General features: G+C 72.8%; 50 protein-coding genes and 1 riboswitch. Of the genes, 22 read left to right on the top strand and 28 right to left on the bottom strand.

Annotation, left to right across the window (positions count from 1 at the left end; genetic code table 11):
* Positions 1-225 precede the first annotated feature (225 nt).
* The 3 genes from ACZ4W5_RS02230 to ACZ4W5_RS02220 are packed head-to-tail and all read right to left on the bottom strand — an operon-like array spanning position 226 to position 3,454.
* Positions 226-1,302, bottom strand: a complete 1,077-nt coding sequence (locus ACZ4W5_RS02230) for a threonine aldolase family protein (RefSeq protein WP_360238858.1) — start codon at positions 1,300-1,302, stop codon at positions 226-228.
* Positions 1,299-2,057 carry an SDR family NAD(P)-dependent oxidoreductase gene (locus tag ACZ4W5_RS02225; protein ID WP_360238703.1) on the bottom strand — a complete coding sequence of 253 codons (759 nt, stop codon included), beginning with the start codon at positions 2,055-2,057 and terminating at the stop codon, positions 1,299-1,301. Before ACZ4W5_RS02225 ends, ACZ4W5_RS02230 begins: the two co-directional genes overlap by 4 nt.
* Positions 2,054-3,454, bottom strand: a complete 1,401-nt coding sequence (locus ACZ4W5_RS02220) for a DUF6421 family protein (protein ID WP_360238705.1) — start codon at positions 3,452-3,454, stop codon at positions 2,054-2,056. Before ACZ4W5_RS02220 ends, ACZ4W5_RS02225 begins: the two co-directional genes overlap by 4 nt.
* A 503-nt stretch (positions 3,455-3,957) precedes the next feature.
* Here ACZ4W5_RS02220 and ACZ4W5_RS02215 point away from each other — a divergent pair.
* The 5 genes from ACZ4W5_RS02215 (at position 3,958) to ACZ4W5_RS02195 (ending at position 8,398) form a co-directional block, all read left to right on the top strand.
* Positions 3,958-4,851, top strand: coding sequence for an ABC transporter substrate-binding protein (locus ACZ4W5_RS02215; RefSeq protein WP_360238707.1), 894 nt, complete (start codon positions 3,958-3,960; stop codon positions 4,849-4,851).
* A gap of 101 nt (positions 4,852-4,952) precedes the next feature.
* Positions 4,953-5,774 carry an amino acid ABC transporter permease gene (locus tag ACZ4W5_RS02210; RefSeq protein WP_360238860.1) on the top strand — a complete coding sequence of 274 codons (822 nt, stop codon included), beginning with the start codon at positions 4,953-4,955 and terminating at the stop codon, positions 5,772-5,774.
* Positions 5,771-6,529 (top strand): amino acid ABC transporter ATP-binding protein, encoded by a 759-nt coding sequence (locus ACZ4W5_RS02205; protein ID WP_465652167.1) that lies wholly within the window; start codon positions 5,771-5,773, stop codon positions 6,527-6,529. Before ACZ4W5_RS02210 ends, ACZ4W5_RS02205 begins: the two co-directional genes overlap by 4 nt.
* A 159-nt stretch (positions 6,530-6,688) precedes the next feature.
* Positions 6,689-7,267, top strand: coding sequence for a DUF5134 domain-containing protein (locus ACZ4W5_RS02200; protein WP_465652165.1), 579 nt, complete (start codon positions 6,689-6,691; stop codon positions 7,265-7,267).
* Between the two features lie 183 nt (positions 7,268-7,450).
* A complete protein-coding gene (locus ACZ4W5_RS02195) occupies positions 7,451-8,398 on the top strand; it encodes a M56 family metallopeptidase (protein ID WP_465652163.1) in 948 nt (315 codons plus the stop codon).
* Between the two features lie 50 nt (positions 8,399-8,448).
* Here ACZ4W5_RS02195 and ACZ4W5_RS02190 read toward each other — a convergent pair whose 3' ends face one another.
* Positions 8,449-8,898, bottom strand: coding sequence for a MarR family winged helix-turn-helix transcriptional regulator (locus tag ACZ4W5_RS02190; RefSeq protein WP_465652161.1), 450 nt, complete (start codon positions 8,896-8,898; stop codon positions 8,449-8,451).
* An 87-nt stretch (positions 8,899-8,985) separates the two neighbouring features.
* On the opposite strand from ACZ4W5_RS02190, the gene ACZ4W5_RS02185 reads away from it, so the two are divergent.
* The gene (locus tag ACZ4W5_RS02185) at positions 8,986-10,500 is read left to right on the top strand and encodes an MFS transporter (protein WP_465652159.1); all 1,515 of its coding nucleotides are present in this window, start codon (positions 8,986-8,988) and stop codon (positions 10,498-10,500) included.
* A gap of 233 nt (positions 10,501-10,733) precedes the next feature.
* Complete coding sequence (locus tag ACZ4W5_RS02180) at positions 10,734-11,339, top strand: TetR/AcrR family transcriptional regulator (protein WP_465652157.1); 606 nt, start codon at positions 10,734-10,736, stop codon at positions 11,337-11,339.
* Between the two features lie 88 nt (positions 11,340-11,427).
* On the opposite strand, the gene ACZ4W5_RS02175 is transcribed toward ACZ4W5_RS02180, so the two are convergent.
* Entirely contained in the window at positions 11,428-12,294 is an 867-nt protein-coding gene (locus ACZ4W5_RS02175; RefSeq protein ID WP_465652155.1) for a helix-turn-helix domain-containing protein, read from the bottom strand.
* Between the two features lie 418 nt (positions 12,295-12,712).
* Between ACZ4W5_RS02175 and ACZ4W5_RS02170 the strand changes: the two genes are divergently transcribed.
* Positions 12,713-13,282, top strand: a complete 570-nt coding sequence (locus ACZ4W5_RS02170) for an ATP-binding protein (RefSeq protein WP_465652153.1) — start codon at positions 12,713-12,715, stop codon at positions 13,280-13,282.
* Between the two features lie 481 nt (positions 13,283-13,763).
* Here the strand turns inward: ACZ4W5_RS02170 and ACZ4W5_RS02165 are convergent, their stop codons facing one another.
* Positions 13,764-14,027 carry a DUF397 domain-containing protein gene (locus ACZ4W5_RS02165; RefSeq protein ID WP_360238725.1) on the bottom strand — a complete coding sequence of 88 codons (264 nt, stop codon included), beginning with the start codon at positions 14,025-14,027 and terminating at the stop codon, positions 13,764-13,766.
* Positions 14,028-14,585: 558 nt separating this feature from the next.
* Between ACZ4W5_RS02165 and ACZ4W5_RS02160 the strand changes: the two genes are divergently transcribed.
* The 3 genes from ACZ4W5_RS02160 to ACZ4W5_RS02150 all read left to right on the top strand — a co-directional run bounded on the left by ACZ4W5_RS02160 (position 14,586) and on the right by ACZ4W5_RS02150 (position 18,034).
* A complete protein-coding gene (locus ACZ4W5_RS02160; RefSeq protein ID WP_360238727.1) occupies positions 14,586-15,533 on the top strand; it encodes a sirohydrochlorin chelatase family protein in 948 nt (315 codons plus the stop codon).
* 506 nt (positions 15,534-16,039) lie between these two features.
* Positions 16,040-16,202: riboswitch (cyclic di-AMP (ydaO/yuaA leader) on the top strand.
* A gap of 7 nt (positions 16,203-16,209) precedes the next feature.
* Positions 16,210-17,511 carry a transglycosylase family protein gene (locus ACZ4W5_RS02155; RefSeq protein ID WP_465652150.1) on the top strand — a complete coding sequence of 434 codons (1,302 nt, stop codon included), beginning with the start codon at positions 16,210-16,212 and terminating at the stop codon, positions 17,509-17,511.
* Between the two features lie 160 nt (positions 17,512-17,671).
* Entirely contained in the window at positions 17,672-18,034 is a 363-nt protein-coding gene (locus ACZ4W5_RS02150) for a hypothetical protein (RefSeq protein WP_465652214.1), read from the top strand.
* Between the two features lie 159 nt (positions 18,035-18,193).
* Here ACZ4W5_RS02150 and ACZ4W5_RS02145 read toward each other — a convergent pair whose 3' ends face one another.
* From ACZ4W5_RS02145 to ACZ4W5_RS02125, 5 genes are all read right to left on the bottom strand, one after another.
* The gene (locus ACZ4W5_RS02145) at positions 18,194-19,213 is read right to left on the bottom strand and encodes a LacI family DNA-binding transcriptional regulator (RefSeq protein ID WP_360238732.1); all 1,020 of its coding nucleotides are present in this window, start codon (positions 19,211-19,213) and stop codon (positions 18,194-18,196) included.
* A gap of 25 nt (positions 19,214-19,238) precedes the next feature.
* Complete coding sequence (locus tag ACZ4W5_RS02140) at positions 19,239-20,954, bottom strand: glycoside hydrolase family 13 protein (protein ID WP_360238734.1); 1,716 nt, start codon at positions 20,952-20,954, stop codon at positions 19,239-19,241.
* 55 nt (positions 20,955-21,009) lie between these two features.
* On the bottom strand, positions 21,010-21,915 hold the full coding sequence (locus tag ACZ4W5_RS02135; RefSeq protein WP_360238736.1) for a sugar ABC transporter permease: 906 nt from the start codon (positions 21,913-21,915) through the stop codon (positions 21,010-21,012).
* Between the two features lie 39 nt (positions 21,916-21,954).
* Complete coding sequence (locus tag ACZ4W5_RS02130; protein ID WP_360238738.1) at positions 21,955-22,956, bottom strand: carbohydrate ABC transporter permease; 1,002 nt, start codon at positions 22,954-22,956, stop codon at positions 21,955-21,957.
* Between the two features lie 79 nt (positions 22,957-23,035).
* Complete coding sequence (locus ACZ4W5_RS02125) at positions 23,036-24,316, bottom strand: extracellular solute-binding protein (RefSeq protein ID WP_402488537.1); 1,281 nt, start codon at positions 24,314-24,316, stop codon at positions 23,036-23,038.
* A 309-nt stretch (positions 24,317-24,625) separates the two neighbouring features.
* Between ACZ4W5_RS02125 and ACZ4W5_RS02120 the strand changes: the two genes are divergently transcribed.
* Positions 24,626-25,132 (top strand): GNAT family N-acetyltransferase, encoded by a 507-nt coding sequence (locus ACZ4W5_RS02120; RefSeq protein WP_465652146.1) that lies wholly within the window; start codon positions 24,626-24,628, stop codon positions 25,130-25,132.
* 13 nt (positions 25,133-25,145) lie between these two features.
* On the opposite strand, the gene ACZ4W5_RS02115 is transcribed toward ACZ4W5_RS02120, so the two are convergent.
* Both ACZ4W5_RS02115 and ACZ4W5_RS02110 read right to left on the bottom strand, forming a co-directional pair.
* Positions 25,146-26,222, bottom strand: coding sequence for an aldose epimerase family protein (locus ACZ4W5_RS02115; protein ID WP_465652144.1), 1,077 nt, complete (start codon positions 26,220-26,222; stop codon positions 25,146-25,148).
* A gap of 183 nt (positions 26,223-26,405) precedes the next feature.
* Entirely contained in the window at positions 26,406-29,411 is a 3,006-nt protein-coding gene (locus ACZ4W5_RS02110; RefSeq protein ID WP_465652142.1) for an ATP-binding protein, read from the bottom strand.
* Between the two features lie 333 nt (positions 29,412-29,744).
* On the opposite strand from ACZ4W5_RS02110, the gene ACZ4W5_RS02105 reads away from it, so the two are divergent.
* The 3 genes from ACZ4W5_RS02105 to ACZ4W5_RS02095 all read left to right on the top strand — a co-directional run bounded on the left by ACZ4W5_RS02105 (position 29,745) and on the right by ACZ4W5_RS02095 (position 33,137).
* Positions 29,745-30,692 (top strand): terpene synthase family protein, encoded by a 948-nt coding sequence (locus ACZ4W5_RS02105; protein WP_360238748.1) that lies wholly within the window; start codon positions 29,745-29,747, stop codon positions 30,690-30,692.
* A 355-nt stretch (positions 30,693-31,047) separates the two neighbouring features.
* On the top strand, positions 31,048-32,571 hold the full coding sequence (gene exaC, locus ACZ4W5_RS02100; protein WP_465652140.1) for an acetaldehyde dehydrogenase ExaC: 1,524 nt from the start codon (positions 31,048-31,050) through the stop codon (positions 32,569-32,571).
* Between the two features lie 242 nt (positions 32,572-32,813).
* Positions 32,814-33,137, top strand: coding sequence for a nuclear transport factor 2 family protein (locus ACZ4W5_RS02095; protein WP_360238751.1), 324 nt, complete (start codon positions 32,814-32,816; stop codon positions 33,135-33,137).
* Between the two features lie 27 nt (positions 33,138-33,164).
* Here ACZ4W5_RS02095 and ACZ4W5_RS02090 read toward each other — a convergent pair whose 3' ends face one another.
* Positions 33,165-34,385 carry a serine hydrolase gene (locus ACZ4W5_RS02090; RefSeq protein ID WP_465652137.1) on the bottom strand — a complete coding sequence of 407 codons (1,221 nt, stop codon included), beginning with the start codon at positions 34,383-34,385 and terminating at the stop codon, positions 33,165-33,167.
* An 86-nt stretch (positions 34,386-34,471) separates the two neighbouring features.
* On the opposite strand from ACZ4W5_RS02090, the gene ACZ4W5_RS02085 reads away from it, so the two are divergent.
* From ACZ4W5_RS02085 to ACZ4W5_RS02075, 3 genes are all read left to right on the top strand, one after another.
* On the top strand, positions 34,472-34,990 hold the full coding sequence (locus ACZ4W5_RS02085; RefSeq protein ID WP_465652135.1) for an NUDIX hydrolase: 519 nt from the start codon (positions 34,472-34,474) through the stop codon (positions 34,988-34,990).
* 91 nt (positions 34,991-35,081) lie between these two features.
* Positions 35,082-36,002: a TetR/AcrR family transcriptional regulator gene (locus tag ACZ4W5_RS02080; RefSeq protein WP_465652133.1), complete on the top strand. Its 921-nt coding sequence runs from the start codon at positions 35,082-35,084 to the stop codon at positions 36,000-36,002.
* Between the two features lie 139 nt (positions 36,003-36,141).
* Positions 36,142-37,998 carry a hypothetical protein gene (locus ACZ4W5_RS02075; RefSeq protein WP_465652131.1) on the top strand — a complete coding sequence of 619 codons (1,857 nt, stop codon included), beginning with the start codon at positions 36,142-36,144 and terminating at the stop codon, positions 37,996-37,998.
* Positions 37,999-38,103: 105 nt separating this feature from the next.
* On the opposite strand, the gene ACZ4W5_RS02070 is transcribed toward ACZ4W5_RS02075, so the two are convergent.
* The 12 genes from ACZ4W5_RS02070 to ACZ4W5_RS02015 form a co-directional block, all read right to left on the bottom strand.
* The gene (locus ACZ4W5_RS02070; protein WP_360238759.1) at positions 38,104-39,156 is read right to left on the bottom strand and encodes a TetR/AcrR family transcriptional regulator C-terminal domain-containing protein; all 1,053 of its coding nucleotides are present in this window, start codon (positions 39,154-39,156) and stop codon (positions 38,104-38,106) included.
* A gap of 49 nt (positions 39,157-39,205) precedes the next feature.
* A complete protein-coding gene (locus ACZ4W5_RS02065; RefSeq protein WP_360238761.1) occupies positions 39,206-39,916 on the bottom strand; it encodes a spermidine synthase family protein in 711 nt (236 codons plus the stop codon).
* Between the two features lie 154 nt (positions 39,917-40,070).
* Positions 40,071-41,171, bottom strand: coding sequence for a YeiH family protein (locus ACZ4W5_RS02060; protein WP_465652129.1), 1,101 nt, complete (start codon positions 41,169-41,171; stop codon positions 40,071-40,073).
* Between the two features lie 8 nt (positions 41,172-41,179).
* Positions 41,180-41,761 carry a cysteine dioxygenase family protein gene (locus ACZ4W5_RS02055; RefSeq protein WP_360238763.1) on the bottom strand — a complete coding sequence of 194 codons (582 nt, stop codon included), beginning with the start codon at positions 41,759-41,761 and terminating at the stop codon, positions 41,180-41,182.
* Positions 41,762-41,871: 110 nt separating this feature from the next.
* Positions 41,872-42,777 (bottom strand): LysR family transcriptional regulator, encoded by a 906-nt coding sequence (locus ACZ4W5_RS02050; RefSeq protein ID WP_360238866.1) that lies wholly within the window; start codon positions 42,775-42,777, stop codon positions 41,872-41,874.
* Between the two features lie 141 nt (positions 42,778-42,918).
* Positions 42,919-43,785, bottom strand: coding sequence for an amino acid ABC transporter permease (locus tag ACZ4W5_RS02045; RefSeq protein WP_360238765.1), 867 nt, complete (start codon positions 43,783-43,785; stop codon positions 42,919-42,921).
* Positions 43,782-44,426 carry an amino acid ABC transporter permease gene (locus ACZ4W5_RS02040; protein ID WP_360238767.1) on the bottom strand — a complete coding sequence of 215 codons (645 nt, stop codon included), beginning with the start codon at positions 44,424-44,426 and terminating at the stop codon, positions 43,782-43,784. The genes ACZ4W5_RS02045 and ACZ4W5_RS02040 overlap by 4 nt, the downstream gene beginning before the upstream one ends.
* 12 nt (positions 44,427-44,438) lie before the next feature.
* Complete coding sequence (locus ACZ4W5_RS02035) at positions 44,439-45,362, bottom strand: glutamate ABC transporter substrate-binding protein (RefSeq protein ID WP_465652125.1); 924 nt, start codon at positions 45,360-45,362, stop codon at positions 44,439-44,441.
* Positions 45,363-45,372: 10 nt separating this feature from the next.
* Positions 45,373-46,101 (bottom strand): amino acid ABC transporter ATP-binding protein, encoded by a 729-nt coding sequence (locus ACZ4W5_RS02030; RefSeq protein WP_360238868.1) that lies wholly within the window; start codon positions 46,099-46,101, stop codon positions 45,373-45,375.
* A gap of 47 nt (positions 46,102-46,148) precedes the next feature.
* The gene (locus tag ACZ4W5_RS02025; protein ID WP_360238771.1) at positions 46,149-46,394 is read right to left on the bottom strand and encodes a LapA family protein; all 246 of its coding nucleotides are present in this window, start codon (positions 46,392-46,394) and stop codon (positions 46,149-46,151) included.
* Positions 46,395-46,523: 129 nt separating this feature from the next.
* The gene (locus ACZ4W5_RS02020; protein WP_465652122.1) at positions 46,524-48,302 is read right to left on the bottom strand and encodes an ABC transporter ATP-binding protein; all 1,779 of its coding nucleotides are present in this window, start codon (positions 48,300-48,302) and stop codon (positions 46,524-46,526) included.
* Positions 48,303-48,390: 88 nt separating this feature from the next.
* Positions 48,391-50,151: an ABC transporter transmembrane domain-containing protein gene (locus ACZ4W5_RS02015; RefSeq protein WP_465652120.1), complete on the bottom strand. Its 1,761-nt coding sequence runs from the start codon at positions 50,149-50,151 to the stop codon at positions 48,391-48,393.
* Between the two features lie 443 nt (positions 50,152-50,594).
* Here ACZ4W5_RS02015 and ACZ4W5_RS02010 point away from each other — a divergent pair, with 443 nt between their 5' ends.
* Positions 50,595-51,458, top strand: coding sequence for an aldo/keto reductase (locus ACZ4W5_RS02010; RefSeq protein ID WP_360238777.1), 864 nt, complete (start codon positions 50,595-50,597; stop codon positions 51,456-51,458).
* A gap of 220 nt (positions 51,459-51,678) precedes the next feature.
* Here ACZ4W5_RS02010 and ACZ4W5_RS02005 read toward each other — a convergent pair whose 3' ends face one another.
* A complete protein-coding gene (locus ACZ4W5_RS02005) occupies positions 51,679-52,575 on the bottom strand; it encodes a MarR family winged helix-turn-helix transcriptional regulator (RefSeq protein WP_360238779.1) in 897 nt (298 codons plus the stop codon).
* Positions 52,576-52,952: 377 nt separating this feature from the next.
* Here ACZ4W5_RS02005 and fabG point away from each other — a divergent pair, with 377 nt between their 5' ends.
* Both fabG and ACZ4W5_RS01995 read left to right on the top strand, forming a co-directional pair.
* A complete protein-coding gene (gene fabG, locus ACZ4W5_RS02000; RefSeq protein WP_360238781.1) occupies positions 52,953-53,720 on the top strand; it encodes a 3-oxoacyl-ACP reductase FabG in 768 nt (255 codons plus the stop codon).
* Positions 53,721-54,065: 345 nt separating this feature from the next.
* Complete coding sequence (locus ACZ4W5_RS01995) at positions 54,066-54,713, top strand: phosphatase PAP2 family protein (RefSeq protein ID WP_360238783.1); 648 nt, start codon at positions 54,066-54,068, stop codon at positions 54,711-54,713.
* A gap of 69 nt (positions 54,714-54,782) precedes the next feature.
* Here the strand turns inward: ACZ4W5_RS01995 and ACZ4W5_RS01990 are convergent, their stop codons facing one another.
* Positions 54,783-55,001, bottom strand: a complete 219-nt coding sequence (locus ACZ4W5_RS01990; RefSeq protein ID WP_360238785.1) for an I78 family peptidase inhibitor — start codon at positions 54,999-55,001, stop codon at positions 54,783-54,785.
* 77 nt (positions 55,002-55,078) lie between these two features.
* Here ACZ4W5_RS01990 and ACZ4W5_RS01985 point away from each other — a divergent pair, with 77 nt between their 5' ends.
* On the top strand, positions 55,079-55,351 hold the full coding sequence (locus ACZ4W5_RS01985) for a DUF6343 family protein (RefSeq protein ID WP_465652115.1): 273 nt from the start codon (positions 55,079-55,081) through the stop codon (positions 55,349-55,351).
* Positions 55,352-55,470: the final 119 nt, after the last annotated feature.

The following is a 55,470-nucleotide window of genomic DNA, read 5'->3' as shown; positions in this document are numbered from 1 at the left end:
GGACCGCCTTCCAGCGGGCCCTCCGGGCGCTTCGTTCTTTCGTGTTTCCAGCTTATCAGATGTTTTCCGCTCCGTTTTCCGGAGTTTCATTCATCGGATTCGCTTTCCGCTTTGTCGCCCCGGTCTCCCGCGGCGACTCCGGAACTGTACGGGGACCGACCCGCCACATGCAAATCGCCTCCGCCCGGGGTCCGGGCGGAGGCGATGCGGTGTCAGATCAGGCTGTCAGGCCCGGCCCATCTCCTCGGCGATGGCCGCCGCGAAGGCGTCGATGTCGGCCTCCGTGGTGTCGAAGGAGCACATCCAGCGCACCTCACCGGTCTGCTCGTTCCAGAAGTAGAAGCGGTAACGCTTCTGCAGCCGCTCGCTGACCTCGCGCGGGAGGATCGCGAACACCGCGTTGGCCTGGACCGGGCGCACGACCTCGACACCGTCGATCTGCCGGACCGCGGCATCCAGGCGGCGGGCCATCGCATTGGCGTGGCCGGCGTTGCGCAGGTAGAGGTCGCCCGCGAGCAGCGCCTCGAACTGGACGGAGACGAAGCGCATCTTCGAAGCGAGCTGCATCGAGGTCTTGCGCAGGTACTTGATGTTGCGCACCCGCTCCGGGTTGAGCACCACCACGACCTCACCGAGCAGCAGGCCGTTCTTCGTACCGCCGAAGGACAGCACGTCGACGCCCAGGTCGGTGGAGAAGGCCCGCATCGGCAGGCCGAGCGAGTCGGCCGCGTTCGCCAGGCGGGAGCCGTCCATGTGGACGAGCATGCCGAGCTGGTGGGCGTGGTCGATGACCGCGCGGAGCTCGTCGACCGTGTAGAGGGTGCCGAGCTCGGTGCTCTGGGTGATGGACACCGCGAGCGGCTGCGCGCGGTGCTCGTCGCCGAAGCCGTAGGCCTGCTGGTCGAGCAGCTCGGGGGTGAGCTTGCCGTCCGGGGTGGGGACGGTGTGCAGCTTGATGCCGCCCATCTTCTCCGGCGCGCCGCCCTCGTCCACGTGGATGTGGGCGGTGTCGGCGCAGACCACGGCGCCCCAGCGCGGCAGCAGCGCCTGGAGGGCGACCACGTTGGCGCCGGTGCCGTTGAACACCGGGTAGGCCTCGGCCTTGTCGCCGAAGTGGCGGCGGAAGACGTCCTGGAGGTGCGTCGTGTACTCGTCCTCGCCGTACGAGATCTGGTGGCCGCCGTTGGCGAGGGCGATCGCGGCGAGGACCTCGGGGTGCACGCCCGCGTAGTTGTCGCTGGCGAAGCCGCGAACGGCGGGGTCGTGCCGCCGTACCGCGTCCGTACGGGTGAGGTCGGTCATCGGGCTGTCAGCCACAGGTGCTGTCCGTTCAGTTCTGCTGCGGGGCGGTCCCAGAGGTCCGCCAGGTGTCCGGCGAGGTCGGCGGTGTCGGTGAAGCCCGTGAACTTGGCCTCCGGCTTCTCGGCCCTCATCTCGGGGCTGACCAGCGCCTTGATGACCAGGATCGCAGCCGCGGCGGTGGGCTCACCGTCCGGGGAGGTGGTCTCCTTCTTGAAGGAGTCGGCCATCGCGAGGGTCCAGGCCTCGGTGGCGGCCTTGGCGGCCGCGTAGGCGGCGCCGCCCGCGGTGGGCTTGTGGGCGGCCGCGGCGGAGACCATCGCGTACCGGCCGGCGGGGCTGCGGACCAGTGCGGGCTGGAAGGCCAGCGAGGTGTGCTGGAGGGTGCGCACGACGGTGTCGTGCAGGAAGTCCCAGTCGTCCAGGCGGCTGTCGAAGAAGGTCTTGCTGCCGCGCCAGCCGCCGACCAGGTGGAACAGGCCGTCGACGTGGCCGTGCTCGGCCTCCAGGTGGTCGGCCCAGTCGTGGACCTCCTGCGGGTCGAGCAGGTCGATCACCTGGCCGCTCACCTTAGCTCCGCGCACCGCGACCCGGGTGGCGTCCAGGGCGGACTCCAGGCGCCGGGGGTCGATGTCGGCGCCGATCACGGTGGCGCCCTCGGCCGCGAGGCGGCGCAGCACGGCCTGGCCGGCCGGGCCGCTGGCTCCGGCGACCGCGATGACCTTGCCGGCCAGCTTGGTGGAGGGGTTGGTGGTCACGCGGCGACTCCCTGGATACCGGCGCCGGTGATGCCGGCGGTGGCGGCGATGACGCCGCGGAGCTTCTTGGACAGGGCCTCGTAGAACATGCTCAGCGGGAACTCGTCCGGGAGCACGGCGTCGCACAGCGCCTTGTTCAGGGCCTTGCCGTCGGTGATGTCGAGCGGGAGGGCCTCGGGGCCCTTGGCCCAGGTCGAGGCCGGGTGCGGGGTGAGGTAGCGGGAGACCAGCTCGTAGGCGGCGATCCAGTGGGCCGGCTTGGGCCGGTCGATGCCGTCGCGGTAGAGGGTCTCGATCTCGGCGCAGAGGGCGTTGGTGACCTGCGGGGCGCGCTCCCAGTCGATGGTGAGGCGGTTGTCGCGCCAGCGCAGCGCGTCGTGCTTGTGCAGGTACGCGAAGAGCAGCTGGCCGCCCATGCCGTCGTAGTTGCGGACACGGTCGCCGCTGACCGGGAAGCGGAACAGCCGGTCGAAGAGGATCGCGTACTGGACGTCGCGGGCGTGCGGGTTGCCCTCGGCCTCCAGCTGCACCGCCTCCTTGAAGGTGGTGAGGTCGCAGCGGAGCTCCTCCAGGCCGTACATCCAGAACGGGCTGCGCTGCTTGATCATGAAGGGGTCGAACGGCAGGTCGCCGTGGCTGTGGGTGCGGTCGTGGACGAGGTCCCACAGCACGAAGGTCTCCTGCGCGCGCTGCTGGTCCTGGAGCAGGCCCTCGGCGTCGGCCGGGATCTCCAGGCCGAGCTGCTGGACGGCGCTGGTGGTGACGGCGCGGAAGCGGGCGGCCTCGCGGTCGCAGAAGATGCCGCCCCAGGTGAACCGCTCCGGCGCCTTGCGCACGGCGACCGTCTCGGGGAAGAGGACGGCGGAGTTGGTGTCGTAGCCGGCCGTGAAGTCCGTGAAGGTGATCGGCACGAACATCGGGTTGTCGAACCGGGTGCGCTCCAGCTCGGCCAGCCAGTCGGGCCAGACCACGCTCAGCAGGACGGCTTCCAGGTTGCGGTCCGGGTTGCCGTTCTGGGTGTACATCGGGAAGACGACGAGGTGCTCCAGGCCGTCCTCGCGCCGCTCGGCGGGCTGGAAGGCGAGCAGCGAGTCCAGGAAGTCGGGCTCGCGGTAGCCGGTGTCGGCCCACTTGGCGAGGTCCGCGTCGACGGCCTTCAGGTAGGCGGCGTCGTGCGGGAAGTACGGGGCGAGCTCCTCGATGGACGCCCGGACGTCGGCGACCAGCGGGTCGACGGTGTGGCGCTGGACCGCGGACAGGTCGATGGAGCCGTCCTTGGACTGCAGCGGGCGCAGCGTCTCGACGGCCTCCTTCAGGCGCAGCCACGCCGGGTGAGCGGCGAGGGTCGAGGCCGGGGCGTCGGCCGCCGCAGCGAGCCTTGGCGAAAGATTCTGCATCGTGGACTCACTTCGACAGGAGTTATTTCAACGAGGACACCATAAGTACGAAAGGTTCTCCCGTTCAAGGGGGTCCCAACCGGCAAACCTCCCGTGTACCGCCGCTCCGGCCCCGGAAGTTCCGCCGGAGCCCCGGGTTGTCCGGTATGTGGACGGTTTCCTGGATGTTCTGGACAGCCGCGCCGTTGTGATGCGAACCTCCCCGCATGCTCCCGGAGGTGATCACGGTGGCCGAGCGCCACGACAACCCGTTCCGGGCGCCCTCCCGTCAGCAGGCCTGTTGTCCCTGCCGCCGCGCGCCCAGCCGCTGCCACTGCCGCCGCTGTCGCTGATCCGGCCCGGGGCGCCGCGGACGCGGGCCCGTACGCCGACCATGCCGTGTGTGTTCCGGCGCCGCCACCGGGGGGGAAGTGACCCGCCGGGAGGCGGCCCGCCCGGCCCGGCCGCAGTACCCCACCGGTCCCTCCCCCTCGTCCCGCCCGGTCCTCCCCTGGAGCCCTGCCATGAGCCTGCGCAAGCCGTCCACCCTCCTGCCCCTCACCGCGCTGGCGGTCGCCGCCGCCGTGCTCACCGGGTGCGCGCCGCAGGACGCCAAGTCCGACGGGGCCGCCGCCTCCGGCGCCCCGGGCACCGCGGGTGCGGCGGCGGGCTGCGCGCCGGGGGCGCTGGCCACCCGGACCGCCGGGAAGCTGACCGTCGGCACCGACAAGCCGGCGTACGACCCCTGGTTCTCCGAGGACAAGCCGGAGAACGGGAAGGGCTTCGAGTCGGCCGTGGCGTACGCGGTGGCGGAGAAGCTGGGCTACCCGAAGGACAAGGTCGGCTGGGTGGTCGCGCCGTTCGGCAAGGCGACCGCGCCGGGTGCCAAGGACTTCGACTTCGACATCAACCAGGTGTCCATCAGCGACGAGCGCAAGCAGGCGGTGGACTTCTCCTCCGGCTACTACGACGTGCGCCAGGCCGTGATCGCCTTGAAGGGCTCCAAGGCAGCGGGCGCGAAGAGCGTCGCCGACCTCAAGGGCGCCAAGCTGGGCGCGCAGGTCGGCACCACGAGCCTGGACACCATCACCAACACCATCAAGCCGAGCACCCAGCCGGCCGTGTTCGACTCCAACGACCTGGCCAAGGCCGCGTTGAAGAACGGTCAGGTGGAGGCGCTGGTCGTCGACCTGCCGACGGCGTTCTACATCACCGGCGCCGAGGTGCCGGAGGCCCAGGTGGTGGGGCAGTTCGAATCCGCCTCGAAGACCGAGCAGTTCGGGCTGGTGCTGGACAAGGGCTCCAGGCTGACGCCGTGCGTCTCGCAGGCGGTGGACGCGCTGCGCGCCGACGGGACGCTGGCCAAGCTGGAGAAGCAGTGGCTGTCGGACGCCGTCTCGGCACCGGTGCTCAAGTGAGTGCGGAGGCGGGCCCGCCCGGGCCGGTCGACACCGCCGGAGCCGCGGCCGGGTCCGCCTCCCCGGCCGGGGAGGACGGGTACCGCCCGTCCGAGCGGCGGCTGGCGCACGAGGCGTACCGGCGGGCGCGGGCCCGCCGGTCGGCGCTGGTGGCCACCGCCTCGACCGCGCTGACGGCCGTCGCCCTCTACCTGCTGGTCGTCAACTCCCCGGGCTGGGAGGTGACCAGGCGGACCTTCTTCAACCTCGACTACGCCCGCCAGGCGCTGCCCGAGGTGCTCCGGGGGCTGCGGCTCAATCTGGAGCTGATGCTCGGCTGCGGCGCCCTGATCCTGGTGTTCGGGCTGCTGCTGGCGGTGCTGCGGACGCTGCGCGGGCCGGTCTTCCTGCCGGTGCGGCTGCTGGCCACCGCGTACGTGGACTTCTTCCTCGGGCTGCCGATGATCATCTGCCTGCTGGTGATGATCACCGGGGTGCCGGCGCTCCGGCTCACCGGGGTGACCACCGACCCGCTGCTGCTCGGCGGGGCCGCGCTGGTGCTGACGTACTCGGCGTACGTGTCGGAGGTGTTCCGCTCCGGCATCGAGTCGGTGCACCCGAGCCAGCGGGCGGCCGCGCGCTCGCTGGGGCTGACCAACGCCCAGGCCATGCGGTACGTGGTGCTGCCGCAGGCGGTGCGGCGGGTGGTCCCGCCGCTGATCAACAACCTGGTGAGCCTGCAGAAGGACACCGGGCTGGTCTCGATCGGCGGCGCGATCGACGCGGTGTACGCGGCGAAGATCATCGCGGCGCACTCCTTCAACTTCACGCCGTACCTGGTGGCGGGGCTGGTGTTCATCGTGCTGACCGTTCCGCTGACCCGGGTCGCCGACTGGCTGACCGCGCGGATGAACCGTCGGCAGTTGCAGGGAGGTGCGGTTTGAGCGGGACGGAGGTGCTCCGGCTGGAGTCGGTGCGCAAGAGCTTCGGCGGCCAGGTGGTGCTGCGCGACGTCGGCCTCGCGGTGCCCGAGCACTCGGTGACGGCGCTGATCGGGGCGTCCGGCTCCGGGAAGTCCACCCTGATGCGGTGCGTCAACCTGCTGGAGGGGATCGACGACGGCGCGATCTTCCTGGACGGTGAGGAGATCACCGACCCGCGCGCGGACGAGGACGCCGTGCGGCGCCGGATCGGGGTGGTCTTCCAGTCGTACAACCTGTTCCCGCACATGACGGTGCTGGAGAACATCACGCTCGCCCCGCGCCGGGTGCACCGGGTCGGCCGGGCGGAGGCCGAGGAGAAGGCGCTCGCGCTGCTGGACCGGCTCGGGCTGACGGCGAAGGCCCGGGAGTACCCGGACCGGCTCTCCGGCGGACAGCAGCAACGGGTCGCCATCGTACGGGCGCTGGCGGCCGGGCCCCGGCTGCTGCTGCTCGACGAGATCACCGCCGCGCTCGACCCGGTGCTGGTCGGGGAGGTGCTGTCGGTGGTGCGGGACCTCAAGGAGCAGGGGATGACGATGGTCCTCTCCACCCATGAGATGGGGTTCGCCCGCGAGGTCGCCGACCAGGTCTGCTTCCTGGACGGCGGGGTGGTGCTCGAACAGGGGCCGCCGGAGCAGGTGTTCGGCGATCCGCAGGAGGAGCGGACCCGGCAGTTCCTCAGCCGGATCGTCGCCTCGGGGCGGCTCCAGGGCTGAGGAACCGTCGGCCCAGGGGCGCTCGGCGGGGGCGTGGGTCTCCCCGGGTGGATCTCACCACGCCGGTCACCACTGTGCGCCCCCGTACGCGCCCTGGCCGCCTCGGGGCGGAGCGGTGATCGTGGACGGGACGATCGTCCGCGCCCCGGGAGGCCGCCGTTGCACGGACCCACCCTGGTCAACTGGCTCCTCGCCCTCCTCACCGCGACCGCCGGCGCCTACTGCCTGACCCGCCTGCGGCAGCCCTCCTGCGCCGCCGCGCCCCACGGCGCGCCCCACGGCGCGCACCGCGCCCACCCGCCGCTCGCCCGGGAGTCCGACGCCGCCGAAGCCCTGATGGGGCTCGGCATGGCGGCGATGGCCGTCACCGGTGCCACCGTCCCGGCCACCGTCTGGGCCGTGCTGTTCGGCCTCCCGGCGGCCGTCTTCCTGCTCGCCGCCCTGCAGACGCCCCGCGGCCGCGGCCACCGGCTGCACCATGCCGTCGGCGCGCTCGCCATGACGTACCTGGCCCTGGCGATGACCGTCTCGCCCGCCGGCCACCACCACCCCGCCGCTGCCGGAGCACCCCTGCTGACCGGCGCCCTGCTGCTCTACTTCGGCGGCTACGCGCTCTGGACCGGCGCCCGGCTGCTGCGCACCCCGGCCGGGACCCTCGTGGTCGGCACCACCGGTCTGCCGCAGGCCTGCCGACTGGCCATGGGGATCGGCATGTTCGCCATGCTCCTGACCATGTGACGCTCCCGGACCGGCCCGTCCACGCCCGGACCGGCCCGGCACCGCCCGCTACCGCCCGGCCCGGGTCCCGGCGCGTGGCGTTGGTCACTGGCTCGCCGAAAGCCGTTCCACCGGGCGTTGCCAGCACATAGGTTGGCAGGGAGCGCGCTGTCGCGCTCCGTGCGTACTCGGGGAGCCCATGCGATGACTGCCCTGACCGGCCTGCTGCTGCTCGGCCTGCTGCTCGCCACCGTGGTGCCCCGGCTGCTGGCCCGGGCCCGCTGGGTGGAGCGCGAACCGGTGCTGGCCCTGCTGGTGTGGCAGTGCGTCGTGGTGGCCGTCCTGCTGTGCTGCGCCCTGGGCCTGGTCCTCGCCGCCTCCGCCGCCGAGCCCGCGCTGCGCGCCTGGGTGTTCGCCGGGGCCCCGCACGGCGTGGAGGCCGCGTACGGCCTCCAGGACGCCGAGGGCTGGGGGCGGCTGTGCGCCGCGGTGCTGGCCGCGGGCGCGTTGCAGACGGTGCTGGCGCTCACCCGCGAGGTCCGTACGGCCAAGGCCCTGCGTAACCGTCGGCACGCCCAACTGGCGACCAGGGCACCGGAGTTGCCCGAGGCGATCGAGGCCGCCCGGAGCCGCCGGGAGCGGCTGGTGGTACTGGAGAACGTCCGCCCCGAGGCCTGGTCGCTGCCCGGCCCGAACTCCCGCCTGGTGGTCACCACCGGCGCCCTCCAGCAGCTCACCGACCGGGAGTTGGCGGCCGTGCTGAGCCACGAGCGCGGCCACGTCCGTGCCCGGCACCACTGGCTGCAGCAGTTCGCCCAGGCGCTCGCCTCCGGCTTCCCCGGCATCCGGGTGTTCCGGGCCTTCCGGGACCAGGTGGCGGAGCTGGTCGAGCTGGCGGCCGACGACCGGGCCGCCCGCCGGCACGGGCGGCACACCACCGCCCTCGCGCTGGCCGAACTCAACCTGGACCGCGGGGTGTTCGGCTCCTGCCCGCCCGGGCTGGCGCAGTCCCCGAAGCGGGTGGACCGGCTGCTCGCGGGCCGCCCCCGGCTCTCCGCCCTGCACCGGCTGCGGCTGACCGCCGCCGCTCTGGCCGCGCCCGCCGCAGCCATCCTGCTGGCCGTCGCCCCGGGGCTGCACTCGTTGCTCTAGGACCGTCGAAAACGCAAACGCACCAGCCACGCAGTGGAGTTGACGTACCGTCAACCCTGGACCGGGGACTCCCCGCAGAGCGGGGCGAACCGGCCGCCGAGGGTCTGCCCGAGCACCTCGCGATGGAGCGGCCGGGCCTGGTCGTAGCGCTCCCGCCCGGCCGGAGTCAGGGCGATCATGATGCCCCGCCGGTCGCTCTCGCACATCGCCCGGGTCACCAGCCCGCCCTTCTCCAGGCGGGCGATCAGCCGGGAGAGCGCGCTCTGGCTCAGGTGGACGGTCGGAGCCAGCTCGCTGGACCGCAGGGCGGGCCGGCCGTCGACCCGGCAGCCCTCCACCAGACGTTCCAGCACCTCGAACTCGCTCATGCCCAGCCCGTACTTCTCGCCGAGCTCACGGTCGAGCGCACAGACGGCCGAGGCGTGCCGGGCCAGCAGCTCGCGCCATTCCGCGATCAGACCGGCCTCCGCCGAGGCCTCGAGGGGGTCGAGTTCAGCCACGCCGCCAGGTTAGCACGTGCACCGTAAATTTATGCATTCACATCTAATTCATTTGCATTGGATGCACGTGCATGTACTCTCCTCCCCATGACCACCGCGACCGTCACGTCTCCCGACGCCCCGTCAACCAGCGGGCTGAACTGGACACCCCGCCTCTGGGGCACCCTGCTCGTGCTCTGCGCCGCCATGTTCCTGGACGCCCTGGACGTCTCGATGGTGGGCGTCGCCCTCCCCTCCATCGGCTCCGAACTGCACCTCTCGACCTCCACCCTGCAGTGGGTGGTCTCCGGCTACGTGCTCGGCTACGGCGGCCTGCTGCTGCTCGGCGGCCGCGCCGCCGACCTGCTCGGCCGCCGCCGGGTCTTCCTGGTCGCCCTCGGCGTCTTCGCCGCCGCCTCGCTGATCGGCGGGCTGGTCGACGACGGCGGCCTGCTGATCGCGGCCCGCTTCCTCAAGGGCGTCAGCGCCGCCTTCACCGCCCCCGCCGGGCTGTCGATCATCACCACGACCTTCGCGGAGGGCCCGGCCCGCAACCGGGCGCTGTCGATCTACACCACCTGCGGCGCCAGCGGCTTCTCGCTCGGCCTGGTGCTGAGCGGACTGCTCACCTCGGTCGGCTGGCGCTGGACCTTCCTGATGCCCGTCCCGGTCGCGCTGCTCGCCCTGCTGTTCGCCGTCCGGCTGCTCCCCCGCCCGGTCGAGGAGCCCGCCAAGGGCGGCTACGACGTGCTGGGCGCGATCACCGGAACCGCGACCGTGCTCCTGCTGGTCTTCACCGTGACCGAGGCCCAGGGCGCCGGCTGGCTGAGCCTGCGCACCCTCGGCTCGCTGGTCGTGGTCGTCGCGCTGGCCGCCGCCTTCCTGCTCGCCGAGAGCCGCGCCGCCCACCCGCTGGTCCGGCTCGGCATCTTCCGCAACGGCTCGGTGGCCCGGGCCAACATCGTCGCCTTCGCGATGGCCGGCGCGTACGGCGGCTTCCAGTTCGTCGTCACGCTCTACCTCCAGCACCTGCTCGGCTGGTCGGCCCTGGAGATGGCCCTGGGCCTGCTGCCGGCCGGCGCCTTCATCGCGTTCTCGGCCCCGTTCATGGGCCCGATCGTGGACCGCTTCGGCACCGGCCGGCTGCTGCCGATCGGCCTGCTGGCCCTGGTCGGAGCCTTCGCCCTGTTCCTGCGCCTGGACGAGCACAGCTCGTACCCGGTCCTGGTGCTGCCCTCGATGCTGCTGCTCGGCGTGGGCTTCGCGCTGGCCTTCCCCTCGGTGAACATCGCCGCCACCGACGGGGTGGCCGACGAGGAGCAGGGGCTGGCCTCGGGACTGGTGAACACCGCGATCCAGGTCGGTACCGCGGTGGTGCTGGCCGGGGTGACCGCGATGCTCACCGCCGGGAGCGCGGGCGGCGACAGCCCGCAGGCCCAGCTGGACGGCTACCGGCCGGCGTTGGTCCTGGTCACCGCGGTCGCGCTGATCGGGCTGGCGGTCGCCGCGGCGGGCGCCCTGGTGGACCGGCGCCGAAGGGCAACTCCCGTATCGGTGCCGGATTATGATTACCTGTCCGCCGCGCCGTCCGTGGCCCGTACCGAAGTCCTGACCGAGCGCTGACCCACTGGCCCCGCCCCGTACGGCCCCCGGCCGTCGGGGCACTGGTGCCGGCTCCACCAAACCCCCGTGTTGGTGGAGCCGGCCGTATGTGTACCGGCCGCCCGGGGCGGCACCCGCGTGAGGGCGCACGGTTCCACGGCGCGACTGCCGGCTGCGCAAGTATATTGGCCCGGAGTCAACGAACGTTCGGAGCAGACACGATGGCACCTCGCGGGGATTCGGTCAACGAGGAGATGCGGCAACGCTCCCGCCGACGCATCATGCGGGCCACCGTCGAACTGGTTGACCAGCACGGTTACGCCGGCACCACGCTGACCGACATCGCCGAACGGGCCGGTCTCGCCCGCGGTCTGCTCTCGTACTACTTCGACGGCAAACGACTGCTGATGCAGGCCGCGACGCACCGGCTGATGCACCAGGCGCTCTCCGGCGCCCTGGCCGAACTGCCGCCGGACGCCACCCCCGAGACCCGGCTGGCCCGCGCGATAGACGCCGTCCTCGCCCTGGCCCTGGACCACCCCCGGGTGATGCGCTCGCACCTGGCGCTCATCCTCGATCCGGACACCGGCGCCTTCGTCCAGGAACCGGAGCAGCAGCAGCTCGGCGCGATCCTCCAGGGCCTGCTCGACGACTGGGGCGCACCGGACCCGGTCGCCGAACACGCGGTGCTGCGCAGCGCGCTGATGGGCGGCTGCATCGGGGTGCTGCTGCCGGGCGCGGAGATCCCGCTGGCGCCGATCCGGGCCGACCTGTTCCGCCGCTACGACCTGCCCTGGGAACTGGGCCGCCCGCCGCAGCCGCTGCCGCCGGAACGCGAGCGGCCGCCGGCCCGCGGTTGACGGGGCCGGCGGCCGACTCGGACTGCCGTGCGGACGAGCGCCTCCCGGGCGGGAGCGGGGGATCTCCCAGCCCCCGCCCGGGAGTTGCTCAGCGTTCCTTGAGGATCGAGGAGAGCAGGTCTATGGTGCGCTCCGGCGTGAGGCTGTCCACGCAGAGCCGCTCCATGACCTGGACGTACGCGTCCACGTCGTCCCGCTTGTCCAGGTACAGCGCGCTGGTGAGCTGCTCCAGGTAGACCACGTCCGCGAGGTCCTGCTCCGGGAAGCGCAGGATCGTGAACGCCCCGGACTCGCCCGCGTGCGCGCCGAAGCGGAACGGCATGACCTGGATGACCACGTTGGCCTGCTCGGCGACGTCGATCAGGTACTGGACCTGGCCGCGCATCACCTTGGGCCCACCGACCGGCCGGCGCAGCGCCGCCTCGTCGATGACCGCCCACAGGCGCGGGCTGGCGCCCTCGGTCAGCAGCTTCTGGCGGCGAAGCCGGAGACTGACCCGGCGCTCGACCTCCTCCTCGCTGATGACCGGCCGACTCTGGCCGAAAACCGCCCGTGCGCACTCCTCGGACTGCAGCAGTCCGGGGATGAACTGCACCTCGTAGGTGCGGATCAGCTGGGCGGCCTCCTCCAGGCCGACGTAGGTCTGGAACCAGCCCGGCAGCACGTCGTTGAAGCTGTGCCACCAACCGGACTTGTTGGCCTCGCGGACCAGGCCCAGCAGGGCCTCCCGCTCCAGGCCGTCGTCGACGCCGTAGAGACTCAGCAGGTCGGCGACGTCGCGCTCCTTGAAGCTGACCCGGCCGAGCTCCATGCGACTGATCTTGGATTCGGACGCGCGGATCGCGTAGCCCGCGTCCTCTCGGGTGATGCCGCGCGCCTCTCGAAGGCGACGCAGCTGCGAGCCGAGGAGGATCCGGCGGACCATCGAGCCGCCGCCCGGCTGAACTGTGGTCATGCGGTCGAAACCTCCACCTAGGGCAAACAGCGCACAGTCTGCCATCAGTTGAGCGCTCACGGTGCCGATACTGACGGATGTTCCTATCAGTTCCGCACTCCGCACACCAGGATGCACGTGCATCCGGCGCTTGCATATGCCAATAGTGCGACTGCACGTGAATCGACTCTTGCATCTGCAGTGAGCGCACACCACCATGGTGCACGTGCACCTGCACATCCCTGGCAATCCCGCGGGCTCCGCGTCGACCCCACGCGCGACTCCGTGCACCGGCCCGACGGCGTCCCCCGCGCCATCGGGCGTTCGAGTGCGCGCGCGCCTGGTCGAGGGGGCGGCCGAGCGGCCGAGCGAGTCGGAGGTGACCGGCATGACCCCGGCGGGTCCAGCCGTGTCCGCCCCCTTATGGGAGGAGCTCTTCATGAGCACCGGTACGGCTTTGGCAGTTGACCCCCATGTGGTCACCTGTACGCTCGCTCCTCGCTTCGAAGCCGTGAGATCCGCACGCGACTTCGCCCGGACCTCGCTCCAGCGCTGGGGCCTGATGGAGCTGTTCGACGACGTCGCCCTGGTGGCCTCGGAACTCGTCACCAACGCGCTCCGGCATGCGATCGGCGCACGGCCCGACCCGTCGGGCGGCGCCCTGGGCGAGTACGACTTTCCCACACAGCCGACCCCGGAAGGGCGGCTGCCGATCCGAATAAGCCTGGTGCACCGCGCCCCCCAGGTGGTCTGCGCGGTGAGCGACCCGAGCAGTGCCGGACCGGTGGCGCGGGAGGCGGACTTCGTCGCCGAATCGGGCCGCGGACTGCACCTGGTGGAGTCGTTCAGCCGCTCCTGGGGCTGGCACCCACTGGGCAGCGGCAAGGTCGTCTGGGCCGTGTTCGAGGCGGAGACCGGCTGCGGCAGCGGACTGGACGCCACCCTGCTCGACGGCACCGCGCCGGCCGGCCGGGTCGAAATCGGTGGTCGGCACCGGCGCTCGGCCTAGGGCGTGTCTTGTGGATCAGGCCAGGCCCGCGACGCCAGGGCACGCACCTCGCCGCGTTGTCGTCGGTCGCCGATGCTCCGCATGGACTCCCTCCTCCGCCTTGCGATGCACGCACCCTGACGCCGCGGCCTGGTCCGACCTGATCCACAAGACACGCCCTAGCGCCGCACGGCGCACGGCCGGCCGAGGAACGACCCGGGAGGACCACACCCCGGGCCCTCCGGCCCGCCCCCGCGCCGGGCCGGCCCGCGACCCCGGCACCGGCGACGACTCCCCGCTCCGGATACTGCGGCTCCGGGCCCGCAGCACCGGCGGGAGCATCCGCGGCAGCACCCGCACCACCCCGGCAGGCCCCGCCGGACGGTCCGCCACCGGACCGCTCACGAGCGCACGGGCCCGCCGCCCCCGGCCCCGGACAAAGACAAAGGCCGTCGTGGTGTCAGCACCCACGACGGCCCCCCGATGGTGGAGCAGCGGCCGGTCAGACCGCGAGGTGGTCGAACTCCCCGTCCTTGGCACCCAGCAGCAGGGCCGCGATCTCGGCCCGGGTGTAGATGAGCGCCGGGCCGTCCGGGAAGCGCGAGTTGCGCATCGCCACGTCGCCGCCCGGCAGGGCCGCGAACTCGACGCAGTTGCCCTGGGAGTTGCTGTGCCGGCTCTTCTGCCAGACCACCCCCGTGAGCTCGGCGGCGGCCATCCCGTTGTAGGCGTGGTTGGAGCCGTGCGTGTCCTGCGAGTCGTGCATAGAAGTCTCCCGAAGAGCTCCGGAGTTGTCGTCCAGCGCGGCGCCCCGGCACCCGCCGAACGAACGGACCGGCCCCGTACCGGCCCGGCACAACGCCTCACTTGACGCGATGATAGCCGCAGTGCACGTGCATCAGCACGGGACATTGCAGGTGCACGAGGCTTTTCGACGGTCGCCGCGAACTCTTCACGGACCCTTCTCCTGACGGTACGTAAACGGACATAGGCGATTGAATCGACGGTCCGTCCATAACCGGCCGTGAGCGGTTCCCCGCTGAATGTTGATCTTCGAATGCCGGGAGTCGCCCCGCCGTGACCCTCCGTCAGGTCGCCCGGCGACTGTGAGACATCTCACGCCAGACCGGTGCAACGCGCCGCCCCACCGGATACGTCAGGGCAACTGAGGGGCTCCGTACGGGGCTTGGGCGAGGAATGTCCGGATTGTAGGCAATCGCCCCGGACCGGAGCGGCATGAACACGACCCCCGCACCGTGACCACCCGAAACCCGTACGGCAGCCGACTGCAGGCCTGACGGGCAGATGTCCTACGATCTCCGGCATGAGCACCGCAGCCATCCCGGGCGCGCCACTGCCCGTCCGCACTCCAGGCTCCCGTGCGCGGGGGCGCCACCGCCGCCCCGAGCGCCCCGAGATCCGCACCGGCTCGCCGGCCCTGGTGCTCGCCGTACCCGCGACCGCGGGGCCCGAGTCCCGCTCGGTCGTCGCGGAGCTGCTCTCGATCGTCCGCAGCGAGCACGCCGGCGTCCAGGCCGCGGTCGGCTACCTCCCGGCCACCGACGCCGGGGCCGCGGAGCCGCAGGAGCACACCGTCGCGGAGCTGCTGGCGGCGGCCGCCGAGGCCGGACTGCCGACGCCCGTCGTGGTGCCGCTGGTCCCGGGCCCGCACGACTTCCTGACCGGGCTTCACGCCGTCGCCGCCGAGTACGGCGCGACTGTCACCGACGCGCTGGGCCCGCACCCGCTGCTGGCCGAGGCCGTCCACGTCCGGCTGTCCGAGGCCGGGCTGGCGCGGGCCGACCGGGCCCGGCTGTTCGCCATCGCGACCGCCGCGGACGGCGTGGTCCTGACCACCGTCGGCGGCGAGGACGCGGCCGCCGCGGCCGGGATCACCGGCGTGCTGCTGGCCGCCCGACTGGCCGTCCCGGTCGTCGCCGCCGCGCTGGACGTGCCCGGCTCGGTCGCCGCCGCCGTCGGCCACCTCAAGGAGACCGGCTCCGAGCGTCCGGCCCTGGCCCCGCTCGTGATCGGTCCGGAGGCGGACTCGGAGCTGCTCGCCGCGGCCGCCGAGGAGACCGGCTGCCCGTCGGCCGCGCCGCTGGGCGCCTATCCGACGGTCGGCCAGCTGATCGCCTCCACCTACCTGGCCGCCCTGCCGGTGCCGACGGCGGAGGAGCTCGCCGAGGCCGAGGCGGAGGCCGCGGCCACCGTCGGGGCCGAGGGTTCCCGGCGGGCCCACGCGGCCGCCGAAGGGCCCCTGGAGGGCTAGCACGACCCGCTGAACGCCCGTCGGCCGCCACCGGCGGAACCCGCACGGCCCGTACCGCCCATACCGTCGAAAGGGCCCGGAACGACTTCGTTCCGGGCCCTTTCGACGTGCTCCGATTCACCCCACTGGTGAGCTGGGCCGACAATGCGACGCAATGTCCGTTTCCGGTTCATTTGTCGATGAATATCCGACGGGTGGTGAGCACGTTCCCCGGCGCGCGATTCACGGCCGCTCCCCCCCGTACCCCGAGCGTGCGCCCTTTGCGCTCCAACGCTCCGTCACCTCTTTCCTGAGGCGGAGCCAGTTATCAGAATCCGCTGCGATATTGCCGGAAAACGATCATTTACGATCATGAATTACGGGCCGTGCGGCGTTTCCCGCTAAACCGTGATGCGCATCACAGGTATTTGCAGATCTCACTTAAGTCTGCTTAACGTGCTCCCCGTTCGTGACCACACGGACCCAGTTCATCCGCGACGCCGAGTCCTGCCGTCGGATGTCCTGGCAGCGCGAAAACGCATCACGGCAGGAGCGGGGGAACCACAGGTAAGTCGCCCCGGACCGTTCTCCGGAACCGTCCAGGGCTAGGGGTGAAGCCGCGCCCACAGCGCGGCCGGGCAACTCCAGCCCGAATCCGACAGCTCACCTCGCAGGCGTGGGAGAGGACCGCGTCTTCATGCTGCCTTCCAACGGCAACCGCCTGTCCAGCCGCACCCGTCGCGTGATCGCCGCCCTCGGCGTCGCCGGCGTCGGCCTCACCGTCCCCTGCCTCACCACCGGCACCGCGAACGCCGCCTCCGTCGCCACCTGGGACAAGGTCGCCCAGTGCGAGAGCGGCGGCAACTGGAGCATCAACACCGGTAACGGCTTCTACGGCGGCCTCCAGTTCACCTCCAGCACCTGGGCCGCCTTCGGCGGCACCGCCTACGCCCCGCAGGCCAACCAGGCCACCAAGGACCAGCAGATCGCCGTCGCCGAGAAGGTCCTCGCCTCGCAGGGCCCCGGCGCCTGGCCGGTCTGCTCCGTCCAGGCCGGTCTGACCCAGGGCGGCGCCGCAGCCGCCGTCGACACCTCGGCCGGCTCCACCGCCGCCAAGCCCGCCGCCAAGCCGGCCACCCCGAGCAAGCCCGCCGCGAAGCCCGCCAAGCCCGCCGCCCCCGCGCAGGACCAGGCCCAGGCCTCCGGCGACTCCGCGGCCGCCTCCGCCCAGTCCGCCAACAGCACCTGGGCCCAGAAGCGCCAGGCGCAGGCCCAGGCCGGCAGCTACACCGTCGTCGACGGCGACTGGCTGTCCTCGATCGCCGACAAGCACAACATCCAGGGCGGCTGGCAGCGGCTGTACGACCTCAACCGCAGCACCCTGACCGAGGGCCCGGACACCATCTACCCGGGCGAGCAGCTGACCTTCGGTGACGGCGCCTCGGCCCAGGACGACCAGTCCGCCGCCAAGTCCGGCTCGGACTTCACCTGGTTCGACCGCTCGCAGAAGGCCGGCCAGGCCTCGAACGGCGGTGCCGTGAACGCCAAGCCGACCGCCCAGAGCAAGCCGTCCGCCGCCAAGCCCGCGTCGAAGCCGGCCGCCCAGGCGCAGACCCCGGCCGCGGCCCCGGCCGCCACCGGCAGCATGGCCGCCGCGGTCTCCTTCGCCCAGTCGAAGATCGGCCAGGCGTACGTCTACGGCGGCACCGGCAACGGCGGCTGGGACTGCTCCGGCCTGACCCAGGCCGCGCTGCGCGCCGCGGGCATCAACATCCCGCGCGTCGCTGCCGACCAGGCCGCCGCCAGCACCCACGTCTCGCTGGACAGCCTGCAGCCGGGCGACCTGCTGTTCTGGTCCAACAACGGCCAGGACTCCGGCGTCTACCACGTCGCCATCTACATCGGCAACGGCCAGTACGTCGAGGCCGCCAACCCGAGCTCGGGCGTCCGCCTCCAGACCATCGCCAACTGGGCCCCGGACTTCGCCGGCCGGGTCTGAGCGACCGCGAACCGAGCGGCCGCCAACGGCTGACGCCGAAGCCCCGGGGAGAGCGCACCCGCTCCTCCCGGGGCTCCGGCGTACCCGCAGGCCCGGATTCCGCATGGTCAAACCCCGGCCCACGGGGCATGCTGCTGCTCTGCACCCGAGGAGGAGTCACATGGCCCAGGTCACCATCACCCTCGACGCGAACCTCGCGATCGACGCGATGCTGCTCTCCGGCACCAAGAACCCGCAGGACGCCGTCGAACTGGTCGTGCGCGACTTGGGCGTGTCTGACAATTCCCGCCGGGCGCGCGACGCCGGGGCACGCACCTCGCCGCGTTGTCGTCAGTCGCCGATGCTCCGCATGGACTCCCTCCTCCGCCTTGCGATGCACGCACCCCAACGCCGCGCGCTGATCCGACGCGAATTGTCAGACACGCCCTACCTGGCCCGCGGCCGCCGCACCGGGACCAGGACCGGCGACGCGGCCGACGGCCACCGGGTCTCCACCGACCGCCCGGCCGCCCAGGAGGGCTGACCGGCAGCCGGGCCCGGCCGGGCGGAGCGGAGCGGGCCGGGCCGCCCCCGAGCACCGCACGCCGACGGGCCCCGGAGAGCAACCGCCCTCCGGGGCCCGTCAGTTGGCCCGCTCTGCCCGGCCCGGCCGGCCCCCGGCCGTCCGGGCCGCGCCCGGTTCTCAGCGCGCGCAGGCCCCGGTGGAGCCCCGCATCACCAGCTCCGGCTGGAACATGAACTCCCCGCGCTGGGCGGAGTTCCCGCCGACCTCCTCCAGCAGCGCGTCCACCGCAGCCGTCGCCATCGCCTCGACCGGCTGGCGGATGGTGGTCAACGGCGGCTCGGTGAAGGCGATCAGCGGCGAGTCGTCGAAGCCGACCACCGACACGTCCTGCGGCACCGACAGCCCGCGCTGGCGCACCGCCCGGATCGCGCCGAGCGCCATCATGTCGCTGCCGCAGATGATCGCCGTGCAGCCCTTGTCGAGCAGCGCGCCCGCCGCCGCGTGCCCGCCCTCAACGCTGAACAGCGTGTGGTGGACGAGGTCCTCGGCCTCCTCCCCGCTGAGCCCGAGCACCTCGCGCATCGCCGCCGTGAAGCCCTCGATCTTGCGCAGCACCGGCACGTACCGCCGCTGCCCGACCGCCAGCCCGATCCGCTCGTGCCCGAGCTCGGCCAGGTGCTGGACGGCCATCCACATCGCGGAGCGGTCGTCCGGCGAGATGAACGGCGCGTCGATCTTCTCGCTGTAGCCGTTGATCAGCACGAACGGCACCCCGCGCCCGGCCAGCCGGGCGTAGCGGTCGTGGTCGGCCGTGGAGTCGGCGTGCAGCCCGGAGACGAAGACGATGCCCGCCACGCCCCGGTCGACCAGCATCTCGACCAGTTCGTCCTCGGTGGACCCGCCGGGCGTCTGGGTGCACAGCACCGGGGTGAACCCGTGCCGGCTCAGCACCTGCTCGATCACCTGGGCCAGCGCGGGGAAGATCGGGTTGCTCAACTCCGGTGTGATCAGCCCGATCAGGCCCGCACTGCGCTGGCGCAGCCGGGTCGGCCGCTCGTAGCCGAGCACGTCGAGCGCCGCCAGGACGGTCTGCCTGGTGGCCGCGGAGACGTTCGCCTTGCCGTTGAGCACGCGGGAGACGGTGGCTTCGCTGACCCCCGCCTGCGCCGCGATGTCTGAGAGTCGCGCCGTAGTCACGGGCCCAGAGCCTATTGCACCCACGTCAGACCGCCCACCAGCCGGTGCTGTCCGGTGCGAGCACGGTCTCGCCGCCGTCCGTCCCGAGTTCGGTCGAGGAGAGCAGCAGTCGGCCGGGGACGGGTATCCGCACCGGCTCGCCGGTGGTGTTCACCGTGCAGACGAAGGAGCCGCGCCGGAAGGCGAGGGTGCCCTCGGGGGCGTCCAGCCACTCGACCCCGGTGCCGGCGCCGAGGTCGGGCTGCGCCCGGCGGACGGCCAGCGCGCTGCGGTAGAGCTCCAGGGTGGAGGACGGGTCGCCGGTCTGCGCCTCGACGCTCAGCCCGGCCCACTCGGCGGGCTGCGGCAGCCAGGACGGCCCGCCCGCGACCGGTCCGAAGCCGTACGGGGCCTCGGTGCCGGACCACGGGATCGGCACCCGGCAGCCGTCGCGGTAGCCGTCCTGGCCGGCCTGGCGGAAGAAGGACGGGTCCTGGCGGACCTCGTCGGGCAGGTCGGTGACGTCCGGCAGGCCGAGCTCCTCGCCCTGGTAGACGTACGCGGAGCCGGGCAGCGCGAGCATCAGCAGGGTGGCGGCGCGGGCCCGGCGCAGGCCGAGCGCGCGGTCGCCCGGGGTGCGGATCTGGGTGCCGAGGCCGGGCTCGTTGGCGAACCGGGTGGCGTGCCGGGTGACGTCGTGGTTGGACAGCACCCAGGTGGTGGGGGCGTCGACCGGGCGCATCGAGTCGAGCGAGAGGTCGATCACCTCGCGCAGCGCGGCGGCGTCCCAGTCGGTGCCCAGGTACTGGAAGTTGAAGGCCTGGTGCAGTTCGTCGGGGCGGACGTAGTTGGCGGTGCGCTGGACGGTCGGGGTCCAGGCCTCGGCGACGCCGATCCGCTGCCCCGGGTACTCGTCGAGGATCCGGCGCCAGCTGCGGTAGATCTCGTGCACGCCGTCCTGGTCGAAGAACGGCATGACGTCGTTGCCGAGCAGCTTGAGCTGGTCGGCGCCGCCGAGGTCGGGCAGTCCGGGGGCCTTGACCAGGCCGTGGGCGACGTCGATCCGGAAGCCGTCCACGCCCATGTCCAGCCAGAACCGCAGGATCGAGCGGAACTCGTCGGCGACGGCCGGGTTCTCCCAGTTGAAGTCGGGCTGCTCGGGGGCGAACAGGTGCAGGTACCAGTCGCCGGGGGTGCCGTCCGGGTCCTCGGTGCGGGTCCAGGCCGGGCCGCCGAAGATGGACTCCCAGTCGTTGGGCGGGAGTTCGCCGTTCTCGCCCTTGCCGGGGCGGAAGTGGTAGCGGTCGCGCAGCGGGGAGCCGGGGCCCTCGCGCAGGGCGCGCTGGAACCACTCGTGCTGGTCCGAGGAGTGGTTGGGGACGAGGTCGACGATGATCCGCAGGCCGAGCCGGTGGGCGTCCCGGATCAGCGCGTCGGCGTCCAGCAGGGTGCCGAACATCGGGTCCACGGCGCGGTAGTCGGCGACGTCGTAGCCCGCGTCGGCCTGCGGCGAGGCGTAGAAGGGGGAGAGCCAGACGGCGTCCACGCCGAGGTCCCGCAGGTACGGCAGCCGGCTGCGGATGCCGGGCAGGTCGCCCATGCCGTCCCCGTTGGAGTCGGCGAAGCTGCGCGGGTACACCTGGTAGATGACCGCGTCCCGCCACCAGCCTCTGGGCGCGCCGCCGGTCACGGGAGCCGGGGTCGCCGTCTCCTGAGCGGTGTCGGCGGCAGGCCGGGAGGTGTCGGCCAGGTTCTGGGTCATGGACGGTATCCCTCGGGGATCGGAGGAGCGCTGGAAAGCAAGGGTGCTGGGAGCGTTACGACTTGGAGGCACCGGCGGTCAGGCCGGTGACCAGGTGGCGCTGCACCAGGTAGAAGAAGGCCGCGGAGGGGATCGCGATCAGCACGGCGGTGGCGGCCATCAGGTTCCACTGGGCGTCGTGCTCGCTGACGAAGCTCTGCAGGCCGACGGCCAGCGTGTACTTGTCCGAGCTGAGCATGAAGGTGGAGGCGAACGGCACCTCGGCCCAGTAGGTGAGGAAGGAGTAGAACGCGGCCACCGCCAGGCCCGGGCGGGCGAGCGGCAGCACCAGCCGCCAGAAGGTGCCGAACGGGCTGAGCCCGTCGACCCGGCCGGCCTCGTCGATCTCCACCGGGATGGTGTCGAAGTAGCCCTTCATCAGCCAGGCGCAGTACGGCACGGTGGTGGTGGAGTAGACCAGGATCAGGCCGGCGTAGCTGTCCAGCAGGTCCAGTGCGGAGAGCATGGTGTACATCGGCACGATCAGCACCGCGATCGGGAACATCTGGGTGACCAGCAGCGACCACATCAGCGGCTTGTGCCCGGGGAACCTCATCCGGGACACGGCGTACCCGGCGGTGGCGGCGAGCAGCACGCCGAACACGGTGGTCACCCCGGCGACCAGCAGGGAGTTGCCGAACCAGGTGAAGAAGTCGGTGTCGCCCAGCACGTGCTGGTAGTTCGACAGCGTGATCTTGCCGAAGATGTCGCCGGGGTGGAGGTAGTCGTTCTTGTCCGGCCCGAGCGAGACGAAGAGGATCCAGCCGACCGGGAAGAGCGCGATCAGGCTGGCGAGGATCAGGACGCCGTGGGACAGCGCCTTGGACAGCGGGCCGCTCTCGCCGCGCGGCCGGAACTTCGCCGGCCGGGCGGCCGGGGCCGGGGCCGCCGCGGGGGCGGGGCGTTCGGTGGTGGTGCTCATCGGGTTACCTGCCTTCGTGGGTCAACTGGGTCCGGGGCCTCAGCCGTTGGCCTGCTCGTTGCGGGCGAGCCAGCGCCGGTAGAAGGCGGTGAAGACGATCAGGATGGACAGCAGGATCACGCCGTACGCGGCGGAGCCGGCGTAGTCCCGGGGGATCTGGCCGAAGCCCAGGCGGTAGGCCCAGGTGACCAGCAGCTGGGCGTCCGGGGCGCCCTTGCCGAACAGCAGGAAGATGACGTTGAACTGGTTGAACGTCCAGATCACGCCGAGCAGTACGACGGTCGAGGAGACGGTGCGCAGCCCCGGCAGGGTGATGTGCCGGAACTGCTGCCAGCGGGTGGCGCCGTCCATCTCGGCGGCCTCGTACAGCTCGGCCGGGATCGACTGGAGCCCGCCGAGCAGCGAGATCATCATGAACGGCACACCGGCCCAGGTGTTGACCAGGATCGCGGCCGCCTTCTGCGCCCACGGGTCGGTGAGCCAGCCGGGCTCGGGCAGGTGCAGGGTGGACAGCACGGTGTTGACGACGCCGCCGTCGGAGAGCATCAGCCGCCAGGAGAAGACGGTGACGAAGGTCGGCACGGCCCACGGGAGGATCAGCAGCATCCGGTAGGCGGCGCGCCCGCGCAGCTTCTTGTTGAGCAGGACGGCAAGGCCGAGGCCGAGGGTGTAGTGCAGGCTGACGCAGATGGCCGTCCAGGCGATGGTCCACACGAAGTGGGACCAGAACCGGTCGTACGAGCCGGGGCCCCAGAGGATGTCGGCGTAGTTGTGGAAGCCGATGTACTGGTAGCTGGCCGGGATCTCGTTGACGCCGATCTTGCGGGCGACGTTGAGGCTGTTGGCGTCCGTGAGGGTGAGCCAGACGCCTTCGACGAGCGGGTAGAACACCAGGACGCCGAGCACCAGCACGACCGGGGCGATCATCGCGTAGGCGTACCAGTGCTTGGCGTAGGAGCGCTTGAGGCGTTCCAGCAGGCCCGGACGCTGATCGCGCTCCCGGCTGCCCTTGCCGGTGGCGCCCTGCACGGCGACTGACATCGTTTGCACCTTCTCGGGGGGAAGTCTCGGGGGAGCCGACGGCCCGGCCCGCCGGGGTCGGCGGGCCGGGCTGCGGGGACTACTTGGCGAAGCCCGGCAGGAGCTTGGCGTAGTCCGTGGCGACGGTGTTCAGCGCGTCCTGGGTACCGGTGCCCTGGACGGCCTTGCCGAGGTTGGTGCCGAGCGAGTCGAACAGCGAGCTGTACTCGGGCAGTTCGGGGCGCGGCTTGGCGCTGCCGAGGATGGCCTGGAAGCCGGCGATGCCCGGGTCGGCCTTGACGTCGGCGGTGTAGGCGTCGGAGCGGGTCGGCAGGGTGGAGTTCTTCTGCGCGATGAAGGCCTGGCTCTCGGCCGAGGTCATGAAGGCGGCGAACTTCTCGGCGGCGGCCTTGTGGGCCTTGTCCGCACCGGCGTAGACGGCGATGTTGTGGCCGCCGGTGGGGGCGCCGGCCTTGCCGCTGGAGCCGGCCGGGACGGCGGCGATGCCGAGGTTCTTCTTGTCGGCGAACGCGGAGCCCTTGTAGATGTTGGTGATCTCCCAGGGGCCCTGGATGATCGCCGCGACCTTGCCGCTGTTGAAGGCGTCCATCATGTGGGCGTAGGCGTCGGTGGTGACGTCGGCCTTGGCGGTGCCGGGCGAGGTGAACATCGACTTGTAGGTCTCGATGCCCTTGACGGCCTCGGGCGAGGTGACGGTGATCTTCTTGCCGGCGGCGTCGACGGTGTCGGTGCCCTCGCCGAACAGGAACGGCATCGCGTAGTAGCCGTCCGCGGCCTTCATCCAGAAGCCGTCGACGCCCGCCTTCTCCTTGACGGCGGCGGCGTCGGTCTTCAGCTCGTCCCAGGTCTTGGGGGCGTCGGTGATGCCGGCCTTGGCGAAGAGGTCCTTGTTGTAGAGCAGGCCGAGGGTGTCGGTGACCAGCGGGACGCCGTACAGCTTGCCCTCGTACTTGGCCTGCTGGATCAGGCTGGGCTGGAAGGCGGAGGTGTCGGCGGCGGCGGGGGTGCCGTCCAGCGGCTCCAGGAAGCCGGCCTTGGCGAAGGCGGCGGTCCAGCCGACCTCGGAGCGGAACACGTCGGGCGCGCCCTTGGCCCCCATGGCGGTCTGCAGCTTGTTCTGCGCCTGGTCGAACGGCACGTTGACGAAGTTGACCTTGATGTTCGGGTTGGCCGCGGTGAATTTCTTGGCCAGTTCCTCGTAGTTCGGAGCCTCGTTGGTGGCGTTCGACGTGTCCCAGTAGGTGAGGGTGACCGGGCCGTCGGCCTTGCCGTCGGAGCCGGAGCCGCCACTGCTGCCACAGGCAGCCATCGAGACCGCGAGGGCCACAACGAGGGCAGAGGCCGCGATGCCACGCCGCATGAGAACTCCTAGGAGGGTGGGGGTGCCCGAGATGTTCGGAGACAGGCGCATAATGGCTGCCTCGTGCCGACCGCACCGTTGCTGCCGTCGGGCTCGGGAAGGAAGTTAACAGCGGCGCAAGATCGACGGAAAGGTCTTGCAGCAAGTTTCTGCAAGAAGCCGCGATCGTTACATCCGCGTGTCCTGGACGTGGCCGCACGGTAGTGGACGGCGCGGCGCAATGTCCGTCTCCGTCCGCTTCGCCCCATCCCGGGGTGGCCGGCGCAGCCACCCTCCGTGGCCGGAAACCGCTTGCAGCAGACTGGACGCATGCGCATCAGAGCCGCCGTGAAGGACGAACTGCCCCTGCTGACCGAGTTGGAGCGGGCCGCCGGAGCCCCGTTCGCGGAGATCGGGATGCCGGAGATCGCCGCGGACGAGCCCCCGGCCACGGAGGAGCTGGCCCGCTACCTGGAACACGGCACCGCCCTGGTCGCCGAGGCCCCCGACGGGACGATCGCCGGCTACCTGCTGGCCGAACCGGTGGACGGCGCGCTGCACGTCGAGCAGGTGTCGGTCCACCCCGACCACGCCCGCCGGGGCATCGGCCGGTCCCTGATCGAGCACCTCGCCGAGGGCACCGACGCCCCCGCGCTCACCCTGACCACCTTCGCGGACGTCCCCTGGAACGCCCCGTACTACGCCCGCTGCGGCTTCCGCCCGCTCGGCGAGGCCGAACTCACCCGGGGCCTGCGACGGATCCGCCGGCTGGAGGCCGAGCACGGCCTCGACCGCTGGCCCCGGCTCTGCATGCGCCGGGACCTCGACAGGTCCTAGGGATGCACAGGCCCTAGTTGACCCCGAGCCGCAGCACGGTGGTCGAGCGGAACTCCTCCCCCGGCCGCAGCACGGTGCTCGGGAACGCCGGGTGGTGCGGGGAGTCCGGGAAGTGCTGGGTCTCCAAGGCGATCCCGGCGAACGGCCCGTACGGCACCCCGCGCGCGCCGGTGACCGCGCCCTGGAACTTGTTCGCGGTGTAGACCTGGACGCCCGGCTCGGTGGTCAGCACCTCCAGGGTGCGGCCGCTGACCGGCTCCTCCAGCAGCGCCGCCCGCCCCGGGCTGCCGTCCGCCGGTCGGGCGCGCAGCACCCAGTTGTGGTCGTAGCCGCCCGGACCGGCCAGCTGCGGGTGCTCGTCGTGCACCGACTTGCCGATCGGGGTGGCCACGGTGAAGTCGAAGGGCGTCCCGGCCACCGGCTCGGTCCGCCCGTACGGGATCTGCCGCTCGTCGGCCGGGGTGTACTCGTCGGCGTCCAGGGTGAGCAGGTGGCCCAGGACGTCGCCGACGCCCTCACCCGCGAGGTTGAAGTACGCGTGGTTGGTCAGGTTGACGACCGTCGGCCTGGTGGTGACGGCGCGGTAGTCGACCACCAGCTCGCCGCCCTCGCCCGGGGTGTGCGCCAGGGTGTACGTGACGGTGACGTCCAGCGCGCCCGGGAAGCCCTGGTCGCCGTCCGGGCTGTGCAGCCGCAGCCGCACCCCGCCGTCGACCGGCTCGGCCGCCCACATCCGCTGGGCGAAGCCGTCCGGCCCGCCGTGGATGGTGATCCCGCCGCCGGTCGGGGCCAGCGGGTGGTCCTCGCCGTCGATGGTCACCACCGAGCCGTCGATCCGGTTGGCGTACCGGCCCACCACCGTGCCGTAGTGCCGGGCCGGGCCGAGGATCTGCGCCAGTTCGTCGGTGGAGAGCAGCAGTTGGGCCGGGCGGCCGGCCCGGTCCGGGGCGGTGAGGGTGTGCAGGGTGGCGCCGAGGTTGAGCACGCTCGCCTCGTACGGGCCGGAGGTCAGCGTCCAGCGCTGGATCGCCGCGCCCGCGCCCGAGGGGTCGAGGGGTTCGCGGCGCACACTGGTGGCCTCGCTCGCCATGGCCTGCTCCTCACTGGCGGCGGCGCTGCCGCCTCCGCCCGGTGTCCCGTTCCGTCCGGGGGCGTCGCAGCGGCCCCCCGTGGTGCCCGTCAGCCTAGCCAGAGTGGCCGCGGCGGGGGCGCTCCCACGCCACCCGCGCGCCGCCCGGACGCCCCTACCGCTCCCCGCTCGCCACTCCGCCCGCTACTCCGCCGGATCCTCGCCCGGCTCCGCCCGCAGCCCGAGCGCCGAGGCCAGCCCGTCCGGCCCGGTGCCCGCCTTGCGGTAGACCGCCGCCAGCCGCCGGTTGACCAGGCTCAGGTGCACCCCGAGCCGCTCCGCGATCCGCTGCGGCGGCACGCCCTGGACGGCGAGGTTGGCGACGTCCCGCTCCGGCCCGCTGAGCGCCTCCAGCGTCTCCCGGAAGTCGTGCACCCCCAGCCGGTTGGGCCGCAGGCCGTAGTTGGCCAGCTCCCGCCGGGCCCGGTCGACCAGCCGCTCCGCCGAGCAGTGCTGGGCCAGTTCGATGCCCTGGTAGAGGTACTCCTGGGCGTCCTCCAGCCGGCCGACCCGGCGCTGCGCGGCGCCGAGCTCGACCAGCGCGACGGCGTGCTCGTACCCGGCCGGGGACTGTCCGAGCTGCTCCACGGCCTGCTCCAGCAGCTCCACCGCCTGCTGGCCGTCCGCGATCCGGGCCTGCAGCCGCAGCGCGCTGCCGATCGCCGAGGCGGTGCCGAACCGGCGGGCGTCGTCGACGGCCTTCTGGGCGTAGTAGCGGGCCCGCTCCGGCTCGTCGGCCGCGATCGCGATGGCCAGGTGCCCGGCCCAGGGCGCCCAGACGGTGTTGTGCCAGCCGCGGACCTCCAGCTGGGCCCCGGCCTCGGTGAGCGCGGCGGCCGCGCCGGCGTGCCGGCTCTTGGCGACCAGCAGTTTGCCGTACAGCGAGGCCGCGTCCGGCAGCACCATGACCGTCGCGTGGTACGGCGGGTGGAAGCCGAACTCGTTGGCCAGCTCCCAGGCCTCCTCGACCCGGCCGCGGGCGATCAGGGTGTCCACCAGCACGCCGACGGCGTCCCAGGCCAGCGGCAGCTTGGAACCGATCCGTTCGGAGATCCGGTAGGCCCGGCGCAGGAAGTCCTCGGCCTCGGCGAGCAGTCCGCGACGGAACCGGGCCAGCCCCATCAGGAAGTACGCGAAGCCCCGGTGGGCACCGCTCCAACCGGCCAGTTCGAACTGGATGATGGCGTCCGCGGCCAGCCGCTCGGCCTGGGCGATGCGGTCGTTGTAGATGTACGTGAGGCAGAGCATCGAGGGCAGTTCGAAGCCCCAGGTGGTGTCCGTCCAACCAAGGCCCTTGGGCAGCCGGCCGCCGTCCAGGACCTCGTCGGCGAGCGCGAGCGCGTCGGCGGAGGGTTCGCCGCGCAGGGTCAGGTCCCAGGCCCGCATCACCAGCACGGCCCGGTCGGCGGCGTCCCGGCCGGCCAGGTTGCGGTGGAGCTCCTCCAGCCGGGCGGAGCGGCCCGGTCCGTCCTCCTCGGACTTGCGGAAGGCGTGCCACATGAACGAGGCCGCCTGGAGCCGCTGGCGCCGGACCGGGTCGGTGGTCTGCTCCGCCTCCTCCTGGCAGACCAGGGCGGCCTGGCCCAGCTCACCGCTGTGGGCGAGCACCTCGGAGAGTCGGAAGGTGGCGTCCACCCGAAGTTCGGGGCGCAGCGGCCCCTCGTCGGGGTCGAGGGCGAGCCTGAGCTGGTTGACGGTGGCGCCGGGGTCGGTGAGCAGCGCGGAGCAGCCGAGCTCGTACAGCACCTCGGCCTTGATGTCGTCGGCGGGCGGCTCGTTGAGCGCCCGGTGCAGGCAGCGCTGGGCGGCCTCGGGGGCGCCGATCAGCTGGTGCTCGACGGCGGCGCGGCGCAGCTTCTTGACGATCCGGTCGTCGCCCTCGCCGGAGTGGGTCTCGACCAGGTGGCGGGAGGCGGCGAGCAGGCCGAGTCCGGCGTTCTCGATCTCGACGGCGGCGATGCCGTGCATGCCGAGGCGGGTGGCCTCCGGCATGGTGTTGTAGATGGAGCTGGCGATCAGCGGGTGGACGAACTCGAGGTTGCCGTTGGGGGCCTGGGTGAGCACGCGCTGCTTGCGCAGCTGTTTGATGGACTCGCGGGCGCCCTCGCTGCTCTGGGTGGAGATCCGGGTGACCAGGTCGATCCGGATGTCGGTGCCGAGCATGGCGCAGGCCCAGGCGAAGCGCAGGGTGGCGGGGCCGAGCCGGTCCAGCCAGCTCTTGAGGGTCATCCCGGTGGCGTCGACGGCGAGTTCGCGCAGTTGCCGGGAGTTCTCCTCGACGGGTTCGAGCTCCTGGTCGCGGACCTGGTCGAGCAGGGCGACGACCTCGAAGGGGTTGCCGTTGACGACGTTCCAGAACTCGTAGCAGAAGGCGTCCTCGGCCCGGTCGCCGAGTTCCGCCCGGATCATGTCGGAGACGGAGTTCAGGGTGAGCCGGCTGAGTTCGTGCTTGCGGCTGGCGAGGCCCAGGATGCCGCGGCGCAGTTCCTGGGTCTCGCCGAACCAGTCGTTCTCGTCCTCGCGGAAGGCGAACACCAGCAGGACGGGCAGTTCGCCGGAGCGGACGGCGAACTTGGCGAGCCAGGAGAGGGATTCGGCGTCCGCCCAGTGCAGGTCGTCGACGATCATCACCATCGGCGCGCGGCGCGGTGCGAGCTGGGTGAGGACGTAGTCGAGGCCGTCGCGGACGCCCTGGGGGTCGAGGCGGCGGGCGCCGGCCTTGGGCTGCTTGAGGCCCATGGCCGGTCCGACGACCTCCTCCCAGGTGCCCATGACCTGGCTGAACTCGTCGGGCTCCAGCCGGGTCAGGACGGGCTGGAGGAGCTGGCGGAGCACGTGGTAGGGCTCCTTGAACTGCCGTTCGCCGCCGCGGGCGAAGAGCACGGTGGCGCCCTCGCGCAGGCTGGCGATCCGTCGGACCTCGTGCAGCAGGCTGGTCTTGCCGATGCCGGGACGGCCGGAGAAGGCGAGGAGTTCGCCGATCTCGGTGCCGCCGGCGGCGAACTCGCGGCAGAGCCGGTCGATGGCCGCTTCCACGGAGCGCAGTTCGGCGTCGCGGTCGCGCAGCCTGACCCGGGGGGCGGGGCCGTCCTCGTCCCGTTCGGAACCGGTTCCCGTCCGAAGTTCGTTGCCCTGATCGGTCACCGTCACGCCTCCGCCTCACCCGCTCGCGACTCCGCCCCGCCACCGCGCGCGGGGAGCCGGCCCATCACTACTGTTCGTGGAGCCGAGGTTAGCGCCGTGTACGGCTCGCTGTGCGGCATTCGCGCAGGCTGGGGCGGACGGTGAGGGTTCGGACGGCTTGCCAAGGGCAATTGCCCTATATCCCTAACGTCCGATCATTACATCAGATACCCTACGGCCCGCGAGGCGCGGATGATCTTGCGTAACCACCCTCACCCCCTGCACCCCGCTGCGTCAACTCCCCCCACACTCAGTGCTCGAACCACAAGCGCCCCCACCAACCGCTGCACCGGGAGTCCGATGTCTGACGACAACTCACTTCAGATCCCGTTCCCGCACCGCCGGAGTTCGCACGGCCCGTACGCCACCGTGGCGCACCGCGACTGGCTGGTCCGCCATCCGCTGCTCCCCGACGCCGACCACCCGGGCTACGCCCACTGGGAGGTGGTCGACCTCGCCGCGCTCGGCTACCCGGACGCCGGACCGGAGGAACTCGCCCTGGCGGCCGACCTGATGGGGTTCTACTTCCTCTTCGACGACCAGTTCGACGGCCCGCTCGGCCGCCGGCCGGCCGAGGTCGCGCCGATCTGCGAGCGGCTGATCGCCGTCCTGCACGGCGCCCGCCCCGACCAGCGCTCCCCGGTCGAGACCGCCTTCGCCGATCTGTGGAGCCGCAGCGTGCGCGGCATGCCCGCCCGCTGGCAGGCCCGCGCCGCCTACAACTGGGAGTACTACTTCGCCAGTCACCCGGCCGAGGCGGCCGGCCGGATCTCCGCCCGCCCGCCGGACCGGGACGGCTACCTCGAACTCAGACGGGGTACCGCGGCGATGGAGACCATCTTCGACATGGTCGAACGACTCGGCCAGTTCGAGGTCCCCGCCTCCGTGCTGCACCACCCGGTACTGCGCCAACTCCGCCAGCTGGCGGCCGACATACCGTCGCTCAGCAACGACGTGCGCTCGTTCCCGCTGGAGGCCCCGCGCGGCGACGTGAACAACCTGGTCATGATCGTCCAGCGCGAGCGCCACTGTTCGTCCGAGGAGGCCTGCGCCGCGGTGATGGCGGAGGCCCAGCTGATGGTCGAGCGCTGCGCCGAGCTGCACGGTCGACTGCCGGACGTGTACCGGGAGTTGGGCCTGTCCCGGGTCGAGAGCGCGATCGCCCAGCGGTACGCCGACGGACTGATCACCTGGCTGGCCGGCTACCTCAGCTGGGAGGCCCGCACCGGCCGGTACCACGCGGTCTGACCCACCCCGGCCCGACGCCGTCCGGCTCCGCCCGGGCCCGTCCGAGGCGCGCCCGGGACGGCGCGCGCTCGGACGCGCCCCTGCGCGCCCGGTCCGGAACCTCCGAAACGTCGGAACATCTGGAACGTCCGGAAGCTGCGGAATCCCCACCGTCCGTACGAGCCGGTCGTACGGACCGTAGCCGCGCCGCGCGCCCGGCGGTTATCGTGCTCGTCGGCGGGCGCCCCGGCGGGGCGCCGGCCCGACTGCGTGTCCGCACCTCCGCCGGACCGCCCCCGACCGGGCGGCGCTCCGGCGTGCCGCCCCCGGCCCGCTCGGCGCCGGGGGCGCCCGACGTCGCGAGGAGACACAGAGCATGACGGTCTACCAGCCCCCCTGCGCACCCGGCAGCATCGTCGCCTACCGCTCCCGGTACGACCACTGGATCGGCGGCGGTTGGACGCCCCCGGCGCGCGGCGAGTACTTCGGCAACCCGACCCCGGTCACCGGCGAGGTCTTCACCGAGGTCGCCCGCGGCACCGCGGCGGACATCGAGGCCGCCCTGGACGCGGCCCACGCCGCCGCCCCGGCCTGGGGCCGCACCTCCCCCGCCGAGCGCGCCCAGGTGCTGCTGCGGATGGCCGACCGGATGGAGGCCAACCTGGAGCAGCTGGCGGTCGCGGAGAGCTGGGAGAACGGCAAGCCGGTCCGCGAGACGCTGGCCGCCGACCTCCCGCTCGCCGTCGACCACCTGCGCTACTTCGCCGGCGCGCTACGGGCCCAGGAGGGCAGCCTCTCCCAGCTGGACGAGGACACCGTGGCCTACCACTTCCACGAGCCGCTCGGCGTGGTCGGCCAGATCATCCCGTGGAACTTCCCGATCCTGATGGCGGTCTGGAAGCTCGCCCCGGCGCTCGCGGCCGGCAACGCCGTGGTGCTCAAGCCGGCCGAGCAGACCCCGGCCTCGGTGCTGCTGCTCGCCGAGCTGACCGCCGACCTGGTGCCGCCGGGCGTGCTCAACATCGTCACCGGCTTCGGCGAGGAGGCCGGCGCCCCGCTGGCCGCCAGCCCCCGGGTCCGCAAGCTCGCCTTCACCGGGGAGACCAGCACCGGCCGGCTGATCGCCCGCGCCGCCGCGGACAACCTGATCCCGGCGACCCTGGAGCTCGGCGGCAAGAGCCCCAACCTGTTCTTCGCGGACGTCGCCGCCGAGGACGACGCGTTCTACGACAAGGCCGTCGAGGGCTTCGCGATGTTCGCCCTCAACCAGGGCGAGGTCTGCACCTGCCCCAGCCGCGCACTGATCGAGACCCCGGTCTACGAGCGGCTGCTCGGCGACGGCCTGGCCCGGGTGCGCGCGATGCGCCAGGGCAACCCGCTGGACACCGCGACCCAGGTCGGCGCGCAGGCCAGTGCCGAGCAGTTGAAGAAGATCCTCTCCTACTTCGAGATCGGCCAGGCTGAGGGCGCCAAGGTCCTGGTCGGCGGTGAGCGGGCCGAGCTCGGCGGCTCGCTGGCCGGCGGGTACTACGTGACGCCGACGGTCTTCGAGGGCGTCAACAGCATGCGGGTCTTCCAGGAGGAGATCTTCGGCCCGGTGGTCTCGGTCACCCGCTTCGACGGCTTCGACCAGGCGGTCTCGCTCGCCAACGACACCCAGTACGGGCTGGGCGCGGGCGTGTGGACCCGCAACATCAACACCGCCCACCGGGCCGGGCGCGCGATCCAGGCGGGCCGGGTCTGGACGAACTGCTACCACGCCTACCCGGCCCACGCTGCCTTCGGCGGCTACAAGAACTCCGGCATCGGGCGGGAGACCCACAAGGCGCTGCTGGAGCACTACCAGCAGACCAAGAACCTGCTGGTCAGCTACTCCCCCGACGCGGTCGGCTTCTTCTGACCGAGAGTGGAGGGGGGGGGGGGGGGGGGGGGGGGGGGGGGCGGGCCCCCCCCCCCCCCCCCCCCCCCCCCCCCCCCCCCCCCCCGCCACTCCCCGCGGCGGGCTCACCGGGCAAATCGCCCGTTTCTGGATCTAAGCACATGAATCAGGTGATTTTGCCGACGCGCCGCCGACATGCCCGAACGGCCCGCGCGAACGCCCTAAACAAGGACTCCCGTCCCTTTTCCCCTCGGGAGTCCTCGATGACGATCGCCCCCAGCAAGCTCTCCGACCCCGCCGTCCGCGCCTTCGTGACCGCGGTCAACGCCGGTGACCGCAACGCCTTCCTGGCCACGCTCGCCCCCGGCGCGACCATGTCCGACGACGGCTCCGACCGTGAGCTGACGGAGTGGATCGACCGGGAGATCTTCGGCCCGCACGGCCGGATGGACGTCCAGACCGAGGCCAACGGCGGCCGCGGCCTGGTCGCCAACTTCACCAACGACACCTGGGGCGAGATGCGCACCGCCTGGCGCTTCACCGTCGACGGCGGGAAGATCACCCGCTTCGAGACCGGCCAGGCCTAGTCCCCCGGCGTCCTCCGGCCCGCGGCCTCAGGACAGCCCCAGGCACCCCCGCACCGCGCGGATCAGGTTGCGCGAGCGCACGTCCCCGGTGACGCCCGGCTGCATCCCGTTGGTGACGTACCCGAAGCCGAGCCCGAGCTCCGGGTCGGCGAAGCCCAGCGAGCCGCCCCGGCCCGGGTGGCCGAAGCTCGCCGGGGAGGCCATCGGCGCGGTCGGGCCGTGCCGCCAGAAGCCCAGGCCGAAGGTCGAGTTGACGATCAGCACCCGGTCCGGGCCGTGCACCACCGGCCCGACCGCACGGGCCAGCACCTCCGGGCCGAACAGCGGCGGCAGCAGCCCGCCGGAGCCGTCCGGGCGGTCGGCCGCGCCGATCAGCGCCGCGTAGAACCGGGCCACCGAACGGGCCGTGCCGATGCCGTTCGCACCGGGGATCTCGGCGGCCTGCACCGCCGGGTCGTTCATGTTCACCCCGGGCAGCACCGAGGCGAAGGCGCGGGCGGTCAGCGAGGCCGGGTCCTGGTAGGCGTCCCGGACGGACTGCTTGGGCCGCAGCCGCAGCCCGCTCGGGCCGGTCCGGGCCGCCTCCGGGGCGGGCAGGTCGACCAGCTTGCCGACCCGGGGCGCGGCACCGGCCGGCAGTCCGATCCACAGGTCCAGCCCGAACGGCCGGGCGACCTCCTCGGCGAAGTACTGGCCGATGCTCCGGCCGCTCGCCCGCCGCACCACCTCGCCGACCAGCCAGCCGAAGGTGTACGGGTGGTAGCCGTGCGCCGTCCCGGGCTCCCAGGCGGGCTCCTGCGCGGCCACCGCGGCGACGGCGCGCTCCCAGGTCAGCACGTCCTCCAGGCGCAGCGGCGCGTCCAGCGCCGGCACTCCGGCCTGGTGCGACAGCAGCCAGCGCACCGGCACCGCGCCCTTGCCGGCCGCCGCGAACTCCGGCCAGTACGAGCTGACCGGCGCGTCCAGGTCGAGCAGGCCGCGCTCGACCAGCAGCAGCGCGGTGGCCGCGCTCAGCCCCTTGGTGACCGAGCGCAGCACCTGGGCGGTGTCCGCCGTCCACGGCACCGCCGGCGCGGGCCGGCCGCCGACCTCGGGCCGGGCGTCGCCGCCCCACAGGTCGACCACCTTGCGGCCGCGCAGGTAGAGCGCGAAGGCCGCGCCCAGCTCGCCGTACTCGGCGAAGTTCCGCGCGAAGGCCTCCCGTACGGGCTCGAACCCCTCGGCCGTCTCGCCCCAGATCTCCACCATCGCGCGCCGTCCTCAGCTCGTTCGTCGACGTCAGAATTCCTCGATCCCGCGTTCGAAGCGGGCCCGGAAACCCTAACCTGTGGTTCATGACCAACCCTGCCGAAGAGCTGCTGGACATCGTCGACGAGAACGACCGGGTGATCGGGACGGCGCTGCGGGGGGAGGTCTACCGCCAGGGGCTGACCCACCGCTGCGTCTTCGTCATGGTCCGCGACCCGGCCGGGCGGATCTTCGTCCACCGCCGCACCGACACCAAGCTGTTCGCCCCCGGCGCGTACGACATGTGGGTCGGCGGCGTGGTCGGCTCCGGCGAGAGCTACGCCGAGGCGGCCGTCCGCGAGGCCGAGGAGGAGCTCGGCGTCCGGGGCATCGCCCCGCGCCCGCTCTTCAAGTTCCTGTTCCGGGAGCCCGACGGCGGCAGGCTCTCCTGGTGGTGCGACATGTACGAGGCGGAGTGGGACGGCCCGGTCTCCCCGCAGGAGTCCGAGGTCGCCTGGCACGCCTGGCTGACCCCGGCCGAGCTCGCCGAACGCCTCGCCCGCGACACCTTCGTGGTCGACGGGCTGGAGGCCTACCGCCGCTACCTGGAGCTCAAGGCCGGGTAGCCCACCGGCCGGGCCGGGTCGGGCCGGTTCGGTTCGGTAGGCGCGGGAAGGCCGCATGGGCCCGCGGACGGCCGCCGGATAGGCTGCGCGCATGGCCTCCCGTACGCCGTCGCCGACGGCCGACCGCGCAGCACGGACCGCCGCCGCCCCCGACCGGGGGGCCACGGGCGAGCGGCCGCGCCGGCGGCTGAGCGTCGACGAGCGGCGGGAACAGCTGATCGCCGTGGCCCTGGAGCTGTTCAGCCGGCGCCCCCCGGAGGAGGTGTCGATCGACGACATCGCCGCCGCCGCGGGCGCCTCCCGGCCGCTGGTGTACCACTACTTCCCGGGCAAGCAGGCGCTGTACGAGGCCTCGCTGCGGCGCGCCGGGCGGGAGCTCTCGGCGCGTTTCGAGGAGCCGATGGAGGGGCCGCTGTCGGAGCGGCTGTACCGGGTGATGGGCCGCTACCTGGATTTCGTGCAGAGCCACGGGCCCGGCTTCGCCGCGCTGCTGCGGGGCGGCTCGGTGGCGGCCAGCCCGGGCACCTCGGCGGTGATCGACGAGGTCCGCCGGGCGGCGCACGACCAGATCCTCGCCCACCTGGCCGTCCCGGCGCCGAGCCCCGGGCTGCGGCTGACCGTCCGGGCCTGGATCGCCAACGCCGAGATCACCTCGCTGGAGTGGCTGGCCGAGCGGTCCGTACCGCTGGAGGAACTGCAGCTGCACCTGGTCCAGGAGTTCGTCGCCTCGCTCGCCCTCACCGCCGCCCGGGAGCCCGCGCTGGCCACCGAGCTGGCCGCCTTCCTCGCCGACGAGCGGCCCGAGGGGCCCTCCGGGCGGCTGGTCCAGGACCTCGCCGGGCTGCTCGCCGTCCCCGGCATCCTCGACGCGCTCACCGCGCTGGCCGCTCCGACGGTCGGTCCGGCGGAGAGTTCCGCGCCCGGTTCCGCGCCCGCTCCGACGACCTCCGGACCGGTGGACGAACCGTCCGCGCAGGCCACGGAAGGGTCCGCCGACGCCTCCCCGGCGTGATCATCGGGTGATCCTGCGGTTCGGTGCCGACAGTGGGCTCTGATAGGAATGGGCGGGGACCTGACGACCCGCCGCCCGGGCGGTTCCGGTCCCACCCGAACCACCGACCGCAGACGGAGCAGAGCGGGGGGCTCACCAGTTGACCCAGGACGTCCAGTTCAGTGCGGAGGCCAACCCCTTCGCGGCAGCCGAGCAGGTCTGCGCGACCCTCGGCACGCTCACCGACGCCCTCTTCGACGAGCACACCTCGCGCCTCCCGGCCGCCGCGCTCAGCACCCCGAAGCCGACTGAACACCCCGCCGCCGAGGCGCTGTTCGGCCTGCCGCTGGCACCCAACGGCCCGGTGCACGAGGCCGTTGACCGGCTCGGCACGGTGCTCACCGCCGGAACGGCCCGCCCCGGCACCGGCGCACGGGTCGCCGACCGGGTGACGACCGCACTGCACAACCGCTACGGCGGCGGCGCGGTGCGCGGCGCCATCGCCGACCGCGGTACCACCTCGGCCGCGCTGTTCCAGCTGCCGGTCACCGGCGAGTTCGCCGACGCCAAGCTGCGCCCGCCGTTCGCCCCGGCCCTGGCCGCGCTGGCGGCCGGTCAGCAGACCCGGCAGCCGGTCGAACTGGCCACCGGCGCGGGCACCGAGGTCCGGCTGGTCGTCCCGCCGGGCTTCCACCCGCTGACCTCCCCCGGCGGGCCCGCCGGGGTCTCCGCCCGTACCGTGCCCGCCCCTCCGGTGGACACCGCCGGGGACGCCGACGGCGCCGACCGGGCCACCCTCGCGGCGGCCGCCGAACTCACCGGGCACCTGGCCGAGGTCGCCGAGGAGCTGTTCAGCGCCACCGGGCCGGAGCCGCGCCGCGACTTCGCGGTGATCACCGCCACCCTGACCGACCTGCTCCAGGACGCGGGCGTCCGCTACGCGGGCGTCTGCGCGCTGGAGGTGGACGGACGCGCCTCCGAGGCCACCCTGGTCATCTCGCTCGCCCGGCACCCCCTGCCGATCACCGCGCTCGCCACCGAACTGGCCACCGTACGGCGGCATGCCGAGGTCTGGACGGTGCTGCTGCCCGCCGGGCCGGCCGCCGTGCTGGTCGAGGGCCGGACCGTGCCGGTGCCCGGGGCGCTGGCCGCCGACGGGCAGCGCCGCTGGGTGGTCACCTCGGCCGTCCAGGCCTTCGTACCGCTGCCGGACGGCGGCACCGTGCTGTGCGCCCAGCTGTCCACGGCCCGGCCGGAGGACTGGGAGCTGTACACCGAGGCGTTCGCGGAGCTGTTGAAGAGCATCCAGTTCGGCTGGGACGGCGAGTCGCTCCGGACACCGGCCGCGCCCGCCCCGGTGGCCGCCCCGCCCGCACCGGTGGCTGCCCCGCCCGTCCCGGTGACCCCGCCCGCCGCTCCGCCCGCTCCTCCGGCCACCGCCCCCTCGGCGGCGGACCAGGAGGAGAAGCCGGTGCACCTGCGCGGCACCCCGGTGCGCATCCCGCCCGCCGACTTCAACCCCTTCGCCCCGGTCGCCGAGGAGCCGACAGCGGCCCCCGCGGCGGAGGCGGCGGACGCTCCGGCCCCGCGCAAGGGCACCCCGGTGATGATCCCGCCGCCGGACTTCGACCCCTTCGGCATCTCCGGCACCACCCCCACCACGGACGAGCCCGCCGCACCGCCCGCCGGGGGCACCCAGGCACCGGACCCGTTCGGCACCACGGTCGCCGCCGAGCAGAAGCCCGACCCGTTCGGCACCACCGTCGCCGCCCAGGGCCCCGCCGTCCCGCCGCCGCCCTCGACCCCGCCGCTGATCCCGGCCCAGCCCGCTCCGACGGCGGCCCCCGCAGCGGACGCGGCGGACGCCCCGGCCCCGCGCAAGGGCACCCCGGTGATGATCCCGCCGCCGGACTTCGACCCCTTCGGCATCTCCGGCACCACCCCCACCACCGACGAACCGGAGGCGGAGGCCGAAGCCGCGGAGGACGCCGCCCCGGAGCACCGGCCGTTCGGCTGACCGGCGACGGCCGGGGGCCTTCCGGAGCGGCTCACCGCCTCGGAAAGCCCCCGGCCGTCCGTCCCGTCGGCCATCCGTCGGCCGCCATCCGTCGGCCGTCCGCCGTCAGGCGCTCCCCCGCGCCGCGATCAGCGCCGCCACGCCGTCCAGCATCCGCGCCAGCCCGAACTCGAACAGCGCGTCCAGGCCCATGTCGATCTCCGGCCCCCGGTTCAGCGCCTCGAACATCGGGAACCGCTCCGGGTCCGTCATCAGCCGGTCGTGGTCCCGGTCGTCCAGCCGGTCCATCCACTCGTCCGCGGACATCCCGCTGTCCTGCTCGGCCTGTGCCTCCCGCTCGAAGTGGACCGCCAGTCCGCAGGTGAAGGCCGCCAGGCTGACGGCGGCCTGGGCCATCTCCTCCATGCTCAGCCCCGTCCCCGCCAGCGCCGCCAGCGACCGCTCGGTGTGCAGCGCCGCGTCGGGCGCCAGCACCGGCCGGGTGAAGGACATGGTGGTGGCCAGCCACGGGTGGCGCCGGTAGATCCGCCACTGCAAGCGCGCGATCTCGTCCAGGCCCGTCCGCCAGTCCGGCGCGGGTGCTCCCGGGAGCGGATGCTCGGCGAAGGCCTTGTCCATCATCAGCCGCAACAGCTCGTCCTTGCCGGGCACATGGCGGTAGAGCGACATGGTGGCCACGCCCAGCTCGGTCGCGATCCGACGCATCGACAGCGCCGCCAGCCCCTCGGCGTCGGCCACCTGCACCGCCACCGCGACGATCCGCTCCCGGCCGAACTCCCGCTCCCGGCCGAACTCCCGCTCCCCGCCCTTCCCGCGCCGCCCGCCCGTCGGAGCCGGGGTCGCGACCGGCGCCACGGCGGGAGCGGCGGCCGGAGCCGGATTCCCGGTGGGAGCAGCCGTCGGAGCCGTCGGAGCCGTTGGAGCCGTCGACCGGGCCTCCGGCCGGGCCGCCACCACCGTCCCCACCCCGGGGACGGCCCGCACCAACCCCTCCTCGCGCAGGCGGTTCAGCACCTTGGTCGCGGTGGCCATCGCCACGCCCCACTCCTGCACGATCCGCCGCGTCGAGGGCACCCGGGCGCCCGGCTCCAACTCCCCCGCCGCGATCCGACGTCGGAGCTCCGCCGTGATCCGCTCCGAAGGCGATCCGCTCTCCACCACCACACCACCGCCCGCTCGACCCGACCGACCTGCGCAGCGCCCCGGTTCAGTCGGCCCGGCGCGCCAGGTGCACCACGTCCGGCACGCCCCGGCTCACCGGGACCTCCGCGGTCACGACGTCCGAGAACCCGGCGGTCCGCAGCGCCTCCTCGAAGGCCGCCGACGGCTGGGCGCTCCACACCGCCAGCACCCCGCCGGGCCGCAGCCGGTGCCACAGCACCGCGAGCCCGTCCGCCCCGTAGAGCCCGGAGTTGGAGTCGGTGACGGTCCAGTCCGGCCCGTTGTCGATGTCCAGGCACAGCGCGTCGTAGCGCTCGCCGTCGGCCGCGGCCAGGTACTCCAGCAGGTCGGTGTGGATCACCGAGACCCGCGCGTCGTCCAGCGCGCCACCGGAGAAGGCGCCCAGCGGGCCGGAGCGGTGCCAGTCGATGATCGCGTCCTCCCGCTCGACGACGGCGATCCGCCCCCAGCGCGGCTCGGCGGCCGCGTACGCGAGCGAGAAGCCGACGCCGAGTCCGCCGATCAGCACCGACGGCGCGGCCGGGCCGGCGCCGGTGCGGTCCAGTTCGTCCAACGCCGCCTGGATCAGCAGCCGTTCGGAGCGCCCGTCCGCGGTGTCCATCAGGAAGCAGCCGTTGGCGATGATCTCGTAGTGCCGGCCGCGCTGCCGCAGCACCACCTCGCCGAACGGGCCCTCCCGCCGGTCGAGCGTGACGACGGCCTCGTGGGCGTCGCGTTCGGGCAGTGCGGTGGTCATGCTTCCTCCTCGGCGGACTCGGCGGTGCTTCGCCTCGTCGGGGCGATCACCCACCCGACAATAACCGAGTCCCCGCCGGCCGGGCCGGAGACCGGATCCGGGCCGGCGGGCGGGCAGACGGGCGGGCCGGCGGGCGGCCGGACGCTGAGGACGCTCAGGTCGTGAGCAGCACCCCCGCGTACGACACCCCCGCGACCACCACCCAGGACCCGAGCCCGAGCAGCGCGATCCGCCCGCCGGTCTTCGCCATGGTCGGCAGGTGCACCGCGCTGCCGAGCCCGAACAGCGCGGCGGCCAGCAGCAGTTCCTGCGCGTCCCCGGCCAGGGTGAGGGCCCGCTCGGGCAGCACCCCGGTGGTCCGCAGCACGATCATCGCCAGGAAGCCGGCCACGAACAGCGGCACGATCGGCGGCCGGCTGCCGGTCTTCGCGGTACCGTCCGTACCGGCCGTACGGTCCGCACAGGCCGCACCGTTCGCACCCGCCCGGCGCGCGGTGCGCGCGTTGCGCCGCACCGTCACGGCCACGCCCGCGACCAGCGGCGCCAGCAGCACCACCCGCATCAGCTTGACCAGCACGGCCTCACGCAACGCGCCCGGGCCACCGGTCTGCGCCGTGGCGACCACCTGCCCGACGTCGTGCACGCTCGCCCCGACCCAGCGCCCGAACTCGAGCTCGCCGAGCCCCAACGGGTGCTGCAACAGGGGCAGTACGGCGATGGCCAGGGTTCCGCACAGGGTGACCAGCGCGACCGAGGAGGCGACGTCCTCCTCCTCGCTGCCCGCGGCCTGGCTGACCGCGCCGATCGCCGAGGCCCCGCAGATCGAGTAGCCGGTGGCGACCAGCAGCGGCTGGTCGCCGGGCAGCCCGAGCCGCCGGCCCAGCCAGAGCGTGCCGGCGAAGGTGGCGGCGACCACGGTGAGCACCATGGCGACGGTGGCCCAGCCGAGGCCGAACACGTCGTCCAGGCTGAGCTTGAGTCCGAGCAGCACGATCCCGAGCCGCATCAGCCGCTTCCCGGCCGTCGACAGCCCGGACCGGGCGACCCCGCGGACCACCGGGCGCAGCCCGGGCAGGTGGGCCGCCGCCATGCCGAGCACGACGGCGGCGGTGAGCTTGGGCACGGCGGGGACGGCCGCGTGGACGGCGATCGCGGTGGCCACCCCGACCGCCGCGAGCAGCAGGCCGGGGGCGTCCCCGCCGAGCGGGGGGAGCGAGCGGGTGCGGGCGGCCCGCTCCCGGAGGGTGAGTGCCACGCCGCCGCTCACCGCTCCTGGTCGGCGGGGAGCCGGTAGACCCGCCGGATGCTGGTGCCGAGCCGGGAGACGTCCGCGCCGTACACGTGGATGGAGATGGCGGTGGTGCTGCAGGCGTTGCGCACCAGGTGGATGTCGCCGGGCGGGGCGAAGGCGGCGACCGTCCCGGCCGGGCCGGCCACGTGCTCGGTCTCGACCAGGCGGGAGGTGCGTCCGTCGGAGATCAGCCGGTAGCGGGTCTCGCTCTCCTGGCCGCGGTGGACGCCGGCCACGCACCAGGAGACGTGGTCGTGGATCGGGGTCTGCTGGCCGGGCAGCCAGACCAGGGCGACGACGGAGAAGCTGCCGTCGGCCTCGGCGTGCACGACGTGCTGGCGGTAGCGCTGCGGGTCACCCTCGCACTGGGCGGGGGTGAGCAGCGCGTCGGGGCCGTCGGGGTCGGCGAGCAGGTGCGGGGCGAGGCGTTCGCCGACCAGGTACGCGGTGAGTTCGGGGGGCAGTCCGCGGTCCACGACGGAGCGGATCTCGCTGACCAGTGCGGTCATCCGCTCGGTGAGCCGGTCGCTGCCGACCGTGGCTGGGAGTGTCATGGCAGCAGGTTCGGACCACCCGACCTATCACGTCCAACGAGGGTTTCTAAGCATCACCCCCATCCGCGCTTATGGGTCGACCCGCCCGTCGAGCGCCCGCGGCGCCGGGGTCAGCAGCCGACCCGGCTCGCCGCCGCCTGCCGCAGGTGGTCCAGCACCAGCCCGGTGGCCGGGATCCGCCGGTGCTCGCGCAGCACGTACGCGCTCACCTGCCGCCGCAGGTGCGGCTCGACGGCCCGCCCGGTGACCTTGCGGTGGCACATGAAGGAGAGCACCAGCGCGGGCATCAGCGCGATCCCCACTCCGGCGGCGACCAGGCTCTGCACCGCCAGGTTGTCGTCGGTGGAGAACACGATGTCGGGCGCGAACCCCTCCTCCGCGCAGACGTGCAGCAGGTTGGCCCGGCAGCGCGGGCAGCCGGCGATCCAGCGCTCGCCGTCGAGGTCGGCCAGCCGGACGGCGTGCCGGCGGCCGAGCGGGTGCCCGACCGGCAGCAGCACCGTGAGCAGGTCCTCCATCAGCGGGATCTCGTCCAGGCCGTCCGGCAGCTCGGTGGCCTGGCCCGGGTAGCGGAAGGCCAGCGCGATGTCGCACTCCCCGCGCAGCAGCCGCTGGACGGAGTCCGGCGGCTCGGCCTCCAGCAGTTCGACCCGGACGCCGGGGTGCTCGGCGAGCAGCCGGGCCATCGCCTCGGGTATCAGGGTGGCGTTGGCGCTGGGGAAGGCGCAGACCCGGACCCGCCCGGCGCGCAGCCGGGCGAGCGCGGCGAGCTGCTGCTGGGCCGCGGAGAGGCTGCCGAGGATCAGTTCGGCGTGCCGGGAGAGCGCCTCACCGGCCTCGGTGAGCCGCAGGCCGCGGCCGGCCCGGGTGAACAGCGGGACGCCGACGGTGCGTTCGAGGGCCTTCATCTGCTGGGTGATCGCGGGCTGGGTGTAGCCGAGTTCCCGGGCCGCGGCCGAGTAGGAACCGGCTCTGACGACCTCGTGGAACGTCCTGATGTGCCGCGAGTCGAACACCGGCTCCATGGCCCCTCCGCCCGGTCGTCTGCCGCCTGCCTCCGCAATCATAAGAGGAATTTGGAGGTCCAGGCCTCGACCCCTTCGGCACCTATGGTTAAGTCCCGAACCGCCCTTCCCCCCACTGTGGATGCCGGGTCCTCACCGCGCCGACGGCGGCAGCCCCATCGCCACCCCCGCCTTGGCCACCGGCGCCCCGCCCCGCACGCTCGGACTGCGCCGACTGCGCCGCTCGACCCAGCGGGCGAGCCAGGACAGCAGCAGACACATCCCGATGTAGATCGGCGCGATCACCATCACCACCGGGATGAACGGCAGGTCGTAGTCCAGGTTGGTGGCGATCAGCTTCCCCGCGTGCAGGAACTCCTCGTAGGTGATCAGGAAGCCGAGCGAGGTGTCCTTGAGCGCGACCACCAGCTGGCTGATGATGGCCGGCAGCATCGCCCGGTTGGCCTGCGGCACCAGCACGTACGCCATCACCTGGGTCTTGCGCATGCCCAGCGCGTACGCCGCCTCCCGCTGCCCCCTGGGCACCGCGAGCACGCCGGCCCGGAACACCTCGGCCAGCACCGAGCCGTTGTAGAGCACCAGCCCGGCCACCAGCGCCCAGAGCGGCTGCACCTTGAGGGCGACGAACACGAAGAAGATCATCACCAGCAGCGGCATGGCCCGGAAGAACTCCACCACCAGCGTGGAGAACCACCGCACCACCCGGTGGTCGGACAGCCGCCCGGCCGCGAACAGCGCGCCGAAGGGCAGTGCGAACAGCACCGTCCAGCCGAAGGCCCGGAGGGTGTTGCCCAACCCGCGCAGCAGCAGGTCCTGCACACCCCGGTACTCGAAGGGCTCCCACTTGGCGTAGGTGAACTGGTGGGTGTGGAACAGCATGTAGACGATCCAGCCGATCAGCGCCGCGATCAGCAGCAGCGCGATCCCGCCGTACAGCCGGTGCCGGGCCAGCGCCTTCGGACCGGGGATGTCGTACAGCGCCGAGGATCCAACCGTCATCGGGACACCGCCACTCGTCGTTCCAGCAGGTTGAAGACGGCGCTGACGGCCAGGGTGATGATCAGGTAGCCGACGGCGATCCAGACGAAGGTCCAGATGATGCTGTAGCCCAGCTCGTTGATGGTCCGGTAGGTGCCCAGCAGCTCGGTGACGCTGAACGAACCGGCGATCGCCGTGTTCTTCGCCAGTGCGATCATCACGCTGCCGAGCGGCGCCACCACCGAGCGGTACGCCTGCGGCAGCACCACCAGCCCCATCGTCTGCCCGAAGCTCATCCCCAGGCTGCGAGCCGCCTCGCCCTGCCCGGACGGCACGGTGTTGATGCCCGAGCGCATCGCCTCGCAGACGAAGGCCGAGGTGTAGCAGCCGAGCGCCAGCACGGCGAAGGTGTAGAAGGGCAGCGTGATGTCGAACCGGGGCAGGCCCAGCACCACGATGAAGAACAGCAGGGTCAGCGGCGTGTTGCGCAGCAGCGTCACCCACACCGTCCCGAACGCCCGCAGCGGCCGGACCGGCGAGACCCGGAAGCCCGCGATCAGCACGCCCAGCAGCAACGACAGCACGGCGCTCACCGCGAACAGCGAGAGCGTGCCGAGGAAGCCGTCCCAGTAGGTCGACCAGTTGTCGGTCAGGGTTTTCACGGCGCGGCCCTCTCAGTACCGGTCGATCGGCGGCGGGGTGGGCGCGGGTTCCCCGGACAGGCCGAGGGTCGCGTCGAAGGCCTTCTTCCAGTCGCCGTTCTGCTCGTGGTACGCCAGCGCGTCGTCCAGCGCCCCGCGCAGCACGGTGTCGTTCTTCGGCGTGCCGATCCCGTACGGCTCGGTGGAGAACAGCGGGCCCACCACCTTGAGCTCGTCCGGGACCTTGGCCGCGTAGCCCAGCAGGATCGCGTTGTCCGTGGTGACGGCGTCGACCTGGTCGGTGATCAGGTTGTCCACGCAGGCCGAGTAGGTGTCGTAGCCGATCAGGTGCGCCTTGGGGTACTGCGACTGGATGCGCTGGTACGGCGTCGAACCGGCCGCCGAGCACACCTTCTTGCCGTTCAGGTCCTGCGGACCGTGGATGCTGTCGTCGTTCTTGCGCACCAGCAGCGACTGCCCCGCGATGAAGTACGGCCCGGCGAAGCCGACCAGCTTCTTCCGGTTGTCGTTGATGGTGTACGTGCCGACGTAGTAGTCCACCTGGCCGTTCTGCAGCGCGGTCTCGCGGTTGGCCGAGGCGATGGTCCTGAACTGGATCTTGTCCGGCGGGAAGCCGAGCGAGGCGCCGACCATCTTGGCGATCTCGATGTCGAAGCCGGAGTACACGCCGGTGGCCGGGTTCTTCTGGCCCAGGTACGGCTGGTCCTCCTTCGCGCCGACCACCAGGTGGCCCCGGCCGCGGGCGGCGTCCAGGGTCGACGAGCCGGTGATCGAGGCGGCGTTCTGCACCTGGTAGCTGGGCAGCGCGCTGGGCTGGGGGCCCTTGGGGGGCGGAGTGCCGGCCTTGCCGCAGCCGGTCGCCAGCACGGCGAGCAGCAGGGCCGCGGCGGTCAGGCGTGCGCGCACCCGCGCGGCGGGCGTCGTCCTTCGGTTCACGGCACCGCCCTCAGTGCTTGAGGATCTTGGACAGGAAGTCCCGGGCGCGCTCGCTCTCGGGGGCGCTGAAGAAGGCCTCCGGGGCGCGGTCCTCGACGATCCGGCCGTCCGCCATGAACACCACCCGGTTCGCCGAGGCCCGGGCGAAGCCCATCTCGTGGGTGACCACGACCATCGTCATGCCCTCGCTGGCCAGCTGGCGCATCACGTCCAGCACCTCGTTGATCATCTCGGGGTCGAGGGCCGAGGTCGGCTCGTCGAACAGCAGCGCCTTGGGGTCCATCGCCAGCGCCCGGGCGATCGCCACCCGCTGCTGCTGGCCGCCGGAGAGCTGGGCCGGGTACTTGTCGGCCTGCGACGCCAACCCGACCCGCTCCAGCAGTGCCCGCGACTTGGTCTCCGCCTCGGCCTTGGCCCGGCCGCGCACCTTGATCTGGGCGAGCGAGACGTTCTGCAGCACGGTCTTGTGCGCGAACAGGTTGAAGGACTGGAACACCATCCCGACCTCGGCGCGCAGCCGGGCCAGCCCCTTGCCCTCCTCGGGCAGGGGCTGCCCGTCGATCAGGATGGTGCCGCGTTCGATCGGCTCCAGCCGGTTGATCGCCCGGCAGAGCGTGGACTTCCCGGAACCGGACGGTCCGATCACCACGACGACCTCGCCGCGACCGACCGTCAGCTCGATGTCCTGCAGCACGTGCAGCTCGCCGAAGTGCTTGTTGACCCCGCGCAGCTCGATCAGCGGGGCGAAGGCCGGGGAACCGGTCGGGGCCGGCTCGGGGGCGGTGCTCACCGGCCGCGCCGTCCCTGCAACAGCCAGCCCAGCACCCCGCCGGCGAGCAGCGTCGCCAGCAGCGCGATCCAGAGCGGCGCGGTCACGGTGAACACCCAGAACTGGATCTTGACCTTGTCGAGGTTGGCGAACAGGAACCACACCGCGAGGATCACGATGACGCCGATCCCGATGTACCGCGTGGGGATCCCGCCGATCTCGCTGCGCTGAGGCCGGGACGAGCCGTCTGAAATCTTGGTCACCGGAGCAGTCTGCTGTCCGGGCCGACGATTTGCCCGGTTACGCGCCCTTACCGGCGGGGGAGTAACCCGTACGGGGCAATCCGGCCCCGTACGGGTTTGGAACCCGCGCTACCCTCCTCCGCCCGGCGCCTACGGCCGGCCTTCGTCCCGCCAGGAGCGCCAGAGCGCCGCGTACGGGCCACCGGCCGCGACCAGCTCCGGGTGGCTGCCGTACTCGCTGATCCGCCCGCCCTCGACCACCGCGATCACGTCCGCATCGTGCGCGGTGTGCAGCCGGTGGGCGATCGCGATGACCGTACGGCCCTCCAGCACCCGGGACAGCGACCGCTCCAGGTGCCGGGCGGCCCTCGGGTCCAGCAGCGAGGTGGCCTCGTCCAGCACCAGGGTGTGCGGATCGGCCAGCACCAGCCGGGCCAGGGCGAGCTGCTGCGCCTGGGGCGCGGTCAGCGCGGTGCCGCCGGAGCCGACCTCGGTGTCCAGCCCGTCCGGGAGGGCGTCCACCCAGCCCCCGGCGTCCACCGCGTCCAGCGCGGCCCGCAGTTCGGTGTCGTCCGCCTCGGGCGCGGCGAGCCGCAGGTTGTCCCGCAGGGTGCCGACGAACACGTGGTGCTCCTGGTTGACCAGGGCGACCTCCGCCCGCACCCGCTCGGCGGGCATCCGGGACAGCGCCGCCCCGCCGAGGGTGACGCTGCCGCGGCCGGGCGCGTAGATCCCGGCCATCAGCCGCCCGAGGGTGGACTTGCCCGCCCCGGACGGGCCGACCAGCGCGACCCGGCTCCCGGGGGCGACGTCCAGGCTGATCCCGTGCAGCACGTCCGCGCCCTCGCGGTAGCCGAAGCGGACGTCCCGGGCCTCGACCCGGCGGCCGTCCGGGCGGGCCGACTCGTCGCCCTCGTGGTCCGGCACCTCGTGCACGCCGACCAGCCGGGCCAGCGAGGCCTGCCCGATCTGCAGTTCGTCGTACCAGCGCAGGATCAGGTCGACCGGGCCGGTGAGCATCTGCGCGTACAGCACGCCGGTGGTCAACTGGCCGACGGTGAGCCAACCCTGGAGGGTGAACAGCCCGCCGACCACCAGGGTGGCCAGCACCGCCGCGGTGTAGACGGCGTCGATGGTCGGGAACCAGACCGAGCGCAGCCACAGGGTGTAGCGCTCCCAGGCCAGCCACTCGCGCAGCTTGCGGTCCGTCAGCCGGACCCGCTGCTCGCCCAGGCGCAGCGTCTCGACCGTCCGCCCGGCGTCCACCGTCTCGGCCAGCACGTTGCTGACCGCCGCGTACCCGGCCGCCTCGTTGCGGTAGGACTGCGGGGCGCGCCGGAAGTACCAGCGGGAGCTGGCCAGCAGCAGCGGCAGCCCGACCAGTGAGGTCAGCGCGAGCAGCGGCGAGGTGACCAGCAGGGCGCCGAGCACCAGCAGCAGGGACACCACCGCGACGGCGAGTTCGGGCACCGCCTCGCGCACCGACTTGTCCAGCCGGTCGATGTCGGTGGTGCCGCGGGAGACCAGGTCCCCGGTGCCGGCGCGTTCCAGCACGCCGGTCGGCAGCGCGACCGAGCGGACCAGGAAGTCCTCGCGCAGGTCGGCCAGCACCCGCTCGCCGAGCACCGCCCCGCGCAGCCGCGACCAGCCGGTGAACGCGGTCTGCACGGCCAGCGCCAGCAGGTACCAGCCGACCGCCACCGCGATGGTGGCCCCGGCGGTGCCGGTGGCCAGCGACTCGACCAGGTTGCCGAGCACCCAGGGCCCGACCAGCCCGGCCAGGGTGGCCACCGAGTGCAGCGACACCACCGTGGCGAACCCGCCCCGGTGCCGCCGCGCCAGCACCCCCAGGTAGCCGCGCACGGCGGCCGGGGAGCCGACCGGCAGGGTGGTGACCGGCCCCTGCTCCTGGTGGACGGGGGGCTTCATGACGTACTCCTCACGTACGGCTCCGGACGGTTGACAGTGGCGCCCCCAGCGGGAGCGCTTCCCAGGACGCTGTTCATCACGGCGCTGCTCATACCGGCGCCACCTCCTCGTCCCGGGTGACCACGGCCCGGTAGGCCGGCTCGGTGCGCAACAGCTCGCGGTGCCGCCCGGCCGCCACCACCCGGCCCTCCCGCAGCAGCACCACCCGGTCGGCCCGGTCGAGCAGCAGCGGGCTGGTGGCGAACACCACGGTGGTGCGCCCGGCCCGGGTGTCCCGCAGGCCGGCGGCGATCCGGGACTCGGTATGGGCGTCCACCGCGCTGGTGGGCTCGTCCAGCACCAGGACGGGCGGGTCCGCCAGCAGCGCGCGGGCCAGGGCGAGCCGCTGGCGCTGCCCGCCGGAGAGCGAGCGCCCGCGTTCGGTGATCCGGGCCCGCATCGGGTCGCCCGCGCAGTCCGGCGAACCGTCCACCAGCGCCTCCAGTACGTCCTCGGAACGGGCCGCGGCGAGCGCGTCCTCGACCGGGACCCGGCCGGAGGACGGCACGTCCAGCAGTTCGGCCAGCGTGCCGGAGAGCAGCACCGGCTCCTTGTCGTGGACCAGCACCGCCGCCCGGGCCTCGCCCAGCGGCACGGTGTCCAGCTCGGTGCCGCCGAGCCGCACCGAGGGCAGGGCCTGCTCGCCCTCGGCCAGCGGGACGTGGCCGCCGAGCCGCTCGGCGAGCGCCCCGGCGAAGTCCGGGTCCCCACAGACCACCGCGGTCAGCTCGCCGGCCCGGACCGTCAGCCCGGTGGTCGGGTCGTGCAGGTCGGAGCGGCCCGGCCTGGTCAGCACGCCCTCGGCCTCGCCGCTGGTCCGGCTGAGCGAGAGCACCCGCACGGCCCGCCCGGCGGAGACCCGGGCGACGCTCCAGGCGTGCGCCGCCTCGCCCAGGATCCGCAGCGGTGCGGCCAGGAAGGCGGTCGCGCCGTACACCGCGATCAGGGTGCCCACGCCGAGCTCGCCGGAGGCCGCCAGCCGGGCGCCGTACCACGTCACCCCGACCACGAACAGCCCGGGCAGCAGCACCTGTTGGGCCTGCATCAGCGACCACAGCCGGGCCGAACGGACGGCCGCCGCCCGGACCTTCTGGGAGGCCGCCCGGTACCGCTCCAGGAAGAGCTCCTCGCCGCCGATGCCGCGCAGCACCCGCAGCCCGGCCACCGTGTCGGCAGCCAGCTCGGTCGCCTTACCGCCGAGCTCGCGCTGCTTGGCGTAGCGCCGCTCGAACGGCCCGATCAGCGGCCACACCGAGGCGGCCAGCACCGGCACGCCGAGCAGCACCCCGATCCCGAGCACCGGCTCGACCACCAGCACCACCGCGCTGACGGCCAGCCAGACGATCACCGCGGCCCGGACCCGGGCGACCAGTTCGACGTACCAGCCGATCCGCTCGACGTCCCCGCTGCCGACCGCGACCACCTCGCCGGTGGCGATCCGCCGGGACAGCCCGGCGCCCAGGTGCGAGGCCTGCCCGGCCACCAACTGCCGCACGTGACAGGCGCCGTGGATCCAGTTCCAGACCGCCTGCCGGTGCAGCAGCACGGAGCCGAGCGCGGCGGTGGCGGCCAGCAGCAGGGCCAGCGCGCCGGCCCGCCAGATCCCGCCGGCGTCGCCGTCGACGGCGGCCTGGACGCCGCGCCCGAGCGCCACCGGCAGAGTGGCCTGGGCGCCCATCTCGACCAGCGCCCAGCAGGTGGCGCGGACCTGCCCACGCCGCTGGGCGCGCTGCAGCCAGCGCAGGAAGGCCATCGGTGAGGAGAGGTCGGGACTGCCGGGATCGGCCAGCGGCAGTGGGGTGAGCGGCATGACACTCCGATACGAGGGGTGCGAGGGGTGCGGATGGTTCGAGGTGTGCAAGGCGTGCGCGGGCACGGGAGGTACGGGCGGCACGGGTGGCCCGCGGTCGCGCGGGAACGGACACCCGAAGGCGCGGCGCAACGGCGCGGCGACATCGACACGTCCGGCGACAGGCGGCCGGACCGGCAGCGAACGGGTACGAAGGACCCGGATTTCAGGAGGTCATGTCCGCGAGCCTGCCAAGCCCACTGTGATCCACGCAACAGGTTTTCCGCCGCCCCTGCCGCACACCCCCCACGCGCCCCGGCGCGCACCCCGTGGCACGGCCCCCGACGCACGCCACGCCGCCGTAAAGCTTCCCCAAAGATTCGCCCGAACGGCGGGAACAATCGTGCCGGGGCACCAGTTGCCCCCTCTGGAACCAACGGACAACCAGGAAGGCACCCCTTCCCGTGAGCAACATCCCCAGCGTCACCCTGAACGACGGCGCTCAGATCCCGCAGCTCGGCTTCGGCGTGTGGCAGGTCGAGGACGCCCAGGCCACCCCCGCCGTGCGCGAGGCGATCGCGGCGGGCTACCGCTCGATCGACACCGCGGCGATCTACCAGAACGAGGCCGGTACCGGCGCGGCCATCAACGAGGCACTGGCGGGCGGCTTGGCCCGCGAGGACCTCTACGTCACCACCAAGCTGTGGAACTCGGGCACCCGCGACTGGTCGGGCGAGCAGGGCCGCGACGCGGTGCTGCGCGAGTTCGACGCCTCGCTGGACAAGCTCGGCCTCGACTACCTCGACCTGTACCTGATCCACTGGCCGCGCCCGATGCACGGCACCTTCCTGAACGTCTGGAAGGCCCTGGAGCAGTTGAAGGAGGGCGGCCGGGTCAAGTCGATCGGTGTCTCCAACTTCGGCCAGGAGCAGCTGACCCGCCTGCTGGACGAGGCCTCGGTCGTCCCGGTGCTCAACCAGGTCGAGCTGCACCCGTACTTCCCGCAGGAGGAGCTGCGCGCCTTCCACGCCGAGCACGGCATCGCCACCGAGGCGTGGAGCCCGCTGGGCCAGGGCGGCGAGCTGCTGGCCGAGCCGGCGCTGGCGAAGATCGCCGAGAAGCACGGCCGCACGGTCGCCCAGGTGGTGCTCCGCTGGCACCTGCAGAGCGGCGTGATCGCCATCCCGAAGTCGGTCACCCCGTCCCGCATCCGGGAGAACCTGGACGTCACCGGCTTCGAGCTGGACGCCGAGGACATCGCGGCGATCGCGGGCGTGGCCACCGGCAAGCGGATCGGCCCGGACCCGCAGGGGTTCGACTGGAACTGACGAGCGCCGCGGGGGCGCCGGCCGACCAGGCCCGGCGCCCCCGACAACGACGACAGTAATTCTGACTGTCGGTCATATCGAAGTACCGCTCATTCCGGTCAGGGACGAGCGGCACTTCGGCGTACCCGGATTCACCGACCCCGACCATCGGTCGCTGCCGACGGCCAAGGGCCTCATGAGACTTGGTGAATCGTTTTGGCTGTTGTTACCAAAGCTTGGGCTAGAGCCTGGCCGCCTTGGCGATGAGTGCGAGCGCCGTCTCGTGCTCCTCCTCCGCGAGCGGAGCGAGCAGCAAGCGCTGGACCTCGGCCACTCCGGCGGCCGAGCGGTGCAACAGGTCCTGACCCGCCGGTGAGAGCGAGAGCAGGTTGCGCCGCCCGTCCGAGGGGTCGCGCCGACGCTGCACCAGACCGCGGCGCACCAGCCGGCTGACCATCTCGGCCATCGTGGCCTTGTCCAGCGAGGCCAGCTCGCCGACCGTGCGCTGGTCCGCGCCCGGTTCCAGCTCCAGGGCGTCCAGCACGGCGTACTGCGGGGCCGTCAGCTCAGCCCCGACGTGCTCCGACCAGAGCTTGGTGTGCACCTGCTGGCCGACCCTGATCAGGTAGCCGATCGCCCGCTGGGCGTCCAGTATCGGCCGCGCGTCGGTGAAGACGGCCACCGCCGCGGGTTCCAGCCTGGCTATCTTGGCCATCACCCGGACGATTTCGACCTGCTCGTCCGGCGCGAGCGGCTCGAACAGCACCCGCTGGACACGGACCACACCACCGGTGGCCTCGCGCACCGCCTGGGCGCCGCTCTGCGAGAGGGCGAGCAGTTTGCGCCGGCCGTCGGCCGGGTCGCGCCGTCGCAGCACGAGGCCGCGGCGGACCAGCCGCGCGACCATCTCCGCCATCGTGGCCTTGTCCAGCGAGGCTCGCTCGCCGACGGTCCGCTGGTCCGCGCCCGGTTCGAGGGCGAGCACCAACAGGACCGCGAACTGCGGAGCCGTGAGATCGGCTCCGACGTGCTCGGACCACAGACGGGTGTGAACCTGCTGTGCAACGCGAATGAGGTGTCCGGGCGACTGCTGCAGTCGCGCGGACACGCGGGTTGTCGGGATCTCCCCCAGCACCATGTATCCGTCCCGATGTCACACCCGGTGTGTGTGGGACACCCGGGTGGGGCAGTAACGGCGAGTGGGCGTCCAGCTATGAGGGAGGGCGCTCCAGCCGTGCAGCCGGTGGCTGCTGGCGGACACTATACAAACGGCAGGCCCTTGCTGGCAGGCAGGGGCGGATAGTAGACGCAGGTTCGGCAACATTGGCATATTTACGCGCCCGCCACGCCCTTGCAGTAACCCGTTCTCAGCAGAAACCCGACCGGTCGGTCCTTACCGACCGTCACCTGGGCCTCTCCACCCTGGCCGCCTCCCCTACCCGCCGGTAGGGTGTGGGCACCCTCCCCGGGGGCACTCCCCCCGGCGGGACCCCCGAGAGAGAGACGAGAGCGAGCATGACCGAGCAGAGCACCGCCACCCGGGTGGCCATCGTCACCGGCGCCGCCCGCGGCCTCGGCGCCGCCACGGCCGTCCGACTGGCCGCCGACGGCTACGCGGTGGCCGTCCTGGACCTGGACGAGGCCGCCGGCAAGGACACCGTCGACCGGATCACCGCCGCCGGCGGGCGCGCGCTGGCCGTCGGCGCCGACGTCGCGGACGCCGAGCAGGTCCAGGCCGCCGTCGACCGCGTGGCCGCCGAACTCGGCGCCCCCGTCGTGCTGGTCAACAACGCGGGGGTGCTCCGCGACAACCTGCTCTTCAAGATGTCCGAGTCCGACTGGGACACGGTCATGAACGTCCACCTCCGCGGCGCCTTCCTGATGACCCGCGCGGTGCAGAAGCACATGGTGGACGCCGGCTTCGGCCGCATCGTCAACCTGTCCTCCTCCTCCGCCCAGGGCAACCGCGGCCAGGCCAACTACTCGACCGCCAAGGCCGGCCTCCAGGGCTTCACCAAGACTTTGGCCATCGAGCTGGGCAAGTTCGGCATCACGGCCAACGCGGTGGCCCCCGGCTTCATCGCCACGGACATGACGGCGGCCACCGCCGCCCGGGTCGGCATGGACTTCGAGGACTTCAAGCGGGCCGCGGCCTCCCAGATCCCGGTCCAGCGCGTCGGAGAGCCCGAGGACGTCGCCAACACCATCTCCTTCCTCGCCGGCGAGGCCGCCGGCTTCGTCTCCGGCCAGGTGATCTACGTCGCGGGCGGCCCCCTCGACTGAGCACTGAACCTACACAGGGTTACCACGGAGTGGGAAGCCGGTCGAACCGGCCGCCCACTCCGTTTTCTTTACCGGGGCTTTTGCAGAATCATTCGAAGACCACACGGGCATTCGATCCTGGAATACTGGAAATCACTCCCCGGGTCACCGCGGGCGGACCCAATTGTCGATTTCCCGGGAAAATGACAATTCCCTCAGGAATGGCCTCGCCCGGATGGGTATGGTCACCCCGTGCAATCCAGAAGTACCGCCGCTCGCATTCCGCGACAAGGGCCGGATCGCTGCACCGCCGACCGCCGCCGGGAGCTCCCCGGTCCCGTCCGCGGCGAGCCCGGGTGGCCGCCGATGAGCCGCCGCCGGGCCACCCTGTTCGCCGTCACCCTCGCCGCCTACCTGCTGGTCCTGGCCGGCGTCCTGCTCAACACCGACCTGGTCGACCTCGACTGGTCGGTGCGCCTGCTCCGCCCGTACGAGCGGTGGCCCAGCCTGGAGCCGCTGCTCGACACCTGGGTGATCGCCGGGCAGCGCGGGCCCAGCGCCGTCGCCGCGTTCGCCTGGCTGCTCTGGCGCGCCCACCGCCTCGGACGGCTTCGCCCGCTGCTGGTGATGGGTGTCGCCCTGCTGCTGCTCAACGTCACGGTCGGCGCCGTCAAGATCGTCACCGGTCGGCTCGGCCCGCACTACGCCCAGTACGTCGGCTCCCCCGAGCTGTTCTCCGGCGGCACCATCTTCCCCTCCGGCCACACCGCCAACGCCGTGGTGACCTGGGGCGTGCTCGCCTACCTCGCGGTCCGCTGGCAGCGCACCGGCGCGGTGATCGCCGCCGCCACCGCCTGCTCGATCGGGCTCACCACGGTCTACCTGGGCACCCACTGGGTCTCCGACGTGCTGGCCGGCTGGGCCGCCGGGCTGCTGGTGCTGCTCTCCCTGCCCCTGCTGGAGCCGCTGCTCGCGGTCGCCGAACAACGGCTGCACCGCCGCTTCGCACGCTGAACCCCGCCGCCCCGTCACCTCCGCCGGCTCCCTCGGCTCCGCTGGCTCCGCCCGCTCCGCGAGCGGACGCTACCCCTCCCAGCTGCGCTCGACCACACCGTCCCGCACCGCGAGGTTCAGCCGCCCCTCCCGGTACTCCATGGTCATCAGCTGTCCCGGCTCCAGCACCCGCACCGAGGCCCAGCCGTGCCGCCGGGCCAGCTCCCGGGCCCGCTCGATCCGCAGCCCCGCGTAGCCCTCGGCGTCCTCCCCCGTCGTGCCCGCCCCCACGGCGTCCGAACCCGTCACAGCGCCTCCCCGGCTCTCCCCCTCGGACGTACGCTGGAATGGTAGCCCCCACCCGCGCGGCCCGGAGGTGAACGCCCATGCGTGCCACGACGCCGCGACGGTGGCGCAGCGGCACCGAGCCGGCCACCGCCCGCAGCGACCTCAAGCTCCGCTACCTGCTGTCGCTGACCTTCACGCCGCTGTTCGCCCTGGGGACGGCCGGCTTCGCGTTCTGGGCGGCCTCCTCCCCGGTGGACGGCGCCCCCAGCCGGGGCACCCTGACCGGCTTCGCCGTCGCCCTCGGGCTGATCACCCTGTTCGCCGTCGTCGATCTCGTCGTGGTCGTCCGGCGCCGCCGGACCGAGCTCTGACGCGGTGTCTCCCACGGAGTGGGGAGGCGGCCCGGACGGCTTCCCCCCCCTCGCCACCCCCCGTGTTGTCGGCCACCCCCCTCCGCCCCCCCCATCGCCCACCCACCTCCTTCCCCACG

Source organism: Kitasatospora sp. NPDC029367 (assembly GCF_055569135.1).
This window is presented reverse-complemented; position numbering and strand designations above follow the sequence as displayed.

Excerpts from the sequence above, each read along its gene's own strand:
- ACZ4W5_RS02165 (WP_360238725.1), bottom strand. The coding sequence starts at position 14,027 with ATGCACGACTCGCAGGACACGCACGGCTCCAACCACGCCTACAACGGG.
- ACZ4W5_RS02120 (WP_465652146.1), top strand. The coding sequence starts at position 24,626 with ATGCGCATCAGAGCCGCCGTGAAGGACGAACTGCCCCTGCTGACCGAG.
- ACZ4W5_RS02185 (WP_465652159.1), top strand. The coding sequence starts at position 8,986 with ATGACCACCGCGACCGTCACGTCTCCCGACGCCCCGTCAACCAGCGGG.
- ACZ4W5_RS02065 (WP_360238761.1), bottom strand. The coding sequence starts at position 39,916 with ATGACCACCGCACTGCCCGAACGCGACGCCCACGAGGCCGTCGTCACG.
- ACZ4W5_RS02005 (WP_360238779.1), bottom strand. The coding sequence starts at position 52,575 with ATGGTGCTGGGGGAGATCCCGACAACCCGCGTGTCCGCGCGACTGCAG.
- ACZ4W5_RS02095 (WP_360238751.1), top strand. The coding sequence starts at position 32,814 with ATGACGATCGCCCCCAGCAAGCTCTCCGACCCCGCCGTCCGCGCCTTC.
- ACZ4W5_RS02195 (WP_465652163.1), top strand. The coding sequence starts at position 7,451 with ATGACTGCCCTGACCGGCCTGCTGCTGCTCGGCCTGCTGCTCGCCACC.
- ACZ4W5_RS02220 (WP_360238705.1), bottom strand. The coding sequence starts at position 3,454 with ATGCAGAATCTTTCGCCAAGGCTCGCTGCGGCGGCCGACGCCCCGGCC.
- ACZ4W5_RS02130 (WP_360238738.1), bottom strand. The coding sequence starts at position 22,956 with ATGTCAGTCGCCGTGCAGGGCGCCACCGGCAAGGGCAGCCGGGAGCGC.
- ACZ4W5_RS02045 (WP_360238765.1), bottom strand. The coding sequence starts at position 43,785 with ATGACGGTTGGATCCTCGGCGCTGTACGACATCCCCGGTCCGAAGGCG.
- fabG (WP_360238781.1), top strand. The coding sequence starts at position 52,953 with ATGACCGAGCAGAGCACCGCCACCCGGGTGGCCATCGTCACCGGCGCC.
- ACZ4W5_RS02135 (WP_360238736.1), bottom strand. The coding sequence starts at position 21,915 with ATGAGCACCACCACCGAACGCCCCGCCCCCGCGGCGGCCCCGGCCCCG.
- ACZ4W5_RS02140 (WP_360238734.1), bottom strand. The coding sequence starts at position 20,954 with ATGACCCAGAACCTGGCCGACACCTCCCGGCCTGCCGCCGACACCGCT.
- ACZ4W5_RS01995 (WP_360238783.1), top strand. The coding sequence starts at position 54,066 with ATGAGCCGCCGCCGGGCCACCCTGTTCGCCGTCACCCTCGCCGCCTAC.
- ACZ4W5_RS02175 (WP_465652155.1), bottom strand. The coding sequence starts at position 12,294 with ATGACCACAGTTCAGCCGGGCGGCGGCTCGATGGTCCGCCGGATCCTC.
- ACZ4W5_RS02150 (WP_465652214.1), top strand. The coding sequence starts at position 17,672 with ATGGCCCAGGTCACCATCACCCTCGACGCGAACCTCGCGATCGACGCG.
- ACZ4W5_RS02170 (WP_465652153.1), top strand. The coding sequence starts at position 12,713 with ATGAGCACCGGTACGGCTTTGGCAGTTGACCCCCATGTGGTCACCTGT.
- ACZ4W5_RS02215 (WP_360238707.1), top strand. The coding sequence starts at position 3,958 with ATGAGCCTGCGCAAGCCGTCCACCCTCCTGCCCCTCACCGCGCTGGCG.
- ACZ4W5_RS02155 (WP_465652150.1), top strand. The coding sequence starts at position 16,210 with ATGCTGCCTTCCAACGGCAACCGCCTGTCCAGCCGCACCCGTCGCGTG.
- ACZ4W5_RS02090 (WP_465652137.1), bottom strand. The coding sequence starts at position 34,385 with ATGGTGGAGATCTGGGGCGAGACGGCCGAGGGGTTCGAGCCCGTACGG.
- ACZ4W5_RS02230 (WP_360238858.1), bottom strand. The coding sequence starts at position 1,302 with ATGACCGACCTCACCCGTACGGACGCGGTACGGCGGCACGACCCCGCC.
- ACZ4W5_RS02180 (WP_465652157.1), top strand. The coding sequence starts at position 10,734 with ATGCGGCAACGCTCCCGCCGACGCATCATGCGGGCCACCGTCGAACTG.
- ACZ4W5_RS02160 (WP_360238727.1), top strand. The coding sequence starts at position 14,586 with ATGAGCACCGCAGCCATCCCGGGCGCGCCACTGCCCGTCCGCACTCCA.
- ACZ4W5_RS02020 (WP_465652122.1), bottom strand. The coding sequence starts at position 48,302 with ATGAAGCCCCCCGTCCACCAGGAGCAGGGGCCGGTCACCACCCTGCCG.
- ACZ4W5_RS02055 (WP_360238763.1), bottom strand. The coding sequence starts at position 41,761 with ATGACACTCCCAGCCACGGTCGGCAGCGACCGGCTCACCGAGCGGATG.
- ACZ4W5_RS02085 (WP_465652135.1), top strand. The coding sequence starts at position 34,472 with ATGACCAACCCTGCCGAAGAGCTGCTGGACATCGTCGACGAGAACGAC.
- ACZ4W5_RS01985 (WP_465652115.1), top strand. The coding sequence starts at position 55,079 with ATGCGTGCCACGACGCCGCGACGGTGGCGCAGCGGCACCGAGCCGGCC.
- ACZ4W5_RS02125 (WP_402488537.1), bottom strand. The coding sequence starts at position 24,316 with ATGCGGCGTGGCATCGCGGCCTCTGCCCTCGTTGTGGCCCTCGCGGTC.
- ACZ4W5_RS02080 (WP_465652133.1), top strand. The coding sequence starts at position 35,082 with ATGGCCTCCCGTACGCCGTCGCCGACGGCCGACCGCGCAGCACGGACC.
- ACZ4W5_RS02015 (WP_465652120.1), bottom strand. The coding sequence starts at position 50,151 with ATGCCGCTCACCCCACTGCCGCTGGCCGATCCCGGCAGTCCCGACCTC.
- exaC (WP_465652140.1), top strand. The coding sequence starts at position 31,048 with ATGACGGTCTACCAGCCCCCCTGCGCACCCGGCAGCATCGTCGCCTAC.
- ACZ4W5_RS02105 (WP_360238748.1), top strand. The coding sequence starts at position 29,745 with ATGTCTGACGACAACTCACTTCAGATCCCGTTCCCGCACCGCCGGAGT.
- ACZ4W5_RS02115 (WP_465652144.1), bottom strand. The coding sequence starts at position 26,222 with ATGGCGAGCGAGGCCACCAGTGTGCGCCGCGAACCCCTCGACCCCTCG.